At 66.5% G+C, this 57,671-nt stretch carries 49 protein-coding genes (1 of these 49 running past the window's edge); 28 read left to right on the top strand and 21 right to left on the bottom strand.

The genetic code is table 11. The features are described from left to right. Positions 1–780 carry the 5' portion of a LysR family transcriptional regulator ArgP gene (locus H0523_RS14885; RefSeq protein WP_006391839.1) on the bottom strand. 120 nt of this gene lie to the left of the window's left edge, so only the first 780 of its 900 coding nucleotides appear in the window; the start codon lies at positions 778–780; its stop codon lies beyond the left edge, outside the window. 149 nt (positions 781–929) lie between these two features. On the opposite strand from H0523_RS14885, the gene H0523_RS14880 reads away from it, so the two are divergent. The 7 genes from H0523_RS14880 (at position 930) to H0523_RS14850 (ending at position 8,038) form a co-directional block, all read left to right on the top strand. Then, positions 930–1,562: a LysE/ArgO family amino acid transporter gene (locus tag H0523_RS14880; protein ID WP_049076948.1), complete on the top strand. Its 633-nt coding sequence runs from the start codon at positions 930–932 to the stop codon at positions 1,560–1,562. 5 nt (positions 1,563–1,567) lie between these two features. Beyond that, complete coding sequence (locus H0523_RS14875; RefSeq protein WP_054430708.1) at positions 1,568–1,930, top strand: antibiotic biosynthesis monooxygenase family protein; 363 nt, start codon at positions 1,568–1,570, stop codon at positions 1,928–1,930. A 52-nt stretch (positions 1,931–1,982) separates the two neighbouring features. Further along, positions 1,983–2,924 (top strand): LysR substrate-binding domain-containing protein, encoded by a 942-nt coding sequence (locus H0523_RS14870; protein WP_054430709.1) that lies wholly within the window; start codon positions 1,983–1,985, stop codon positions 2,922–2,924. Positions 2,925–3,190: 266 nt separating this feature from the next. Further along, entirely contained in the window at positions 3,191–4,354 is a 1,164-nt protein-coding gene (locus H0523_RS14865) for an ABC transporter substrate-binding protein (protein WP_054430710.1), read from the top strand. Between the two features lie 143 nt (positions 4,355–4,497). After that, positions 4,498–5,370 (top strand): branched-chain amino acid ABC transporter permease, encoded by an 873-nt coding sequence (locus H0523_RS14860; RefSeq protein WP_054430711.1) that lies wholly within the window; start codon positions 4,498–4,500, stop codon positions 5,368–5,370. Between the two features lie 3 nt (positions 5,371–5,373). Further along, entirely contained in the window at positions 5,374–7,299 is a 1,926-nt protein-coding gene (locus H0523_RS14855) for a branched-chain amino acid ABC transporter ATP-binding protein/permease (protein WP_054430712.1), read from the top strand. A gap of 16 nt (positions 7,300–7,315) precedes the next feature. Continuing rightward, positions 7,316–8,038 carry an ABC transporter ATP-binding protein gene (locus H0523_RS14850; protein ID WP_054430713.1) on the top strand — a complete coding sequence of 241 codons (723 nt, stop codon included), beginning with the start codon at positions 7,316–7,318 and terminating at the stop codon, positions 8,036–8,038. 500 nt (positions 8,039–8,538) lie between these two features. Here H0523_RS14850 and H0523_RS14845 read toward each other — a convergent pair whose 3' ends face one another. The 3 genes from H0523_RS14845 to H0523_RS14835 all read right to left on the bottom strand — a co-directional run bounded on the left by H0523_RS14845 (position 8,539) and on the right by H0523_RS14835 (position 10,542). Continuing rightward, positions 8,539–8,967, bottom strand: coding sequence for an organic hydroperoxide resistance protein (locus H0523_RS14845; protein ID WP_054430714.1), 429 nt, complete (start codon positions 8,965–8,967; stop codon positions 8,539–8,541). 152 nt (positions 8,968–9,119) lie between these two features. Then, positions 9,120–9,581 carry a MarR family winged helix-turn-helix transcriptional regulator gene (locus tag H0523_RS14840; RefSeq protein WP_054430715.1) on the bottom strand — a complete coding sequence of 154 codons (462 nt, stop codon included), beginning with the start codon at positions 9,579–9,581 and terminating at the stop codon, positions 9,120–9,122. Positions 9,582–9,660: 79 nt separating this feature from the next. Further along, positions 9,661–10,542 carry an AraC family transcriptional regulator gene (locus H0523_RS14835; RefSeq protein WP_054430716.1) on the bottom strand — a complete coding sequence of 294 codons (882 nt, stop codon included), beginning with the start codon at positions 10,540–10,542 and terminating at the stop codon, positions 9,661–9,663. A gap of 178 nt (positions 10,543–10,720) precedes the next feature. Here H0523_RS14835 and H0523_RS14830 point away from each other — a divergent pair, with 178 nt between their 5' ends. Continuing rightward, positions 10,721–11,476 (top strand): SDR family NAD(P)-dependent oxidoreductase, encoded by a 756-nt coding sequence (locus H0523_RS14830; protein WP_054430717.1) that lies wholly within the window; start codon positions 10,721–10,723, stop codon positions 11,474–11,476. Positions 11,477–11,512: 36 nt separating this feature from the next. On the opposite strand, the gene H0523_RS14825 is transcribed toward H0523_RS14830, so the two are convergent. Beyond that, positions 11,513–12,220 (bottom strand): Crp/Fnr family transcriptional regulator, encoded by a 708-nt coding sequence (locus H0523_RS14825; protein WP_054430718.1) that lies wholly within the window; start codon positions 12,218–12,220, stop codon positions 11,513–11,515. A gap of 169 nt (positions 12,221–12,389) precedes the next feature. On the opposite strand from H0523_RS14825, the gene H0523_RS14820 reads away from it, so the two are divergent. The 7 genes from H0523_RS14820 to H0523_RS14790 all read left to right on the top strand — a co-directional run bounded on the left by H0523_RS14820 (position 12,390) and on the right by H0523_RS14790 (position 21,015). Continuing rightward, positions 12,390–14,366 (top strand): AMP-dependent synthetase/ligase, encoded by a 1,977-nt coding sequence (locus H0523_RS14820; protein WP_054430719.1) that lies wholly within the window; start codon positions 12,390–12,392, stop codon positions 14,364–14,366. A 5-nt stretch (positions 14,367–14,371) separates the two neighbouring features. Further along, positions 14,372–15,268: an ABC transporter ATP-binding protein gene (locus H0523_RS14815; protein WP_054430720.1), complete on the top strand. Its 897-nt coding sequence runs from the start codon at positions 14,372–14,374 to the stop codon at positions 15,266–15,268. Positions 15,269–15,278: 10 nt separating this feature from the next. Continuing rightward, on the top strand, positions 15,279–16,208 hold the full coding sequence (locus H0523_RS14810) for a branched-chain amino acid ABC transporter permease (protein ID WP_054431090.1): 930 nt from the start codon (positions 15,279–15,281) through the stop codon (positions 16,206–16,208). Positions 16,209–16,231: 23 nt separating this feature from the next. Further along, positions 16,232–17,296 (top strand): branched-chain amino acid ABC transporter permease, encoded by a 1,065-nt coding sequence (locus H0523_RS14805; protein ID WP_006389832.1) that lies wholly within the window; start codon positions 16,232–16,234, stop codon positions 17,294–17,296. A 126-nt stretch (positions 17,297–17,422) separates the two neighbouring features. Further along, positions 17,423–18,763, top strand: coding sequence for an ABC transporter substrate-binding protein (locus tag H0523_RS14800; protein WP_082380318.1), 1,341 nt, complete (start codon positions 17,423–17,425; stop codon positions 18,761–18,763). 58 nt (positions 18,764–18,821) lie between these two features. Next, positions 18,822–19,664, top strand: coding sequence for an ABC transporter ATP-binding protein (locus tag H0523_RS14795; RefSeq protein WP_054430721.1), 843 nt, complete (start codon positions 18,822–18,824; stop codon positions 19,662–19,664). Positions 19,665–19,746: 82 nt separating this feature from the next. After that, a complete protein-coding gene (locus tag H0523_RS14790; protein WP_054430722.1) occupies positions 19,747–21,015 on the top strand; it encodes a phenylacetate--CoA ligase family protein in 1,269 nt (422 codons plus the stop codon). Positions 21,016–21,085: 70 nt separating this feature from the next. Here H0523_RS14790 and H0523_RS14785 read toward each other — a convergent pair whose 3' ends face one another. The 4 genes from H0523_RS14785 to H0523_RS14770 are packed head-to-tail and all read right to left on the bottom strand — an operon-like array spanning position 21,086 to position 23,540. Then, positions 21,086–22,324, bottom strand: a complete 1,239-nt coding sequence (locus tag H0523_RS14785; RefSeq protein ID WP_054430723.1) for an NAD(P)/FAD-dependent oxidoreductase — start codon at positions 22,322–22,324, stop codon at positions 21,086–21,088. Positions 22,325–22,337: 13 nt separating this feature from the next. Next, positions 22,338–22,775 (bottom strand): YeeE/YedE family protein, encoded by a 438-nt coding sequence (locus H0523_RS14780; protein ID WP_054430724.1) that lies wholly within the window; start codon positions 22,773–22,775, stop codon positions 22,338–22,340. Between the two features lies 1 nt (position 22,776). Continuing rightward, on the bottom strand, positions 22,777–23,208 hold the full coding sequence (locus H0523_RS14775) for a YeeE/YedE family protein (protein ID WP_054431092.1): 432 nt from the start codon (positions 23,206–23,208) through the stop codon (positions 22,777–22,779). Beyond that, entirely contained in the window at positions 23,202–23,540 is a 339-nt protein-coding gene (locus H0523_RS14770) for an ArsR/SmtB family transcription factor (protein WP_006391860.1), read from the bottom strand. Before H0523_RS14770 ends, H0523_RS14775 begins: the two co-directional genes overlap by 7 nt. Before the next feature lie 126 nt (positions 23,541–23,666). On the opposite strand from H0523_RS14770, the gene H0523_RS14765 reads away from it, so the two are divergent. From H0523_RS14765 to H0523_RS14740, 6 genes are all read left to right on the top strand, one after another. Next, complete coding sequence (locus H0523_RS14765; protein WP_054430725.1) at positions 23,667–24,530, top strand: MBL fold metallo-hydrolase; 864 nt, start codon at positions 23,667–23,669, stop codon at positions 24,528–24,530. A gap of 100 nt (positions 24,531–24,630) precedes the next feature. Continuing rightward, on the top strand, positions 24,631–26,097 hold the full coding sequence (gene pap, locus H0523_RS14760) for a polyphosphate:AMP phosphotransferase (protein WP_054430726.1): 1,467 nt from the start codon (positions 24,631–24,633) through the stop codon (positions 26,095–26,097). 19 nt (positions 26,098–26,116) lie between these two features. Continuing rightward, positions 26,117–26,566: a GNAT family N-acetyltransferase gene (locus H0523_RS14755; protein ID WP_054430727.1), complete on the top strand. Its 450-nt coding sequence runs from the start codon at positions 26,117–26,119 to the stop codon at positions 26,564–26,566. Continuing rightward, a complete protein-coding gene (locus H0523_RS14750; RefSeq protein WP_054430728.1) occupies positions 26,563–27,027 on the top strand; it encodes an HIT family protein in 465 nt (154 codons plus the stop codon). Before H0523_RS14755 ends, H0523_RS14750 begins: the two co-directional genes overlap by 4 nt. A 109-nt stretch (positions 27,028–27,136) precedes the next feature. Further along, the gene (gene nhaA, locus H0523_RS14745; protein WP_054430729.1) at positions 27,137–28,357 is read left to right on the top strand and encodes a Na+/H+ antiporter NhaA; all 1,221 of its coding nucleotides are present in this window, start codon (positions 27,137–27,139) and stop codon (positions 28,355–28,357) included. Between the two features lie 98 nt (positions 28,358–28,455). Further along, positions 28,456–28,869: a DUF488 domain-containing protein gene (locus H0523_RS14740; protein WP_054430730.1), complete on the top strand. Its 414-nt coding sequence runs from the start codon at positions 28,456–28,458 to the stop codon at positions 28,867–28,869. A 35-nt stretch (positions 28,870–28,904) separates the two neighbouring features. Here H0523_RS14740 and H0523_RS14735 read toward each other — a convergent pair whose 3' ends face one another. The 3 genes from H0523_RS14735 to H0523_RS14725 form a co-directional block, all read right to left on the bottom strand. Then, positions 28,905–29,753 (bottom strand): lysozyme inhibitor LprI family protein, encoded by an 849-nt coding sequence (locus H0523_RS14735; RefSeq protein ID WP_054430731.1) that lies wholly within the window; start codon positions 29,751–29,753, stop codon positions 28,905–28,907. Positions 29,754–29,783: 30 nt separating this feature from the next. Further along, a complete protein-coding gene (locus tag H0523_RS14730; protein WP_054430732.1) occupies positions 29,784–30,950 on the bottom strand; it encodes a COG3904 family protein in 1,167 nt (388 codons plus the stop codon). Between the two features lie 178 nt (positions 30,951–31,128). Beyond that, a complete protein-coding gene (locus tag H0523_RS14725; RefSeq protein ID WP_082380319.1) occupies positions 31,129–31,839 on the bottom strand; it encodes an N-acetylmuramoyl-L-alanine amidase family protein in 711 nt (236 codons plus the stop codon). A gap of 374 nt (positions 31,840–32,213) precedes the next feature. Between H0523_RS14725 and H0523_RS14720 the strand changes: the two genes are divergently transcribed. From H0523_RS14720 to H0523_RS14710, 3 genes are all read left to right on the top strand, one after another. Then, on the top strand, positions 32,214–32,999 hold the full coding sequence (locus H0523_RS14720; RefSeq protein WP_054430733.1) for a 3-hydroxybutyrate dehydrogenase: 786 nt from the start codon (positions 32,214–32,216) through the stop codon (positions 32,997–32,999). 193 nt (positions 33,000–33,192) lie between these two features. Further along, positions 33,193–33,762, top strand: a complete 570-nt coding sequence (locus H0523_RS14715) for a PH domain-containing protein (protein ID WP_054430734.1) — start codon at positions 33,193–33,195, stop codon at positions 33,760–33,762. 5 nt (positions 33,763–33,767) lie between these two features. Beyond that, positions 33,768–34,043, top strand: coding sequence for a hypothetical protein (locus H0523_RS14710; RefSeq protein WP_054430735.1), 276 nt, complete (start codon positions 33,768–33,770; stop codon positions 34,041–34,043). Positions 34,044–34,139: 96 nt separating this feature from the next. Here the strand turns inward: H0523_RS14710 and H0523_RS14705 are convergent, their stop codons facing one another. The 3 genes from H0523_RS14705 to H0523_RS14695 form a co-directional block, all read right to left on the bottom strand. Continuing rightward, a complete protein-coding gene (locus tag H0523_RS14705; protein WP_369816807.1) occupies positions 34,140–36,548 on the bottom strand; it encodes a TonB-dependent siderophore receptor in 2,409 nt (802 codons plus the stop codon). Between the two features lie 293 nt (positions 36,549–36,841). Continuing rightward, positions 36,842–37,834, bottom strand: a complete 993-nt coding sequence (locus H0523_RS14700) for a FecR family protein (protein ID WP_054430736.1) — start codon at positions 37,832–37,834, stop codon at positions 36,842–36,844. Between the two features lie 11 nt (positions 37,835–37,845). After that, positions 37,846–38,352 (bottom strand): RNA polymerase sigma factor, encoded by a 507-nt coding sequence (locus H0523_RS14695; protein ID WP_054430737.1) that lies wholly within the window; start codon positions 38,350–38,352, stop codon positions 37,846–37,848. A gap of 179 nt (positions 38,353–38,531) precedes the next feature. Between H0523_RS14695 and tenA the strand changes: the two genes are divergently transcribed. Beyond that, positions 38,532–39,194 (top strand): thiaminase II, encoded by a 663-nt coding sequence (gene tenA, locus H0523_RS14690; protein WP_054430738.1) that lies wholly within the window; start codon positions 38,532–38,534, stop codon positions 39,192–39,194. A 49-nt stretch (positions 39,195–39,243) separates the two neighbouring features. Here tenA and H0523_RS14685 read toward each other — a convergent pair whose 3' ends face one another. The 4 genes from H0523_RS14685 to H0523_RS14670 form a co-directional block, all read right to left on the bottom strand. Further along, on the bottom strand, positions 39,244–39,630 hold the full coding sequence (locus H0523_RS14685) for a CZB domain-containing protein (RefSeq protein ID WP_054430739.1): 387 nt from the start codon (positions 39,628–39,630) through the stop codon (positions 39,244–39,246). Between the two features lie 58 nt (positions 39,631–39,688). Further along, complete coding sequence (locus H0523_RS14680) at positions 39,689–40,186, bottom strand: contact-dependent growth inhibition system immunity protein (RefSeq protein WP_082380334.1); 498 nt, start codon at positions 40,184–40,186, stop codon at positions 39,689–39,691. A 6-nt stretch (positions 40,187–40,192) separates the two neighbouring features. Beyond that, positions 40,193–48,427: a hemagglutinin repeat-containing protein gene (locus tag H0523_RS14675; RefSeq protein ID WP_231689882.1), complete on the bottom strand. Its 8,235-nt coding sequence runs from the start codon at positions 48,425–48,427 to the stop codon at positions 40,193–40,195. Positions 48,428–48,498: 71 nt separating this feature from the next. Further along, positions 48,499–50,247: a ShlB/FhaC/HecB family hemolysin secretion/activation protein gene (locus H0523_RS14670; protein WP_054430740.1), complete on the bottom strand. Its 1,749-nt coding sequence runs from the start codon at positions 50,245–50,247 to the stop codon at positions 48,499–48,501. 273 nt (positions 50,248–50,520) lie between these two features. Between H0523_RS14670 and H0523_RS14665 the strand changes: the two genes are divergently transcribed. The 3 genes from H0523_RS14665 to H0523_RS14655 all read left to right on the top strand — a co-directional run bounded on the left by H0523_RS14665 (position 50,521) and on the right by H0523_RS14655 (position 54,631). Further along, on the top strand, positions 50,521–51,282 hold the full coding sequence (locus H0523_RS14665; RefSeq protein ID WP_054430741.1) for a uracil-DNA glycosylase: 762 nt from the start codon (positions 50,521–50,523) through the stop codon (positions 51,280–51,282). Positions 51,283–51,560: 278 nt separating this feature from the next. Beyond that, positions 51,561–53,363: a DEAD/DEAH box helicase gene (locus tag H0523_RS14660; RefSeq protein WP_054430742.1), complete on the top strand. Its 1,803-nt coding sequence runs from the start codon at positions 51,561–51,563 to the stop codon at positions 53,361–53,363. A gap of 86 nt (positions 53,364–53,449) precedes the next feature. Next, positions 53,450–54,631, top strand: coding sequence for a class I SAM-dependent methyltransferase (locus tag H0523_RS14655; protein WP_054430743.1), 1,182 nt, complete (start codon positions 53,450–53,452; stop codon positions 54,629–54,631). A gap of 11 nt (positions 54,632–54,642) precedes the next feature. On the opposite strand, the gene H0523_RS14650 is transcribed toward H0523_RS14655, so the two are convergent. Together H0523_RS14650 and H0523_RS14645 are read right to left on the bottom strand one after the other, a co-directional pair. Further along, positions 54,643–55,746, bottom strand: coding sequence for a tRNA nucleotidyltransferase/poly(A) polymerase-related protein (locus H0523_RS14650; RefSeq protein WP_054430744.1), 1,104 nt, complete (start codon positions 55,744–55,746; stop codon positions 54,643–54,645). Further along, positions 55,743–57,662: a lytic transglycosylase domain-containing protein gene (locus tag H0523_RS14645; protein WP_257225157.1), complete on the bottom strand. Its 1,920-nt coding sequence runs from the start codon at positions 57,660–57,662 to the stop codon at positions 55,743–55,745. The genes H0523_RS14650 and H0523_RS14645 overlap by 4 nt, the downstream gene beginning before the upstream one ends. Positions 57,663–57,671: the final 9 nt, after the last annotated feature.

Below are 57,671 nucleotides of genomic sequence, written 5' to 3'. Positions count from 1 at the left end.
CCGCAGCAGCACCAGATGACCTGCGTCAAGGTGCTCCTGCACCAGCGGCAGCGGATTCATGGTCCAGCCCAGCCCGCCCAACGTCGCCTGCACGAAGGCGCGGGTGGACGGCACCCACCAGACCGGCGGTTGCCACGGCGCGGGGTCGGAGATCTTGTGGGCGAAGCGGGCCTGCAGCGCGTCCTTGCGGTTGAACACCAGCACCGGCGCCTGCGCCAGCGTCTGCGCGTTCACGCCCTGCGCGAAATAGCGTTTGTGGAAGGCCGGCGTGCACGTCGCCACATAGCGCATGCTGCCCAGCGCATGAATGCGGCAGCCCTGCACCGGGTCGGCCAGCGTCGTCACCGCGCCCAGCACCGAGCCGTTGCGCAGCAGCGCGGCGGTGTGGTCCTGGTCTTCGGACTGCATGTCGAGCGTGGCGCGGGTGCGGCTGGAGAACTGCAGCGCCGCGTCGACGAACCAGGTCTCAAGGCTGTCGTGGTTGACCGCGATGGGGATGCTGGCGTGCGGTACGTCGTCGTCCGCCACGCCCAGCCGGTTCAGCGCGTCGTGCTCCAACAGCGCGGTCTGCTCGGCCAGCTGCACCAGCACCTGGCCATCGCCGGTGGCCGCGGCCGGCACGGTGCGCTGGACCAGCAGCCGGCCCATGCGGTCTTCGAGCGCCTTGATCCGCTGCGACACCGCCGACGGCGTCACGCTCAACGCCAGCGCGGCCCGTTCGAAACTGCCTTCGCGCACCACCGCGGCCAGGGCGCGCAGGTTGCCATGATCGATCTTCATAGGATTAGTTTTACTTAAGATAGTGAAGGAAAATTAGCTGTATTTCATATTGGCGGCAAGCGAAAATGTTGCATTGCCGGTATGCGCGACGCTGCCGGCCCGGTATCCCAAGCGCCACCACAAGGCGTTGCAGTCAAAAGGTTCGCGTCATGTTCGCCACGTTGTCATCCCCCCTCTTCCTCACCGCCTGGGCCAGCGGCACGGCCACCGGGCTGGGCCTGTTCGCCGTCGTCGGCGCGCAAAGCGCGTTCATCCTGCGCCAGGGATTGATGCGCGCGCACCTGCTGTCCGTGGTCGCCATCTGCGCGCTGATCGACGCCATCTTCATCTTCGCCAGCGTCTCGGGCCTGCAGGCCCTGACCGCCTGGTTCCCGTGGCTGACCACCGCGGTGCTGTGGTTCGGCGTGGCGTTCCTGTCGTGGTACGCGCTGCAGTCGGCGCGCCGCGCCTGGACCGCCACCGGCGGTCTGGCCGCCGCGCGCGACGTGGTGCCCTCGCGCCGCGCCGCGATGCTGGGCGCGCTGGGCTTTTCGCTGCTGAACCCGCATTTCTGGCTCGACATGGTGGTGGTGGGCTCGCTGGCCCACGGCTTCGACGACGCCCGCATGGCGTTCGCCGCCGGCGCCTTCACCGCCAGCCTGCTGTGGCTGGCCGTGCTGGGCATCGGGTCGCGCCTGTTCGCGCGCTTCTTCGCCAGCGCCTCGGCCTGGCGCGTGCTGGACGGCGTCATCGCCGTGGTCATGGCCGGCCTGGCGATCAGCCTGGCGGTCAAGGGCGTCTGACGGCCATGCCCGACGCCGCCTGTCCGGCCGGCCCCGCCCACGCGGGGCCGGCGCGCTACACCGCCACCTTCATCTTCGCCAAGAAGCAGTTCGACGACGACTTCCACCGCCTCGACCAGGCCATCGCCACGGCGGCGCGGACCACCCCGGGCTACCTGGGCGAGGAAGCCTGGGAAGATCCCGCCCGCGGCCTGTACGCCAATGTCTACTACTGGGAATCGCTTGAAGCCCTGGAAGCCCTGATCCGCCACCCTGCCCACCAGCAGGCCAAGGCCGCGCAGTCGCGCTGGCTGGACGGCTACCGGGTGGTCATCGCCCAGGTGCTAAGGGAATACGGGGACGGACTGCCGGGCCCAGCACTTTTATAATCGCCGGGTTGCCACTCTTTCGTCGGGCGCATGGCCGGCCCGCCAGACGATCATGCGCGGACCCTCTCCCTCCAAAGACGTGCGCCTGCCGCCGCTGGCCGCCATCCAGGCCTTCGAGGCGGCCGCCCGGCTCGGCTCGTTCGAGCGCGCCAGCGAAGAACTGTTCGTTACCGCCAGCGCCATCGGCAAGCGCATCGCCGCGCTGGAGGCGCAACTGGATGTCACCCTGTTCATCCGCAGCAGCCGCGGCGCCACCCTGAGCGCCGCCGGGCGCGAATACCTGGAACAGGTGCGCACGGCGCTCGACCTGCTGTCGGACGCCTCGCTGCACAAGCGCGGCGAACCCAAGCTGGAACCCCTGCGGGTCGTGTCCACGCCCACCTTCGCCCGCCAGGTGCTGATCCCCGCCCTGCCCGGCTTCACCGCCGCCCATCCGGACGTCGAGCTGGAGATCATGCTGTCCATTCCCTACCTGGACATCATGCCGCCCAACGCCGATGTCTGGATCCGTTTCGGCAGCGGCAAGTACCCCGGCCTGCATGCCCGCCCCCTGACCAGCGACCCCGTGTTCGCCGTGTGCTCGCCGGCCTATCGCGACGCCCATGGCCCGTTCGAACGCCCCCAGGACCTGGCGCGCGCCGCGCTGCTGCGCTGCCCGATGGAGCCCTGGCGCCCGTGGCTGGGCGCGGCGGGACTGGACTGGCCCGAGCCCGCCCGCGGCGTCTGGCTGGTCGACCTGGGCATGATGCTGGCGGCGGCCCGCGCCGGCCAGGGCATCGCCCTGACCCGCCGCACGCTCGCCGCCGAATGGCTCGACGAGGGCAAATTGCTGCGCGTGCTCGACATCGAGACCCCGGGTGAATCGCAGTACCACCTGTGCACCGAAATCTCGCGCCCGCCCGGCGGCGCGGCCCAAGCGTTTTCCCTATGGCTGGCCGAGGTCTGCGAACGCGCATCCCAATGGCCACGCGGCCTGCCGGCCAAGCCGGAATAAATTTCCAGCCCCGGGCGGAAGGAAATTCCGCGCACCATGGCGCATCGCTGGCTAGGATGCGCCGAACATGGCCGCGCCCGGCACGCAACTCGTGCGCCCGTACTAGGTATTTACGCGGAAAAACCCCGCGCGGTCAGATTCGCGTAAGCGATTAAGCAGACAGTCACAACACGCAACACAGGAGCGCGCCACCAACCTCTTTCCTCGCCGCCTGGCGCCGGCACACGGTTTTCCACGCAGTTCTACTAATTACAACGGAGACATCCATGGATTTTCGTTTGAAGCTGCTTGCAGGAACCCTTGCTTTTGCCGTATCGGCCGCGGGCTACGCCGCCGACCCCATCAAGATCGGCGTGGCCGGTCCCTACACCGGGGGCTCGTCCTCCATGGGCGTCAGCATGCGCGACGGCGTGCGCCTGGCCATCGAGGAAATCAACAAGGGCGGCGGCGTGCTCGGCCGGCAACTGGTCGCGGTGGAGCGTGACGACGAAGCCAAGAACGAGCGCGGCGTGCAGATCGCCCAGGAGCTGATCAACAAGGAACAGGTCACGGCCACGGTCGGCTACATCAACACCGGCGTGGCGCTGGCCTCGCAGCGCTTCTACCAGGACGCCAAGATCCCGGTGTTCAACAACGTCGCCACCGGCAGCGTCATCACGCACCAGTTCAAGGCGCCGGAATACCCGGACAACTACGTGTTCCGCAACGCGGCGCACGACAGCATCCAGGCGCCGATGATCGTCGAAGAGGCCGTGACCCGCCGCGGCTTCAAGAAGGTCGCGATCCTGGCCGACTCCACCAACTACGGCCAGCTCGGCCGCGAGGACCTGGAAAAGGCCCTGGACGCCAAGGGCATCAAGCCGGTGGCCGTCGAGAAATTCAACATCAAGGACGTCGACATGACGGCCCAGCTGCTCAAGGCCAAGGCCGCGGGCGCCGAAGCCGTTCTGACCTACGGCATCGGTCCCGAACTGGCGCAGATCGCCAACGGCATGGCCAAGCTGGGCTGGAAGGTGCCGATCATCGGCAGCTGGACGCTGTCGATGGCCAACTACATCGACAACTCCGGCGCCAACGGCGAAGGCGCGCGCATGCCGCAGACCTTCATCCAGGACCCGGACACGCCCAAGCGCAAGGCCTTCATCGACGCCTACCTGGCCAAGTTCAAGCCCAAGAACAACCGCATCGACTCGCCGGTGTCGGCGGCCCAGGGCTATGACTCGATCTTCCTGCTGGCCGCGGCCATCAAGCAGGCCAACTCCACGGACGGCCCGAAGATCCGTGAAGCGCTCGAGAACCTGCAGACGCCCGTCGAAGGCGTGGTGATGACCTACAACAAGCCCTTCACCCACGACAACCACGACGCCATCAGCGCGAAGGAAGTGGTCATCGGCGAGGTCAAGGGCGGCCGCGTGGTCAAGGCCAACTAAGTTCGTCCGCAGCAATGCGGCGGCGGCTGCCCGGCCGCCGCCGCCGGCGTTCCCGCGCGCGGGGACGCCGGCATGCAGTCGCCTGACAACAGCGTTCTGCCCAAGGGGGTTGGGACGGAACACAGCGCCTCACGACACATACCATGATTCTTCTACAGCTTATCTATAGCGGTATCGCGCTAGGCATGATCTATGCCGTCATCGCGTTCGGGTACCAGCTCACCTTCGCCACATCCGGCACCCTGAACTTCGGCCAGGGCGAAGCCCTGATGCTGGGCGCGCTGGTCGGGCTCACGCTGGTCGGACTGGGCGTGAACTACTGGGTCATGATCCCCATCGTCTGCATCTTCGGCTTCGCGCAAGGCGTGCTGGTCGAGCGGGTCGGCGTGCGGCCGGCCATCAAGACCCGGTCGGAATTCGGCTGGATCATGGCCACCATCGCGCTGGGCATCATCTTCAAGAACGTGGCCGAGAACATCTGGGGCCGCGACGACCTGCGCTTTCCCTCGCCGCTGCCCGAGGCGCCGATCGAGGTGCTGGGCGCCAACGTGCTGCCGATGGAACTGCTGGTGGTGTTCGGCGCGCTGGCCATGATGCTGCTGGTGGAAGTGTTCAACCGCAAGTCCATCTACGGCAAGGCCTTCGTCGCCACGTCCAATGACCGCGACGCCGCCGGCCTGATGGGCATCAACACCGGCATGGTGATCACGTTTTCGTATGCCCTGTCGTCGCTGACCGCCGCCTTCGCGGGCGTGCTGGTGGCGCCGCTGACGCTGACCGGCGCCACCATGGGCGCGGTGCTGGGCCTGAAGGCCTTCGCGGTCGCCATCATCGGCGGCCTGTCCAGCGGCATGGGCGTGGTGGTGGGCGGGCTGATCCTGGGGATCGCCGAAACCACGACCGGCTTCTATCTTTCGACGGGGTACAAAGACGTGCCGGGACTGGTCCTGCTGCTGCTCGTACTGACCTTCAAGCCCGCCGGCCTGTTCGGCAAGACCGCGATCAAGAAGGTGTAAGCGATGAAACCCCTGCACCTTCTGCTATCCATCGTGGCCGTGGCCTGCCTGGCCGCCGTGCCGCTGGGCGTGACCAACACGTATTACCTGCACCTGATCGAAACCATCATGATCTATTCGATCCTGCTGTTCGGGCTCGATATCGTGGTGGGCTATACCGGCCAGGTGTCGCTGGGCCACGCCGGCCTGTTCGGCATCGGCTCCTACGTGGCCGGCGTGCTGTTCTTCCATCTGCAGATGCCGATCTGGGTAACGCTGCCGGCGGCCATCCTGATCGCGGCGGCATTCGGCGCGGTGCTGGCGTTGCCGGCGCTGCGGGTCACCGGGCCGTACCTGGCGATGGTGACGCTGGCGTTCGGCACCATCATCCAGATCCTGATCAACGAGATGACCTTCATGACCGAAGGCCCGCTCGGCATCAAGATTCCCAAGCCGTCGATCGGCGGGCACATCCTGACCAAGAGCGAGTACTTCTGGCTGGTGGCGGCGTTGCTGGTGCTGTCGCTGATCGTGGTGCACCGTATCCTCAAGTCGCACCTGGGCCGCTCGTTCGAGGCCCTGCGCGACAGCCCGATCGCGTCGGACTGCATGGGCGTGTCGGTCTACCGGCACAAGGTATTCGCCTTCGTCATCAGCGCCGGCTTCGCCGGCCTGGCGGGCGCGCTGTACTCGTATTCCGAGCAGTACATCTCGCCCAACACCTACAACTTCGAACTGACCATCCTGTTCCTGCTGGCCATCATCATGGGCGGACGCAAGAGCCGCACCGGCGCGCTGCTGGGCGCGTCGATCATCGTGCTGCTGCCCAAGATGCTGGACGATATCGGCACCTTCCGCCTGATCGCGCTGGGCGTGGCGATCCTGGTGACGGTGGGCAGCGCCATCGCCATCTCCAAGGGCCGCACCGAGGCCCGCCGGGTGGCGGTGCCGGTGGTCGGCACCATCCTGCTGGCGATCTTCTCGTACTGGCTGGACGCGGTGACCGACTGGCGCCTGACGATCTTCGGCGCCATGATCCTGTTCGTCGTGTACTACCTGCCCGACGGCATCGTCGGCTTCGTGCGCAACCTGTTCTTCTCGACCCGCCGCGCGGCGCTGTCGGTCAAGAAGGACCTGGTCAAGGAGCAGGAGGCGGTCGTGCCTGAAAGCGCCCAAGGCCAGGGCGAAACCCTGCTGACGGCCAAACAGGTGCTGATGCAGTTCGGCGGCCTGAAGGCGCTGAACCAGGTCGACCTGACCGTCAAGCGCGGCACCATCCACGGGCTGATCGGGCCGAACGGCTCGGGCAAGAGCACCATGATGAACGTGCTGACCGGCATCTACGTACCGACGGCCGGCTCGGTGGAATTCTCGGGCAAGTCGCTGGTGGGCCTGGCGCCGGCCGACATCGCCGCCTCGGGCATCGCCCGCACGTTCCAGAACGTGCAACTGTTCGGCGAGATGACGGCGCTGGAGAACGTGCTGGTGGGCCTGCACCACACCTTCACCACCGGCCTGGCGGGCATCGCGCTGCGCACGCCGAAGTGGAAGGGCGAGGAACAAGGCGCCCGCGCCCGCGCGCTGGCGCTGCTGGAGTTCGTCGGCCTGGAAGGCATGGCGAACGAGGAGGCGCGCAACCTGCCCTACGGCAAGCAGCGCCTGCTGGAGATCGCCCGCGCGCTGGCGCTGGATCCGCAGCTGCTGTTGCTGGACGAACCGGCGGCCGGCCTGACGGCGCCCGACATCGTCGAGCTGCTGGCCATCATCCGCAAGGTGCGCGACCACGGCATCACGCTGATCCTGATCGAGCACCACATGGATGTGGTGATGGGAGTGTGCGACACCGTGTCGGTGCTGGACTTCGGCCAGAAGATCGCCGAGGGGCTGCCCAACGAAGTGCAGAGCAACGCCAAGGTTATCGAGGCGTATCTGGGCGGCGCGCCCGCCTGACGCCAAGGACGACAACATGCTATCGATCAAGAATCTGGAAGCGGGCTACGGGAAGGTGAAGGTGCTGCACGGCATCAGCATGGAGGTCCCGAAGGCCAAGGTGGTGACGTTGATCGGCTCGAACGGAGCCGGCAAGACGACGACGATGCGGGCGCTGTCGGGGATGATCCGACCGACGGCGGGCGAGGTCACGCTGGGGGGCAAGCGCATCGACGGATTGGAGTCGCATCGGATCGCGCGGCTGGGGTTGGCGCATTCGCCGGAAGGACGGCGGGTGTTTCCGACGCTGTCGGTGACCGACAACCTGCTGCTGGGCGCGTTTCCGCGCCTGACGGGGAGCCGGCCCAAGGGCGACGTGCAGGCGGATCTGGGGCGGGCGATGGATCTGTTTCCTCGCCTGAAGGAGCGGCGCGATCAGCTGGCCGGGACGCTGTCGGGCGGCGAGCAGCAGATGCTGGCGATGGCGCGGGCGGTGATGCTGAATCCGGAGCTGGTGCTGCTGGATGAGCCGTCGATGGGGTTGGCGCCGATTCTGGTGGAGGAGGTTTTCCGGATCATTGCGCGGCTCAAGGACGAAGGGGTGACGATGTTGCTGGTCGAGCAGTTTGCGGCGGCGGCGTTGAATGTCGCGGATTATGGGTATGTGTTGGAGAACGGGCGGATTTCTGTGCATGGAAGTGCGGAGAAGTTGAAGCATGATCCGGCTGTGGTGGCGGCTTATCTTGGGGGATCGCACTGAGTTTTTTTGCTGGCGGGGGGGTGAGTTCTTGAGACGCACGGCGGGGCGGCGGGCGGTGGCGGGCGGGGCTACGATTGCGGTCCGGAGCGTTCGCTCCGGACTGCCCCGTTGTCATCCTCGTACGCCTTCGGCTCCCTACGGATTCCCTCGGGCGCATCTACACGCCCCGCCCGCCACCGCCCGCCGCCCCGCCGTGCTCGCGATTGTTCTGATTCCTGCGTTGCTGGGGTGAGCCGTGTGCTTGGCATTGTTTTGCCGCGGGTGCTCTCGCCGAAGGTCTTGCGGGGCCCGCCCAAAGGCGGCCGCGCGGGCGGCCTGTTTGGGCTTACGCGCTGATTTTGCGTTGGCGGATGACGCTGCGCGCGGGTGACGGGTGGCGGGCGGCATGGTGGGGCGCCGGCTCTTGGAGTGAGTGGGCGAGCGGCTGAACGAAAAAAGGCAGGATTGCGCGGTGGCGCAATCCTGCCTTTGTTTTTTTGCGCGCGGAACGCGCGCTTTGCTTAGACGGTGATGGTCAGGGTGACGTCGATGTTGCCGCGGGTGGCGTTCGAGTAGGGGCAGACGATGTGGGCGGCGGCGACGAGCTTTTCGGCTTCGGCGCGGTCCATGCCGGGCAGCGAGATCTTCAGTTCGGCTTCGATGCCGAAACCGGTGGGGATGGGGCCGATGCCGACCGAGCCGTCGATGGTGGCGTTGGCGGGCATGGCGATCTTGTCGCGGCCGGCGACGAACTTCATGGCGCCCATGAAGCAGGCGGAGTAGCCGACGGCGAACAGTTGCTCGGGGTTGGTGCCAGCCGCGCCGGCGCCGCCCAGTTCCTTCGGGGTGGTCAGCTTGACGTTCAGGTTGCCGTCGTCGGAGACGCCGGTGCCTTCACGGCCGCCGGTGACGTGGGCGTGGGCGCGGTACAGGACTTTTTCGATGGACATGGTGCGTTCCTTTTGGATGAAGGTGGGACTGCCAGGCTGGCGGGACCCTTCCCGCTACGGCCCTTACTAATCAAATAGCGTGCTATTTCATAGCGCACTATCTTTAACCGGGGATGACAGCAGTTGCCATCATCCGCCTCAAAGACTGCGAATCAAAGACTGTTGACCAACTTTTCCCGCAATTCGTGCAACGACTTCATGGTGCCCTGCGCCTCTTCCAGCGAGCACTGGGCCGCGGCGGCGATGGCGTGAGGCACGGCTTCGGCCTGGTTGCGCAGGTCGCGGCCTTGCCGGGTCAGGGTGACGATGACCTGGCGTTCGTCATCCTGCGCGCGGGTCCGGGTGACCAGGCCCGCCGCCTCCAGCCGCTTGAGCAGGGGCGTCAGGGTGGCCGAGTCCAGGAACAGGCGTTCGCCGATGTCGGTGACCGTGATTTCGTCGCGTTCCCACAGCACCAGCATGACCAGGTATTGCGGGTAGGTCAGATCCAGGCCACGCAGCAGCTTGCGGTACACCTTGTTCATCGCCAGCGAGGTCGAGTACAGGGCGAAACACAATTGGCTGTCTAGCAGCAGCGGGTTGAAGGCGCCTTTCGGCTGGGATCTGGATTTCATTGCGCAATATTAAATAGCGCACTATTTATCGTCAAGCTTTTTTTGGCTTTTGCTGTTCAGGGCTTGGGGCGGGCCGGCTTCAGGCGGACAGCTTGGCGGCTTCGGCGTCGCGGCCGGGGGGCAGGCCAAACATGCGGCGGTATTCGCGGGTGAACTGCTGCACGCTTTCATAGCCCACGGCAAAGGCGGCGCTGCTGGCCGACAGGCCTTCGGCGGTCATCAGGCGGCGGGCTTCGATCAAGCGCAGTTGTTTCTGGAATTGCAGGGGCGACAGCGAGGTGGCCGCGCGAAAGTGCTGATAGAACGAGGACGGGCTCATGCCGGCGGCCTCGGCGAGGCGTTCGATCGGCAAGGGTTGGGCGAAGGCGGTGCGCAGCAAGGTGACGGCGCGGGCGACACGCTGGGCATGGGCCTGCGGGCGGGCCAGATGGCGCAAGGCGGGGCCGTGGCGGCCGGCCAGCAGCCAGTAGTGCATTTCGCGCACAAGCTGGCGGTGCAGTACCGGCAAGGCGGCCGGCCGTTCGAGCAGGCGCATGAGGCGCAGCGCGGCGTCGGCCACTTCGGTGTCGGTGGGCTCCACCCGCACGCGCAGCCCCGGGGCGGCGGGCACGGGCGCCATGGCCAATGCCAGTTCGGCGAGCAGCGGCAGGTCCAGGTCCAGCACGAGGGACAGGTAGGGCTGGTCGGGGCTGGCGTGGGTGATCTGGCTGATGGTGGGAACGTCGGCGGTGATCAGCAGGGAGTCGCCCGCGGAAAAGGCGACGGCATCCGTCCCCGTCATGACGTGTTTGCTTCCTTGCAGCACCAGGCACGCCAACGGGCGCGACATGGCGTAGTCCAGGCCGCTGGGGGATGTGGCCCGGATGGTGGTCAGGCCGGGCACGGGCGTCAGCGCCACGCCCAAGGGGCCGGCATGGGCGTGGACGTAGCGGCGCACGCTATCGAGCAAGGCGTCGTTCATGCGATTCGGGCGGAAATCCGTGGCACCCGGCCATCGTAGCGGCAATCGGGTGCGCCGTCGGCGCAGTGGCAGCGGCATTGGGGAAATAGGCAAACAACGCCGCGATTCGGGCAAAGGCTTGCAACGGCCCCGGCGGCAGAATGCCCTCACCCTGTCATTCGCTTCCAAGGAGCCCCGCATGACCACGATTTCCCTCGTTACCGGCGCCAGCCGCGGCCTGGGCCGCAACACGGCCTTGAACATCGCCCGCAAAGGCGGCGACGTCATCATCACCTACCAGCAGCGCGAGGCCGAGGCGCGCGCGGTGGTCGCCGAGATTGTGGCGCTGGGCCGCCGAGCGGTGGCCTTGCAGCTGGATGCGGGCGCGACGGCCACCTTCGTGGACTTCGCGGCGCGCCTGCGTGCGGCGCTGCAGCAGACCTGGCAGCGCGAGCAGTTCGACCACCTGGTCAATAACGCCGGGCACGGCGACGTGGCGCCCATCGCCGACATGCGCGAGGACGCGTTCGACAAGCTGGTCGACGTGCACTTCAAGGGCGTGTTCTTCCTGACGCAGGCGTTGCTGCCGCTGCTAGCCGACGGCGGCCGTATCGTGAACCTGTCCAGCGGACTGACCCGCGTGTCGGCCGAGGGCTGGGCGGCCTATGCGGCGGTCAAGGGGGCCGTCGAAGTGTTGACGGTCTACCTGGCCAAGGAACTGGGTAGCCGCAAGATTGCGGTGAATGTGGTGGCGCCGGGCGCCATCGAAACCGACTTCTTTGGCGGCGCCGTGCGCGACACGCCTGCGTTCAACCGCCATTTCGCAGAGATGACTGCGCTGGGCCGGGTTGGCGTGGCGGACGATGTGGGGCCGATGATCGCCAGTCTGCTGTCGGACGATAACCGGTGGGTCAATGCGCAGCGGATCGAGGTGTCGGGCGGCCAGGGAATCTGACCGCCGCGTGGGCGGCAGGCGCCACGGCCCTGCCGCCTAGGCGACGTGCTCGCCTTCCACTGCGCTGCGGTCCGAGCCGTATTGTTTCAGGCCGTCCAGGTCCAGCACCCGCACGGCGCCGTATTCGACGTTCAACAGGCCCGCCTCTTCCAGCTTGCGCAGCGCCTGGTTGGCCCGTTGGCGCGAGACGCGGGCCAGGTAGCCGACTTCTTCCTGGGTGATGGTCAGGCGCATGCCCATACCGGGATACAGCAGCGGGTTGAAGAGTTCGGCCAGGCAGCGCGCCACGCGGGCGTCGGGGTCGAGCAGGCGGTCGTATTCGGCCTTGCCGATGAATTGCGCGACACGCTCGTTCAGCTGGTGCAGCAGGTAGCGGTTGAAGGGGATGCTGGTGTCCAGCAGCCAGTCGAAGGTGGCGGCTGGCAGGCGCGCGACGACGGAATCGCGCAGCGCCACGATGTCGTACTTGCGGACTTCGCGCTTGAGCAGCGAGCCCTCGCCGATCCAGCCGCCGGCGGGCACGCCCGTCAGCGACGCGACCTTGCCCTCGGCATTGCCCACCGACACCTTCACCAGGCCGGCCAGGACGCCGATCCACGCCTGGGCGAGTTCGCCTTTGCGCTCTATGATCGACCCGGCGGCGGCCTGCTGCACGGACAGGTCTCGCTCGACGCGCGCTTGCTGCTCGCCGTCGAGCACGCGAAACCAGGCCGCGGCAAGTTGCAGGGAGTCGGATAGCTGCATCGGGAATACCCTAAAAGTTCCTTGAATGTCGCGATGGTGACAGTTGGTAGCAACCCAACCTTATACCTTAACTCCTGCCGTAAATCTAAAACCAACTGGTCAAGCGCAACCGCTCGTGCGCCACGTCTCGTGGCTGCGGGTCCGCTGTGCCCAAACCGGAGGAGACAACGTGGCACATTCATCGCCCGCATCCGCACAGATGCCGGCGGCGCTGGATACTTTTCCGGCGCTGCTGTTCGCGCATGCCGACGTACGCGGGTCGCGGCCCGCGATACGTGAGAAAGACCTGGGTATCTGGCAGACCCTTACCTGGTCCGATGTGGCGGAGCACGTGCGCCAGGTCGCCCACGGGCTCGCGTCATTGGGCATCCAGCCCGGCATGCACGTGGCCGTGATCGGCGAAAACCGGCCGCGCCTGTACATGGCCATGATGGCCGCGCAATCGCTCGGCGCCATTCCCGTTCCGCTCTACCAGGACGCCGTGGCCCAGGAAATGGTCTACGTGCTGCAGGACGCCGAAATCAGCGTCGCCGTGGTCGAGGACCAGGAACAGGTCGACAAGATGCTGGAAGTGCGCGAGCAATGCCCCGCGCTCAAACACGTGGTCTACGACGACCCGCGCGGCCTGCGCCACTACACCGATGCGATGCTGCTGTCGTATGACCAGCTCGAGGAAATCGGCCGCGACTACGCCGCGCAGCATCCCGACTTCTTTGCCCGCGCCGTGGCCGCGGTGCAGCCGCACGACGCGGCCGCGATGTTCTATACCTCGGGCACCACCGGCAAGCCCAAGGGCGTGGTGCTGACGCATCATGCGCTGATCGATCGCGCCCGCGCCGTGTCCGAGATGGAGAACCTGACCGACCGCGAGGACGTGCTGGCCTACCTGCCGCCGGCCTGGATCGGGCAGAACATGTTCTCGTACACGCAGCTGCTGGTCACGGGCTTCACCGTGAACCATCCGGAGTCGCCCGATACCGTGTCGATCGACATGCGCGACATCGGCCCCACCTACTACTTCGCGCCGCCGCGCGTGCTGGAAGGCCTGCTCACCCATGTGATGATCCGCATGGAAGACGCCGGCTATATCAAGCGCAAGCTGTTCCATGCCTGCATGAAGCTGGCGCGCCGCGTCGGCACCCGCATCCTGGACGGCGAATCGGTCAACGCCTGGGACCGCCTGCGCTACGCGCTGGGCAATGTGCTGATCTACGGTCCGCTGCGCAATGCGCTGGGCATGAGCCGCGTGCGCGTGGCCTACACCGCCGGCGAGGCCATCGGCCCCGACCTGTTCGTGTTCTACCGCTCCATCGGCATCAACCTCAAGCAGCTCTACGGCTCGACCGAGACCTCGGTGTTCGTCTGCGTGCAGCCGGACGGCCAGGTGCGCGACGACACGGTCGGCCCGCCCGTGCCCGGCGTGGAGATCCGCGTGGCCGACAACGGCGAGATCCTGGTCAAGAGCCCGGGCCTGTTCAAGGAGTATTACCGCAACCCCGACGCCACCCAGGAAGCGCGCAGCGCCGACGGCTGGTTCCACACGGGCGACGCGGGCTACCTGGACACCGACGGCCAGCTCAAGATCATCGACCGCGCCAAGGACGTCGGCAAGCTGGCCGACGGCAGCCTGTTCGCGCCCAAGTACCTTGAGAACAAGCTCAAGTTCTTCCCGCACATCAAGGAAGCGGTGGCGTTCGGCGCCGGCCGCCAGGACGTGTGCGCCTTCATCAACATCGACCTGGAAGCCGTGGGCAACTGGGCCGAGCGCCGCGGCCTGCCCTACGCCGGCTATACCGACCTGGCGGGCAAGGACGAGGTCTACCAGCTCATCGCCGACTGCGTCGAGCAGGTCAATGCCGACCTGGCCACCGATCCCAAGCTGTCGGCCTCGCAGATCGGCCGCTTCCTGATCCTGCACAAGGAACTGGATCCCGATGACGACGAACTGACGCGCACCCGCAAGGTGCGGCGCGCCTTCATCGCGCAGAAGTACGGCGTGCTGATCGACGCCCTGTTCGAAGGCAAGCAATCCCAGTACATCGAAACCGAAGTGAAGTTCGAGGACGGCCGCACCGGCAAGATCGCCGCCGACCTGAAGATCCGCCCGGTCAAGACGTTCCCCGCCATCACCGCCCGAGCCGCGTAGAGACCATGAGCAACAACGACCGCGACCAGCGCATCGGCGACGTGATGCTGGACATGCAGAACATCTCGCTGTCCTTCGGCGGCGTCAAGGCGCTGACGGACATTTCCTTCAATGTGCGCGAGCACGAGATCCGCGCCATCATCGGCCCCAACGGCGCGGGCAAGAGCTCGATGCTGAACGTCATCAACGGCGTCTACACCCCGCAGCAGGGCGGCATCGCCTTCCGTGGCGAGCGCTTCTCGCGCATGAATCCGCGCCGCGCCGCCGAAATGGGCATCGCCCGCACCTTCCAGAACCTCGCCCTGTTCAAGGGCATGAGCGTGCTGGACAACATCATGACGGGCCGCAACCTGCGCATGAAGTGCGGGCTGCTGGCGCAGGCCTTCCGCCTGGGCGCCGCCGAACGCGAAGAGATCGAGCACCGCCAGTTCGTCGAGAACATCATCGACTTCCTCGAGATCCAGGCGTATCGCAAGACGCCCGTGGGGCGTCTGCCCTACGGCCTGCAAAAGCGCGTCGACCTGGGCCGCGCGCTCGCCATGGAGCCGCGCCTGCTGCTGCTGGACGAGCCGATGGCCGGCATGAACATCGAAGAGAAGCAGGATATGAGCCGCTTCATCCTCGACGTGAACGACGAATTCGGCACCACCATCGTGCTGATCGAGCACGACATGGGCGTGGTCATGGACATCTCCGACCGCGTGGTGGTGCTGGACTACGGCAAGAAGATCGGCGACGGCAAGCCCGATGAGGTGCGCGCCAACGAAGACGTAATCAGAGCGTACCTTGGCGTCGGCGGCGAAGCCGCCGTCACCAAGGACGCCGAAGCGCAGGCAACAGCCCCCGCCCCTAACCCTCCCCCCGAGGGGGAGGGAGAAAACTCACTGGCTGCACGGACTTAAGGGGCGAATGATGGGATTTTTTCTGGAAACCTTATTCGGCGGCCTGATGAGCGGCATGCTGTACGCCCTGATCGGCCTGGGCTTCGTGCTGATCTTCAAGGCGTCGGGCGTGTTCAACTTCGCGCAGGGCGCCATGGTGCTGGTGGCGGCGCTGTCGATGGCGCGCTTCTCGGAGTGGATACCGCGCTGGTTCGGCTTCGAAAACATGATCCTGGCCAACGTGCTGGCTTTCATCGTCAGCGCCATCATCATGTTCCTGCTGGCCGTGGCGATCGAGCGCTTCGTGCTGCGCCACCTGGTCAACCAGGAGGCCACCACCCTGCTCATGGCCACGCTGGGCATCAGCTATTTCCTCGATGGCCTGGGCCAGATCTCGTTCGGCAGCTCGGTCTATTCCATCAACGTCGGCATGCCGAAGGATCCGTTGATGATCCTGGACTCGGTGTTCGAAGGCGGCCTGCTCATCAACCTCGAAGACCTGACCGCCGCGGTCATCGCCGCATTGCTGGTGGCCGCGCTGGCGCTGTTCTTCCAGTTCACCTCCACCGGCCGTGCGCTGCGCGCCGTCGCGGACGACCACCAGGCGGCGCAGTCCATCGGCATTCCGCTGAACCGCATCTGGGTCATCGTCTGGAGCGTCGCCGGCCTGGTGGCGCTGGTGGCCGGCATCATCTGGGGCTCCAAGTTCGGCGTGCAGTTCACGCTCTCGACCGCGGCGCTACGGGCGCTGCCGGTGGTGATCCTGGGCGGCCTGACCTCGGTGCCGGGCGCCATTCTCGGCGGCCTGATCATCGGCGTGGGCGAAAAGCTGTCCGAGGTCTACCTGGGGTCGCTGGTGGGCGGCGGCATCGAAATCTGGTTCGCCTATGTGCTGGCGCTGGTGTTCCTGCTGTTCCGTCCGCAAGGGCTGTTCGGCGAGAAGATCATCGACCGCGTCTGACCACGGCCTTCTAGGATAAAAACATGTTCTATCGCGAAAACGGCCAATTCAAGACCAGCTATCGCGCCGACCAGCAGATCTTCCCGATCCGCCAGGACCGCGTCTTCATCTGGCTGCTGCTGGCGGTGGCGTTCATCGCCATCCCGGCGCTGTCCAGCGACTACCTGCTGCGCGCCATCCTGATCCCGTTCCTGATCCTGTCGCTGGCCGCCGTCGGCCTGAACATCCTGGTGGGCTATTGCGGCCAGATCTCGCTGGGCACGGGCGCCTTCATGGCGGTGGGCGCGTATGCCGCCTGGAACTTCGGCGTGCGCTTTCCCGGCATGCCGCTGATCGTCCAGATCCTGCTGGGCGGCTGCTTCGCCACCATCGTCGGCGTTATCTTCGGCATTCCCAGCCTGCGCATCCGCGGCCTGTACCTGGCCGTGGCCACGCTGGCGGCGCAGTTCTTTGTCGACTGGGCGTTCCTGCGCATCCCGTTCTTCACCAACTATTCGTCGTCGGGCAACGTCTCGGTGCCGCCGCTGACCGCCTTCGGCCTGCCGGTGCAGAGCGCGCTGGAAAAGTACCTGTTCGTGCTGATCCTGGTGGTGGTCTTCAGCCTGCTGGCCAAGAACCTGGTGCGCGGCGCCATCGGCCGCCAATGGATGGCGATCCGCGACATGGACGTGGCCGCCTCGGTCATCGGCATCCGCCCGATGTACGCCAAGCTCACCGCGTTCGCGGTCAGCTCGTTCATCGTCGGCGTGGCCGGCGCGCTGTGGGGCTACATCCACCTGGGTTCGTGGGAACCGCTGGCCTTCGACCTGACGCGTTCGTTCCAGCTGCTGTTCATGGTCATCATCGGCGGCCTGGGCTCCATCATCGGCAGCTTCTTCGGCGCGGCTTTCATCGTGCTGGTGCCGGTGGCGCTGACCAACGTGCCGCACATGCTGGGCCTGTCGCTGTCGGTGGATACCGCCGCGCACGTCGAGCACATGGTGTTCGGCGCGCTGATCGTGTTCTTCCTGATCGCCGAGCCGCACGGGCTGGCGCGGTTGTGGAGCATCGGCAAGGAGAAGCTCCGCATCTGGCCCTTCCCTCACTGATTTCGCATTGATTTCTGCGGGCCCCGGCGGCACGAGCGCCGTGGCCCACATCCTGAATACCCGGCTCAAGACCGGGCCAACCCCGGTGTCCGAGGGTTTATGACCCAAACACCACGCAGGAGGTAAATGGAGATGAAGCGTCTTAACCTGAAGTTGGCGGCAGCCTTGGTGGCCGCAGCCGGCGCCGTGGGCGCCGTGGCCACGCCGGCAATGGCGGCGGAAGAGCAGTTCGTTCCGTTGCTGGTGTACCGGACCGGGTCGTTCGCGCCGCTGGGCATTCCCTGGGCCGACGGCAAGCTGGATTACCTGAAGCTGGTCAACGAACGCGACGGCGGCGTCAACGGCGTCAAGATCACCTACGAGGAATGCGAAACCGCCTACGCCACCGACCGCGGCGTGGAGTGCTACGAGCGCCTGAAGGGCAAGGGCACCGGCGCCTCGGGCTTCGACACGCAATCGACCGGCATCACCTTCGCGGTCAGCGACAAGGCCATGGTCGACAAGGTGCCGGTCGAGACGATGGGCTACGGCCTGTCGCAATCGGTCGACGGCAGCGTGTTCGAGTGGAACTTCCCGCTGCTGGGCACCTACTGGACCGCCGCCGACGTGATGATCCAGGACATCGCCAAGAAAGAAGGCGGCATGGACAAGCTCAAGGGCAAGAAGATCGCCCTGGTCTACCATGACTCGCCCTACGGCAAGGAACCGATCCCGCTGCTGCAGAAGCGCGCCGCCAAGGAAGGCTTCGAGCTGCTGCTGTATCCGGTGACCGCCCCCGGCGTGGAACAGAAGTCCACCTGGCTGCAGATCCGCCAGGCCCGCCCGGCCTATGTGCTGCTGTGGAGCGCGGGCATCATGACGCCCACCGCCATCCGCGAAGCGCAGGCCAGCGGCTACCCGCGCGACAAGATGTACGCGATCTGGTGGGCCGGCTCGGAAGGCGACGTCAAGGACCTGGGCGATGTCGCCAAGGGCTACAACGCCATCACCATCCACAACAGCGGCGCCGACCACGACAAGGTCTATGACGATCTGAAGAAGTACGTCTACGACAAGGGCCAGGGCTCGGACAAGACGGGCAAGACCACGCTCGGCACCATCGCCCACACCCGCGGCATGATGATCTCGATGCTGCAGGTCGAGGCGATCCGCACCGCGCAGGAAAAGTTCGGCAAGGGCAAGGCGCTCACGCCCGAACAGGTGCGCTGGGGCTTCGAGAACCTGAACCTGACGCAGGAACGCCTGAACCAGCTGGGCTTCGGCCAGATCATGCGTCCGGTCAAGACCTCGTGCAGCAACCACAAGGGTGACGACTGGGCCCGCATCGTGCAGTGGGACGGCGCCAAGTTCAAGGTCGCCTCGGACTGGTACCAGGCCGACAAGACCCTGCTGGACCCGATGGTGAAGGAAGCCGCGGCGAAGTACGCCAAGGAAAAGAACATCACGCCCCGCACTTGCGAGAACTGATGTGAACCGGCGGCCGGCGCCCCCGGGCGTCGGCCGCCACCATGCCGCAGGAACCGCCATGACCGCAGCAACGACTACCGCTACTACCGCCGACACCCCCAAGGTGCTGCTCGATGTGAACGGCATCGAGGTGATCTACAACCACGTCATCCTGGTGCTCAAGGGCGTTTCCCTGCAGGTGCCGGAAGGCCGGATCGTGGCCCTGCTGGGCGCCAACGGCGCCGGCAAGACCACCACGTTGCGCGCCATCTCGAACCTGCTCAAGGGCGAGCGCGGCGACGTCACCAAGGGCCACATCCAGTACCGCGACCAGCGCATCGAGAAGCTGTCGCCGGCCGAGCTGGTCAAGCGCGGCGTGGTGCAGGTGATGGAGGGCCGCCATTGCTTCGCCCACCTCACCATCGAAGAGAACCTGCTGACGGGCGCCTATACCCGCGACCTCGGCCGCGGCGACACCAGCGCGGCGCTGGAGCGCGTCTACCAGTATTTCCCCCGCCTGAAGCAGCGCCGCGCCAGCCAGGCCGGCTACACCTCGGGCGGCGAGCAACAGATGACCGCCATCGGCCGCGCGCTGATGGCCAACCCCAACATGATCCTGCTGGACGAGCCGTCCATGGGCCTGGCGCCGCAGATCGTCGAAGAGATCTTCGAGATCGTGCGCGACCTGAACCAGCGCGAGCGCGTCAGCTTCCTGCTGGCCGAGCAGAACACCAACATCGCGCTGCGCTATGCCGACTACGGCTACATCCTGGAGAACGGCCGCGTGATGATGGACGGCGCCGCGAAGGACCTGGCCCAGAACGAGGACGTGAAAGAGTTCTACCTGGGCATTTCCAGCGGCGAACGCAAGAGTTTCCGCGACAACAAGTTCTACCGCCGCCGCAAACGCTGGCTGGCCTGATCCCTGGAGCGGCGACGCCGGCGCGGTCCGGTGCGCCGCCGGCAACGACACCGCAGTACGGCACACGAGAGGGTGCGATCCCATGTCCGAGTTTTTCGATGTCCTGGAAACCCGAGCGCCCGAGCAACGCGAGCGCGAGCTGATGGCGGCCCTGCCCGGCGCCATCGCCCGCGCCATCGCCCGAGCGCCGGCCATTGCCGAGCAGCTGCGCGGCATCGACCCCGCCACGGTCACCTCGCGCGCCGCGCTGGCGCGCCTGCCGGTGCTGCGCAAGCACGAGTTGCTGGAGCGCCAGCAGCACAGCCGCGAGCAGGCCGCGCAACCGGCCGGCCCGCAGAAGGCCTTCGGCGGCTTCTCGGCCATCGGCTGGGGCGAAGCCATGCGCGTGTTCGCCTCGCCCGGCCCGATCTATGAACCCGAAAGCGCGCGCGCCGACTACTGGCGCTTTGCCCGCGCGCTGTACGCCGCGGGCTTTCGCGCCGGCGAGCTGGCCTATAACTGCTTTTCCTATCACTTCACGCCGGCCGGCTCGATGATGGAGACCGCCGCGCACGCCGTCGGCTGCACCGTGTTCCCCGGCGGCACCGGCCAGACGGAGCAGCAGGTGCGCGCGATCCAGGACCTGGCGCCCAGCGGCTACACCGGCACGCCCAGCTTCCTGAAAATCATCCTGGAAAAGGCCGACGAGCTCGGCGTGAAACTGGATTCGCTGCGCCGCGCGCTGGTCTCCGGCGAAGCCTTCCCGCCGTCGCTGCGCGACTGGCTGGCGGCGCGCGGCATCGAGGGCTACCAGGCCTACGGCAGCGCCGACCTCGGCATGATCGCGTTCGAGACGCCGGCCCGCCAGGGCCTGGTGCTGGGCGAGGACATCATCGTCGAGATCGTGCGTCCCGGCACCGGCGAACCCGTGCCCGACGGCGAGGTCGGCGAAGTCGTGGTCACCACGCTCAATCCCGACTACCCGCTGGTGCGCTTCGGCACCGGCGACCTGTCGGCGGTCATGCCCGGCATCTCGCCCTGCGGCCGCACCAACACCCGCATCAAGGGCTGGATGGGGCGCGCCGACCAGACCACCAAGGTGCGCGGCATGTTCGTGCATCCCTCGCAGGTGGCCGACGTGGTGCGCCGCCATCCCGAGATCCTGCGGGCGCGGCTGGTCATCAGCGGCACCACGGGGTCGGACAAGATGGTGCTGCGGGTGGAGTCGCGCGTGCGCGGCGAAGACCTGGGCGCGCGCATCGCCGAATCGGTGCGCGACGTGACCAAGCTGCGCAGCGACGTCGAATGGGCCGAGGCCGGCGCCCTGCCGAACGACGGCAAGGTCATCGACGACATCCGCACCTACGAATAACAAGCACGGCGCGCGCCCGGGACCGGCAAAGCCCGGGCGCGACAGCGCCTTCCACGCGGCAACGGCGGGTTCAGTTGCCCAGCGGACGGGCCAGCCATTCACGGCCCTTGAGCATGCCGTTCCAGTAGATCCACGGCAGCATCGTCGCCTTGAGGAACCAGGCGCTCTTGCGCGGCACCGTCGGATCCAGCGGGAACGTCGGCAGCAGCTTGCCGCCATAGCCGAACTCGGCCAGCACGATGCGGCCGCGCTCGACCGTCAGCGGGCACGAACCGTAGCCGTCATACGTGACCGGCAGCGCATGCCCTTCGCGCACCGCCAGCAGGTTCTCGGCCACCGTGACGATCTGCTTGCGCGCCGCCGCCGCGGTCTTGGCGTTGGTGGTGCTGATGCCATCGCCCAGCCCGAAGATGTTGTCGTAGCGCACATGGCGCAGCGTGGCCGGATCGACCTCGCACCAGCCCGCCGCGTCCGCCAGCGCGCTCTGGCGCAGAAAGTCGTGCGGCACCTGCGGCGGCACCGCGTGCAGCATGTCGAACGACTTTTCCACACGAGTGACCGCGCCCTCGGCGTCCTTGACGTCGAACCAGGCCTTGCGCGCCGGGCCGTCCACCGCCACCAGCGCCGAATTGAAGGCCAGCGAGATGCCGTAGCTCTCCACATAGCGCATCAGCGGCGGCACGAAGGTCGGCACCCCGAACAGCACCGCGCCGGCCAGGTCGAATTCGACCTCGATGCGATCCAGCACGCCGCCGCGGCGCCAGTGGTCGCAGGCCAGGTACATGGCCTTCTGCGGCGCGCCGGCGCACTTGATCGGCATCGCCGGCTGCGTGAACAGCGCCTTGCCGCCCTTCAGGCCGCGCACCAGTTCCCAGGTGTACGGCGCCAGGTCGAATCGGTAGTTGGAACTGACGCCGTTCCTGCCCAACGTGTCCGACAGCCCTTCCACCCTGTCCCAGGCCAGGCGCAGGCCCGGGCATACGATCAATTGCTGGTAGCTGACCGCGCTGCCATCGGCCAGCCGCACCTGGTTGGCCTCGGGCTCGAAACCTGCCGCCGCGGCCTGCAGCCAGGTGGCGCGGCCCGGCATCACCGAGCGGGTCGGCCGCACCGTCTTGGCGATGTCGAACGCGCCCCCGCCCACCAGCGTCCAGGCCGGCTGGTAGTAGTGCTTGTCGCTGGGCTCGATGACCGCGATGCGCAGGTCCGGACGGCGGCGCAGCAGGCTGGCGGTCACGCCGATGCCGGCCGAACCGCCTCCCACCACCACCACGTCGAAATCGCGCTGCGCCTGTGCTGCCGTCTGCATGCTTGTCTCCCGGTTATGAACCGGTCCGCGGGGGCCGGCGATTGAAATGCTGGATGATCGAAAACAGCGCCATGCCCGCCGCCATCGCGGCCACGAAGATCAGGGCCTCGCGCACGCCGGCCGCGGCCGCCACCAGCGCCGGCCCCGGGCAGAACCCCGCCAGGCCCCAGCCCGCGCCGAACGTCAGGCTGCCCAGCGCCAGGCGCGGATCGACGCGCGTCGCGGCGGGCCATTGCAGCGGGCCGCCGGACAGGCTGGCGCGGCGCCGCCGCAACCAGGCGAAGCCCACGGCCGTCACCGCCAGCGCGCCGCCCATCACCAACGCGAGCGACGGGTCCCACGGCCCCGCCAGGTCCAGAAAGCCCAGCACCTTGGCGGGGTTGGCCATGCCGGAGACGATCAGGCCCAGGCCGAATACCAGCCCCGCGACGAAAGCGAACGCGATGACCATGTCAGGCTCCGATCACGTGGCGCACGAGATAGACCATGACGAACCCCGCGGCCATGAACAACGCGGTCGCCGCCAGCGAGCGGCGCGAACCGCGCGCCAGGCCGCAGACGCCATGGCCGCTGGTGCAGCCCGAGGCGTAGCGCGTGCCGATCCCCACCAGCAGGCCCGCGGCGATCAGCCGGCCCGTGCCCGCCTCCACCACGATGGGCGGCAGCGTCGCGGCCCACTGATAGAGCCACGGCGCCAGGCCCAGGCCGACCACGAACGCCAGCCGCCAGCCGCTGTGGCGGTCCGGCGGCAGCAGGCCGCCCAGGATGCCGCTGATGCCCGCGATGCGGCCCGCCCCCAGCATCAGCAACACGGCGGCCGCGCCGATCAGCGCGCCGCCGGCAACCGCGCTCCCGGGCGTGAAAGCGGGCCAGTCGATCATGATGCGAGCGCCGCCATCGCGCGGCCGCAATACAGGCTGGACAGGGTTTTCATGACCTGGTTGACCTCGAAACTGGCCAGTTGGTAGTACACGTACTTGCCCTGGCGCCGCGTGCTCACCAGGCCCTCGTCGCGCAGCACGCCCAGCTGCTGCGACAGGGTCGGCTGGCGGATGCCGGTCAGGGATTCCAGTTCACCGACGTTGCGCTCGCCCTGCACCAGTTGGCACAGCAGCAGCAGCCGGTCTTCGTTGGCCAGCGCCTTGAGCAGCGCGCAGGCCTGGGAGGCGGATTCGCGCAGCGCGGCGACTTCGCATTCGTTCAGGGCAGTCAGCATTTGATGAGGATCAATCGGCCGGAAAGGACTTGATCATTATATTGACGGATAAACTATCCAACAATATTATTCAAATACATATATTGTTTCGTGCGCGCCGCCGCCGCACGCCCGAGGCCGCCGCCCATGACCCCGCAGATCCAAGCCTTTTTCGACCCGGCCACCGCCACCGTCACCTACGTGGTGCACGAGCCCGCGCCCGGCGGCGCCTGTGCCATCATCGACTCGGTGCTGGACTACGACCCCAAGTCCGGCCGCACCAGCACCGCCAGCGCCGACCGGGTCGCCGCCTACGTCCGCGAACACGGCCTGCGCACCGAATGGCTGCTCGAGACCCACGCGCATGCCGATCACCTGTCGGCCGCCCCCTACCTGCAGCGCGCGCTGGGCGGCGTCATCGCCATCGGCCAGAGCATCCGCACGGTGCAGGGCGTGTTCAAGAAAATCTTCAACCTCGAGCCGCAGTTCCAGCTCGACGGCTCGCAGTTCGGCCGCCTGTTCGCCGACGGCGAAACGTTCTCGATCGGCGCGCTCACGGCCAGCGCCATGCACGTGCCCGGCCACACCCCCGCCGACATGGCCTACCGCATCGGCGACGCGGTCTTCGTCGGCGACACCCTGTTCATGCCCGACGTCGGCACCGCGCGCTGCGACTTTCCCGGCGGCGACGCCCACCAGTTGTTCCGCTCCATCCGGCATCTGCTGAGCCTGCCCGACGACACCCGCCTCTACATGTGCCACGACTATCCGCCGGCCGGCCGCGAGGCCGCGTGGCAGACCACCGTGGCCGAGCAGCGCCGCGCCAACATCCACGTGCGCGACGGCGTCACCGAAGACGACTTCGTCGCCATGCGCACGCGGCGCGACGCCACCTTGTCCATGCCCACGCTGATCCTGCCGGCCATCCAGGTCAACATCCGCGCCGGCCACTTCCCGCCGCCGGAAGACAACGGCGTGCGCTACCTGAAGATCCCGGTCGACGCCCTCTAGCCGGCGTCCACAAGGGTTCCGCCGGCCGCGCACTTGCGCGCCGCCGGGATATCCCGCAAGATCGGCCGGTCACAAGATCGCCGATCCCACGGAATCCCTCATGTTCGCCGAAGCCGAAGCCGACCCAGTCCTGTCCAAGGAAGCCTTCAAACCGCTGGAGGCCAAGCTGCGCGTCGCGCTGCTGAACGCCCAATACCAGCGCCTGCAGAAGGCCGAGAAATCCCTGCTGGTGGTGGTGGCCGGCATCGACGGCGCCGGCAAGGGCGCCACGGTCAACCTGCTCAACGAGTGGATGGACCCGCGCCACATCAAGACGCTGGCCTATGGTCCCCCGGAAGGCGACGAACTCGAACGCCCGCCCATGTGGCGCTACTGGAAAGACCTGCCGCCCAAGGGCAGCACCGGCATCGTCTTCGGCTCCTGGTACACGCCGCTGATCCGCGAAGCCGCGCGCAAGCATCCCAACCAGGACAGCATCGAGGCGCAGTCGGTCGCCATCCGACGCTTCGAGGCCATGCTGGCCGCCGAAGGCGTGCAGATCCTCAAGCTCTGGTTCCACCTGTCATCGGACGCCCAGCGGGCGCGGGCCAAGCGCCTGCTGGCCAGTCCCGAGACCTCCTGGCAGGTCAGCCCGATCGACCTCAAGGTGCACAAGAAATACGACCGCATCCGCAACAGCGGCCAGGTCGTCATCAACCACACCGACAGTGGCCACGCGCCCTGGGTGGTGATCCCCAGCGCCGACGAGAACATGCGCGCCACGCGCACCGCCGAAGCCGTGCTGGCCGCCATGCGCCAGAACCGCGTGCCGCGCATCCCGGCCTCGTTCGTGGCCCATACCGGCCCCGCCCGCATCCTTGACCGGCTCGGCCAGCTGGACTACGACGCCAAGCTCGACCGCGAAGACTACGAATCCGAACTGGGCCTGCTGCAGGGCCGGCTGGCGCGCGCCGCCCGCTCCAGGAAATTCCAGGAACGCTCGCTGGTGCTGGTGTTCGAAGGCCAGGACGCCGCCGGCAAGGGCGGCGCCATCCGGCGCATCACGCATGCGCTGGACGCGCGCCAGTTCGACATCACCCCGGTGGCCGCGCCCAACAGCTACGAGCTGTCGCGCCCCTACCTGTGGCGCTTCTGGCGCCACGTGCCGCGCCAGGGCCGCATCGCCATCTTCGACCGCTCCTGGTACGGCCGGGTACTGGTCGAGCGCGTCGAGAAAATCACCCCGCCCGCCCACTGGCGCCGCGCCTACGCCGAGATCAACGACTTCGAGGCGCAACTGGCCGGCAGCGGCGCGCTGGTGCTGAAGTTCTGGCTGGCGGTCACCGCCGACGTGCAGCTCGAACGCTTCAAGGACCGCGAGAAATCGCCCTTCAAGAACTTCAAGATCACGCCCGACGACTGGCGCAACCGCGACAAGTGGAAGGAATACGCCGCGGCCACCAACGAAATGCTGGCGCGCACCGATGTCCAGCATGCGCCGTGGCATCTGGTCTCGGCCAACGACAAGCGCTACGCTCGCCTTCAGGTGCTGCGGCATATCGTCGAAGCCCTGGAAAACCAACTCTGACCCGCAGGAGACCTTCCCCATGAGCTCGGCTGAAATCCGCCCCGTCGTCGCCGCCGATTTTGATGTCTGGCTGCCGCTCTGGAAGGGCTACCAGGACTTCTACCGCGTCGACATCGCCGACGCCGTCACCCGCAACACCTGGGCCCGCTTCCTCGACCCGGCCGAGCCGGTCAACGCCGCGCTGGCCTACGACAGCGGCCGCGCGGTCGGCATGGTCCACTGGATCTTCCACCGCTCCACCTGGACGGCGGGCGACTATTGCTACCTGCAGGACCTGTATGTGGATCCCGAGACGCGCGGCACCGGCGCCGGCCGCAAGCTGATCGAGCACGTCTACGCGCAGGCGGCCGCGGCCAACTGCGCTCGCGTCTACTGGCTGACCCACGAAACCAACGCCACCGCCATGCAGCTGTACGACCGCATCGCCGACCGTTCCGGCTTCATCCAATACCGCAAGGTGCTGCCTTGAGCGCGCGCGACCCCGACTGTCCGCTGTGCCAGACCGACGGCGGCACGCTGCTGTGGCGCGGGCCGCACCTGCGCCTGATCGAGGTCGACGACCCCGACTACCCCGGCTTCACCCGCGTCATCTGGAACGCCCACCTGGCCGAGATGACCAGCCTGTCGACCCACGGCCGCGACCTGCTGATGCGCGCCGTGTACGTGGTCGAGGAAGCGCAGCAATCGATCCTGGCGCCCGACAAGATCAATCTGGCATCGCTCGGCAACATGGTGCCGCACCTGCACTGGCACGTGATTCCGCGCTGGCGCGGCGACCGCCATTTCCCCGACCCGATCTGGGCGCCGCAGCGCATCGCCGCCGGCGCCGAACCGGCCGAATGGACCGACCGCCAGGCCCGCGTGCGGGCGCTGCTGCCGCGCTATCGCAACCGGCTGGTCGAGGCCATGAACGCGTTGCTGTGGCATTGATCCCGAAAGGCCAAATCCTATAGAAATCAAGGCCTTCCATCCGGCGGGGCATGCTTAATTCAGGTAAAATTCAGGTTTTACGCTGTACGCAGCACCCAAGGAGTGAATCTTGACCCTGCAGGCCTCGCCCCCGTCCCGGCCCGTCTCTTTCCTGCAGGCGTTCCTGCGTTCCGAAGCCCTCGGCGGCTACGTCCTGATGCTGGCGGCGGTGGTCGCCCTGATCGTCGCCAATAGTCCCCTGGCGGCCGGATATTTCAACATCCTCGGCGCCAAACTGGGCTTCCAGGTCGGGCCGGTGATGCTCAAGGAATCGGTGCTGCACTGGATCAACGACGGCCTGATGGCCGTGTTCTTCCTGCTGGTCGGCCTGGAGATCAAGCGCGAGGTGCTGGACGGCCAGCTGCGCGGCGTCGCCCGCATCGTGCTGCCGGGCATCGCCGCCGTGGGCGGCATGGCCATGCCGGCGCTGATCTACGTGCTGCTCAACCTGGGCAGCCCCGAGACCCTGCGCGGCTGGGCCATTCCCGCCGCCACCGACATCGCCTTCGCGCTGGGCATCCTGGCCCTGCTGGGCAGCCGCGTGCCGACCTCGCTGAAGGTGTTCCTGACGGCGCTGGCGATCCTGGACGACCTGGGCGCCATCGTCATCATTGCGCTGTTCTATACCTCCGAGCTGAACCTGTTCGCGCTGGCCATGGCCGGCGCGCTGCTGGCCTGCCTGTTCTGCCTGAACCGGGCCGGCGTGCTGCGCCTGACGCCCTACCTGCTGATCGGCGCGGTGCTGTGGTACTTCGTGCTGAAGTCCGGCGTGCATGCCACGCTCGCGGGCGTGGCGCTGGCGCTGACCATTCCGCTGCGCCCCCAGAACCAGGGCCGCGCGGGCGAGCATTCGCCGCTGCATGCGCTGGAACATGCGCTGCACAAGCCCGTGGCGCTGCTGATCGTGCCGCTGTTCGGCTTCGCCAACGCCGGCGTGTCGTTCGCCGGCATGGGCCTGTCGAGCCTGGCGCAGCCCGTGCCGCTGGGCGTGGCGCTGGGCCTGTTCCTGGGCAAGCAGCTGGGCGTGTTCGGCTTCGCCTGGCTCGCCATCCGCACGGGCGTGGCCAGCCTGCCGCGCCACGCCAGCTTCACGCAGCTGTACGGCGTGGCCCTGCTGTGCGGCATCGGCTTCACCATGAGCCTGTTCATCGGCGCGCTGGCCTTCACCGACCCGGCGGCGGTCGACGCCACCAAGATCGGCGTCCTGACCGGCTCGCTGGCCTCGGCGGTGGTGGGCTTCCTGCTGTTGCGCGCCAGCGGCGCGGCCGAGCTGGCCAAGGCCGCCGCCTGACCCGTCGCGCCGGCATGCGTCCCGGAGTCGCCGGTCGGCGGCGGCGGGATGCGGGGCGGGAGTAGACTGGGGCGGTCCGTCACAGGAGCCGCTCTCCCATGAAACCGTCCGCCATCTCCGTGCAGCGTGTCTATGAAGGCCTCGGCCCCGACGGCAGTTATCGGGCCCTGGTGGACCGCATGTGGCCGCGCGGCCTGCGCCGCGCCGACCTGGGGCTGGATGAATGGGCCAAGGACATCGCCCCCAGCGCCGAACTATGCAAATGGTTCAGTCACCAGGACGAACGCTGGGATGCGTTCCGGGAAAAATACCTGGCCGAGCTGGCCGACCCGGCGCAACAGGCCCGCATGGCCGCGTTGCTGGAAGCCGCCGGCGCGCGCCCGTTGACGTTGCTGTATGGCGCGCGCAATACCGCGCACAACCAGGCGGTGGTGCTGCGCGACGCGTTGCAGGACTACGCCAGGCGCCACCGCAAGCGCCTGGCCCGGGCCGCCGCCGACGACCCGGCCTGATACGGCTCGGCTCGGCTCGGCTCGGCGCGCCCCGACTAGCGCCCGGCGCCCTTCGGGTCGGACAGCGGGAAAGACGGATCGGTCAGGCAGGCCTTGAGCCAGTCGTTGTCATCCTCGTCGTGGACTTCGCCATCCACCTTGGGCAACGGCGTGGATGAATAGTCCACCTTGTGCACCTCGGGGCCGGTGTTCCAGTGGGCGTCATCCGAAATCCCGCCCGGGCAGTTGGCGTCGACGCCATTGAATGAGCACGAGGCCACCGGCACCGGCTTGTTATCCACCACCTTGGCCACATAGCGCTGCACATAGACCGAACCGGTGGCCCAGTATTCCTCCGCGCTGCAGAGGCGATCGTTGTTCTGGTAGTGGCGGATCGCGAAGCAGCCGTAGTACTTGTAGTCGCGCGGCAGCAGGTCGCAGGACACATCAAAGCCGGCGTAGGGGCCGCCGGTGAACTGCTTGTTGAACTCCCGCTGGCGCAGCGCCGTGGCGATCATGGCGGGCAGCTTGTCGCCCTTCCGGATCTCCTTGAGCTGGGCGATGCGGTTCAGGATCAGGTCGGCCGCCAGCTGCCCCGGCGTCTTGTCGTCCTGCAACGCGTCGGAATCGTCGGTCAGCCCGTCCAGCACCTGGTCGCGGGCCTTGAGCCAGCGCCGCTGGCTGTCCACCAGCATCTTGTGGATCTCCTCGTCGGGCGCCTGCTTCAGCACCGCCGCATAGGCGCGGTTCAGCTCGCCATCGGCGGCCACCGCCTTGCGATCCGAACAGATCAGCTTCTCGGGGACCGTGCTGGCCTTCTGGCAGTTGATCGCCAACGCCGGCGCGGCCAGCACGCTCAACCCCACCAGGCACAGCAGCCGCGCCGCGCGATTCCTCAAACTCATTGCAGTTCTCCCTGGCATCGGCCCGCTGCGTCAGCGGCTGATGACCTCGCTGTCTTCCATGACGATGCGGTAGCGGTTGCGCAGGTCAAGGACGTAAGTGAAATTCGACGTGCCGGTCGCGGTCTTGCCGCGCTCCGGGCTGGATACCTTGTAGTCGTAGAGGCCCTTGACCATGCACATCTGGTCCTGGCACTTGGCCCGCAGCGAATTCTGGTCGACCACGAAACGACGCACCGGCCAGCGCGCGAAGTACGCCTCCTTGTCCGCCAGGATCTCGGACTTCGGCCGCTGCTTCTTGAAGTAGTCGACCGTATCGGCGTAGAACTCGCGCGTGAACTTCAGCGCCTCTTCATTGGTGCCGCTGCCCGCCTGGATCATCAGGGCCGCGGCGTTGATCGCCTTCTGCTCATCCGTGATCGCCGCCGGCGCGGTCTCCTTCGGCATGTACGGATTGGCCACGGGGCCGGCCGGCGCCGGCGCGGCATCGGGCGAGGCCGGCTTGCGCGGCGGCAGCTTGGCATCCCCCGGCGACTGCGCCTGCGGCGCCGGCGCCGCGGCGGGCGCGGGGGCCGCACGCTGGCCGGTGCCCGGCTGCACGTCATTGCTGGCCGTCCTGACGTTGCCGGTGCGGTTGATGCCGTACCTGATGATCTCCTGCGGCGAGAAGAAATACATCTCCTTGGACGGCGTGCTGAACATGATCCCCAGCACGTCCGCCGACACGCCGTACTTCGGCAGGGTCGCGACAATGTCCGACACGCCGAACTGCGCCTGCTCGCCCGTCATCTCGGGCGCGGAGATCTGGTGCACGCCGAGGCGGCCTTCCGCCAGGCGCTGACGCCCGGCGAAGAACACGAACGAACACGCCGACGCGCAATAGCTGTCCTTCGGGATATAGGTGTTCAGCCCGCGCTCGTAGACCTCTTCGGCCACCACCAGCCCGATGTGGACCAGGCCGCCGCCATTGTTCTGCAGGATCAGGGTCGAGATGGTCGGGTGCTCGCGCAGCGCCTTCTTCAGGTTGAGCATGTCGTTGGCGCCCACCGCGCCCACGTAGACCAACAGGTTGGGCTGGCTGGGCAGGAAGAAGAACGGGCCGTAGCGCTCGGGTTCCTCCTGCTGCTGCGCCGGCGCCTGCGTCTGCGCCACCGCGACGGACAGCCCGGTCATCGACAGCGCCAGGGACGCGGCCAACATCGTCAGTTTTCTTTTCAGCATCATCAGTCCTTGTTCTCGGAACGCTCGCCACGGCCGGGATCGCCCCCGCCCTGCGCAACCGCGTCGTCCGGGCGCGGCGGCCCACTATACGAATGCCGGATTTTATCCATCCCTTGCGATTTCATCCCGCATCCGCCCGCTGGCCCCCAACGCCGCGCTAGCGCCGCTGGCAGGCGTGCGTGCCGTCCGCGATCGCCCGCGCCAGGCGCTGAATGGTCTCGGGCCGCGCCAGGCGCGCCTCTTCGTCGGGATTCACGATCACGCCGGCCTCCACCAGCACCGCCGGCATGGCCGCGGTCTTGAGCACCGCCAGCCCATCGTAGCGATGCACGCCCAGGCGGCGATCGAGCAATGGCCGGTTCTCGCCCGCGATGGGCTCGGCGTGGTACAGCGACGGCTTTTCGCCCGCCGCCACCAGCGCCTCGCCGATGGCCTTGGCGCACCGCAGGCTGTCCTCGTAGCGGGGATTGAGCTGCGAGACAAAGATGGCGAAGCCCGCGAACTCCCGCTGGCGGCCGGCATCGATGTACTTCTGCTGCATCGAATCGTGGTGGATCGAGATGAAGAAGTCCGCGTCCGGCGCCGTCCGCGCGCGCCGGCCCAGCGCAATCTCGGCGCCATCGGCCGACACGCGCGTCACGCGGTCTCCCAGCGCCAGCAGATCCGTGGCCACCGCGCCGCTCAGGTCCAGGTTGTACTGGTACTCCACCCGGCCGCTGGCGCCCGTGGCGCCCGGCTGCTTGGGCGTATGACCGGTGTCCACCACCACATAGGCCGCCTGCGCCGACAGCGCCGCCACCCCCAGCACGGCCGCCGCGACGCCACGCGCCCAACCTGCCGCCACCCGCTTGCCCGCCCGACCGTCCATGACTGATGACACGCTAGTCTTCGCTCTGTAGGAAACAAGGATCCCGCCACAATCAGGGCGGGACCGAATCCGGCGGATTCTCGCGCAGCCCGGCGCAACCGGCAATGGCCGAATGCGGCGCGCGGCCGGGCTTGGTAACAAAGCCTGCCGGGCCCCGTCCCTGGCGCGGCCTGCCGCCCATGGCGCCCGCCCCGGGAACCGCGAGCGCGCCCCCCAGCGCCGCCCTGACATGCGGCGGAAGCAAATGACATAGAAAGTTACCCTGGCTGTGGCGTTCAGGCTGCGCTCATCCTGGAGCGCTACCATCAAGCCATGCCCCTCGCATCCGCGGGCGCACCCCGGCCCGCGGCATCCTTACCCGGAGGTTCCCCAGCATGAGCAATCTGAACGGAAAAGTGGCCGTCGTCACCGGCGCGGCCAGCGGCATCGGCAAGGAGATCGCGCTGACCCTGTCGCGCGCAGGCGCCGCGGTCGCCATCGCCGACCTGAACCAGGCCGGCGCCGACGCCGTCGCCCGCGAAATCGAACAGGCCGGCGGCAAGGCCATGGGCGTGGCCATGGACGTCACCAACGAAGACGCCGTCAACCAGGGCATCGACCGCGTCGCCGCCGCCTACGGCAGCATCGACATCCTGATCTCGAACGCCGGCATCCAGATCGTCAACCCCATCGAGAACTTCGCCTTCGCCGACTGGAAGAAAATGCAGGCCATCCACGTCGATGGCGCCTTCCTCACCACCAAGGCCGCGCTCAAGCACATGTACAAGGATGATCGCGGCGGCGTCGTGATCTACATGGGCTCGGTGCACTCTCACGAAGCCTCGCCGCTCAAGTCCGCCTACGTCGCCGCCAAGCACGCGCTGCTGGGCCTGGCGCGCGTGCTGGCCAAGGAAGGCGCCAAGCACAACGTGCGTTCGCACGTCATCTGCCCCGGCTTCGTGCGCACCCCGCTGGTCGAGAAGCAGATCCCCGAACAGGCCAAGGAACTGGGCATCAGCGAAGAAGACGTGGTCAAGAAGGTGATGCTGGGCGATACCGTCGACGGCGTTTTCACCACGGTCGACGACGTGGCGCAGACGGCGCTGTTCCTGTCGACCTTCCCCAGCGCGGCGTTCACGGGGCAGTCGTTCGTGGTCAGCCATGGGTGGTACATGCAATAGGCCTTGCGCCGCCGCGAATGCGGCGCGCGCGGCTGGCCGTGCGCCGCTTCGAATCTCGACAATCGACAGGGAGCCTTCCGGACTGGCCGCCGGCCCGGAGGTTTTTTTCCGAGCACGCCTCCGCCTGCCCGACCCGTGGCTTAAGATAGGCGCGCTTTGGCTGCTGATGCCATAACCGGATGCAAGGAAGTGCATGGCCTTCGACTATAAAAACGCGCCGCCCGAGGAATTGAAGGCGCGCTACAACGCCATCGCCAAGGAGATGGGCGATGACCAGTTCTTCACCAAGAAGGAACTGAACCACCTGCCCCACGTGCTGCACGACGGCGAAGAGGTGCTGGCCTTCACCAGCGGCATGATGAACAACAACACCTGGCTCATCACGCTGACCGACCGGCGCATCATCTTCCTCGACAAAGGCCTGGTCTACGGCCTGCGCCAGACCGCGATCGACCTGGACAAGGTCAATGCCGTTTCCGGTGAAACCGGCATCATGTTCGGCAATATCTCCATCCAGGACAGCGCCGGTAGCTACCAGATACGCAACGTCTGGAAGAAAACCGTCATGCGATTCACCAACCGCGTGCAGGAGGCCATCGAAGCGCGCAAATCCCGCTTCATGCGGCAACCCGCCGCCGGCAAGGCCGCCGGTCCGGATGACGACGTCATCGCCAAGCTGGAGCGACTGGCCAGCCTGCGCGACCGCGGCGTGCTGACAGACGCCGAATTCGCCGAGCAGAAAGCCCGCATCCTGGCGGCATAGCTGTCATGGAATTCCTGATCGTCATTGCCATCATCGTGGCGCTGATCGTCGGTTATTTCTGCCTGGGCATGCTGCTGAAGTTGCTGCTGCAATGGTGGCTGCCACTGGTCTGCGCGGGGCCGCTGCTGATACTGGCGTTCGGCTTCGGCTGGACGGGCGCCATCGGCGCGGTCGTCGGCGCGCTGCTGCTGATCGGCTTCACCCAGAACTGGCAGGAATCGCCCACCTATCTCGCGCTTGAAGCGAAGATCGACAAGGCGTTCTATTTCGACGACGTCTAGCCCTCGCCCGAACGCCGTCGGACGAACTCCCCCCGACGATGAGGCCGCCACGGCTGACTGCGCCATCGCCATCGCGATGCGCAGCCAGCCATGCCGCTAGAACTGATAGCGTGTCGTCAGCAGGAAACTACGCGGCGTACCGTAGTAGTTGCCGCCATTGTTACCCTGCATCGACTCGAAATAGCGCTTGTCGAACAGGTTGTTGACGTTGAACTGGATATCCAGCTGCCGGTTCACCTTGTAGCCGGCCACCAGATCCACCACCGTGAACGGCGACTGCTTGACCACGTAGCCCTCCGCGCTCGTCAACGATTGCGTCGAGGTCTTGCTCTGTGCCCGCACCGCGCCGCCGATACGCCATTTCTCGTACGCCCCCGGCAGGTGATACATGGCGGCGACTTTCAACTGGTGCTGCGGGACATAGCTGGCATAGGGCTGGCCTGCGGCGCCGTCGATGCCGCCCGAAGACACCTTGGCGCGCGTGTAGGAATAACCGATGCCCACGTTCAGGCGTGGCAGCAGCTCGCCATTGATGTCGATCTCCACGCCTTCGCTCTTGACCTCGCCCACCGCCCGATAGCAATTGGTGGCGACGAAGCACGACGAGATGTCGGTCACCGCCTGCGGCAGGTTGGACTGCGTCGTCGAGAACACCGCGATGGCGGCGTTGATACGCTCGTCCAGATAGCTGCCCTTCAGGCCGATTTCGTAGTTGGTGCCCTCCACCGGCTTGAGCACCGTACCCGACGTGTCCAGGTAGTACTGCGGTTTGAAGATGCTGGAATAGCTGGCGTAGACCGAGTGGTTGTCGTTCAGATCATAGGTCAGCGCGGCATACGGCGTGAAGTGCTTGTCTTCGCTGAACTTGCGATGACTGCTCCATGCGCCTTGATACTGCTTGTTGTCGAAGTCGAACCAATCCAGCCGCGCGCCCAGAATCATGCTGAGCGGGTCCGCCAGGCGGAAACGGCCGGTGGCGTAGGCCGACGTCAGTGCCGAGCGCTGGTCGCGGCTCCAGAGCGTGTCCTTCACGAAGTCGGAACGGCGAATCGAATCCGGGTCCCACGTGTACGGATTGACGCCGCCCAGCATGTAATAGCCGGTCGGCGAATCCAGGTAGCTGTAGCCATCGTCGCGCCACGTATCCTTGCGGTAGCTCGCCCCGAACGCAATGTCGTGGAAACGGCCGAACAGCTTGACCGGCCCTTGCGCCGACACGTCGAAGCTCTGCTGCTTCTTATCGTAGTCATAGCGGCCGCCCATCACGTCGTAAAGCATATTGCCCTGCGCATCATAGCTGCCACTGACGAAATAGGCGCCGTCCAGCGCCGACGACGCATTGACGGAGCGGGCGGCGGCCTTGGCCACCCAGCCGCTGTCGAACTTGTGCTTGAGCTCGGCGAACAGGCTCGATTCCTTCTTGTCCCAATAGCTCCATGATGGCGAAAACCGCCGTGACCGCCGGATATCCAGCGGCGAACCGTCGGGGGCCGTGGGAACCCCCATCCATTCGGACCCCGGATTGTCCTCGGTGTTGGAATGGCCGCCCAGGCTCAGCGTGGTGCGCGAGGTCAGATCGATATCGACGACGCCGTAGTACAGGTGCTTGCGGCTGCTGTAGCCATCCGTGAAATACTGCCGCGACTGCTGCGACGTGACGAAGCGCCCCCGGATCGAGCCGCTGTCATTCAACGGGCCGCTCGCATCGAATTCGCCCGAGAAATTATCCCAGTTGCCCGCGCGCGCGGTGGCGATGAACTGCGCCACGTCGGTCGGCTGCTTGCGCACGAAGTTGATGGCGCCCGATGGATCGCCCATGCCCGTCATCAGGCCGGTCGGTCCTCGCACCACCTCCACGTGGTCGTACATCGCCGTGGTGCTGTAGGTGGACGTGTCCGTCTCGTAGGTCACCGGCATCCCGTCCAGCAGGAATGTATTGATCGTGAAGCCCCGGGAAAAATAACGCGAGCGATCATTGCTCCAGTGGTTCACCGTCACGCCGGTGGTGCTGTTGGCGACGTCATCGATGGTCTGCATCGCGAAGTCATCCAGCTTCTGGCGTGTCACCACGCTGACGGACTGCGGCGTTTCCTGGATGGTCAGCGGCAGCTTGGTCGCCGTGTTCATCGCGCCGGTAGTGTACGAGCCGGTGCCTTCCGTGAACTCATTACCCTTGCCCACGACCGTGATGCTCTGCATCACCACACTGGCATCGCCGGCACCGCGCGACAGGGCAACCCGGTTGCCCGTTCTTTCAAACACCAGGCCAGAGCCCGCCAGCAAGGCGCGCAACGCCTCGTCCGGCGTCAGCCGGCCCGACACGGCCGGCGCACGCAGATTACGCACGGCATCCGGCGAATACGCCAGATCCCACGAGGCCCGCGTGGCCAGGTCGACCAGCGCGCTTTCCAGCGATTGCGCCGGCATGTTGAGCTGCAGCGCCGCTTCCTGCGCCTGCGCGACGGTCGGCGACAACGCCACCCCCAGCAGCAACGACAAAGCCAGCGCACCCAGGCCTTGGGCAGACGCCAGCCTGCGCGGCGATGAATAGAATCCAATGGTTGAACGGTTCACGGAACGAGCTTTCCTGATGATTTTCCCGGGATCGGCAGCAGCGGGCCTGAGCAGCCCGCGAACGTGGCGATATGAAGCGGCGCTGATCGGCACGCCTATCCCCAGGACGCCGTGGCGCGCCCAATTCCTGATGAAAAATCATCGATTATTTGAAACTAAATGCAACGCGTCGCGGACGGCATTTTCCGGACCGACCAGCGGCGCAAGCTGTCGTGCCAGCCAGATCAACGTGCCTGGATCGTCGCGACGCCATCGGCCGCGGTCTGCACCCGCACCGGTGCGATCGCGGGCAGGAGATCGAGAAACGCTTGCGGGTTGTCCACGCTGAACACCCCGGAAATATGGATGCGCCCGACGGCCACGTCCGCGACGCGCATGTCCATGCGGCCATAGCGGTTCATCTCGGCCACGGCATCCGCCAACGCCTGGTCGCGGAACACCACCCGTCCCGCATGCCAGGCCAGCAAGTCCGACACCGCCACCTTTTCCGACGGCGACAACCCGCCCTGCGCCAGCGTGCGCGTGCCCTGGCCGCCAGTCAGCAACACCTGGCTGCGATTCCACCAGTGGCCGGATTGCACGGCCACGGTGCCCGAATCCACCGCCACCCGCACCTGTTCGCCATCGCGGCGCACATTGAAGCGCGTGCCCGTGACGCGGACGGTGGTCGCGCCCGTCTCCACGTAGAAAGGCCGCTGCGGATCCGGCGTCACCGTGAAAGTGGCCTCGCCCGCCTGGAGTTCGACAATGCGGCGATCCTCGAACAGGCGCACCGACAATCGCGTCGCGGTGTTCAGGTCCACCACGGAGGCGTCCGGCAGCGATGCCTGCATACGCTGACCCGGTTGCGTTGCGTACTGCTGGCTGAACGCCGGCGTTCCCATGAACCACTGCGGCAGCGCCACGCCGGCAACGACCACGGCACACGTCAGTCCCAGGCCTACCCCCAAAGGCTTGCGCGAGCGGGAACCCCGCCCGGAGCGCGGCGCCGGTTCGGCAGCCAGCGCCCGCAACCTGGCCGGATCCACCAACGCAAACCCATTCCAGAGGCCGCAGGCCCGTTGGTATTCCCGCTCATGCGCCGGGTCCGCCTGCCGCCAGGCGTCGAAGCGCTGTTGCTGCGCGGCATCCATCCGCCCCGAACGGACGCGCGCGAACCAGTACGCGGCGGCATCGCGCGGGTCACGCAGGGTGTCGGGGTCGGGGGAGTCAGTCATCGCGCGGCGGGTCAATCCGGGCAGAAACGTTCGAGCTGTTCGCGCATTTCACGGGTGGCGTCCATGATATAGCGTTCAACCGTATTGAGCGCCAGGCCCATGCGCTGCGCGATTTCCGGCTGCGAATAGCCTTCCAGCCTGTGCCACACATAGGCCTGCCGCTTCTTCAGCGGCAGGCTCGCCAATGCCTGCTCCAGCGCCTCGGCCAACTGCCGCGCGCGCACGCCCGCTTCGGGATCGTGCAGCAGCGGATGGTCTTCGGCCGCCAGCATCTCCAGCGAAGTCTGCGGGTGGCGTTCCTGCCGCCGGATCTCGCTGATCAGCCGATTCTGCGTCGCCCGGTACAGATAGGACTTGGGTGCAACCGCCGCCACGTTGCCATCGCTCAACAGATGCGCCATCACATCCTGCGCCGCATCCTCCGCGTCGCAAGGACGCGAATTGCGCTTGGCCCACGAACCCACCAGCTCGCCGTAATAGGCGAGCCAACCTTTCAGGGGGTTAATGGGGCGGGGCATTGGGCCGAACGTCGCGTCAAGGCAAAAAGGACGGCCATATTAACAATGATTCTCAATTAATGAATACACTGGGCGCTGCCAGTCCGCGCCATGCTTGCCTGCGCGCCCGTCTTGATACCCTTGGGTCCACCACCACGGCGCGCCCTGGCGCACCGTTCGACCCTGCCTTGAGGATTGCCATGTCTTTCAGCACCGACGCCTGGGCGCGCAACGCCGCGCTGTACGAAAAAACGCGCACCATGCCGTTCAACCAGGAACTGGCCAGCGGCCAGCTCAGCGAACAGGCGTTCCGCCACTACATGATCCAGGACGCCCACTACCTGCTGGCCTTCGGCCGCGCCCTGGCGGTCGCCGCCGCCAAGGCCGACCATGCCGACGGCGTGGTGCAGTTCGCCGACGCCGCCAAGAACGCCGTGGTGGTCGAACGCAGCCTGCACGAAGGCTTCATGAAGCAATTCGGCATCGATGGCGACACGTTCGCCAGCACCCCGCTGTCGCCGGCCAGCCATCACTACACCAGCTTCCTCATCGCCACCGCGTGGAGCGCGCCGTATCCAGTGGCGCTGGCGGCGTTGCTGCCGTGCTTCTGGATCTATGCCGAGATCGGGCGCGACATCCACTCGCGCGCGACGCGTCCCAATCCCTATGGCGCGTGGATCGATACCTACGCCGGAGAAGAATTCCACACCCTGGTGCGCGAAGTGATCGCATCGGTGGACCAGGCGGCGGACAAGGCGTCGGCACAGACGCGGGATGAAATGCACCGCGCCTATACGCATGCGGCGCAGTTGGAATGGATGTTCTGGGATTCGGCGTATCGGTTGGGGGAATGGCCGGTGTGAAGCAAGACGCGGCGCCGGCCATGCGGCAGGCGCCGCGTCGCCCCCCCCCCTACAGGTGCCGCTTGAACGCGATGATGGCCGCGCCCACCGCGCTGGAAGCCTGGGAATACGGCGTGCCAGTGCCCATCTCCTCTTCCGCCAACGCGTACTGATTGCTGTTGATCAGCCGAGCGATCTTGCCCGCCTCGGCATGAAACGCCTTGTGCTTCTGGATGATCGCGCCAAACTCGGGTTTGGCGCTGTATTTCAGCTTCCCTTCACCATATAGCCAGACCCCAAGCTGGCAACAATTGTCCTTGCCGATGGTTTCCGCATCCATCTGTTCCTTTCTGCTGATGGCGGAACGGACCTTCAACTTCCATTCGGCGTGCTTTTGAATTGACTCAAGTAGCAGCTTCTCGGAAGCCGAAGGCTTGCCGGTTGAGAAACAGGACATATCCTGCTATTAAACGACGGACGGGCAAAACGGGGGCCGAGCCGACAAGGCTCCCTTTTTACGTGCACCGGGCGAGAGTCAACCGCAAGGCAGCGCCCACTCGCTCCGAGGAGCTATCCGCTGGCAGGAGCACATAATCATTTTCAGTCAACCCCTCTCCGCTCCAAGCTTCCAGCTTTTCATGATGGCTAGGCTGCATTACATATGCCCCCCCCACCAATTCCACCGAACAACTCTTCATATCCTTGAACATGGACCGCTTGGTTTTATACCCAAACCTCTCCATCATTTCGGATACCCAATCTTTGTATTTTGGAACGACCCGCCCAGCAATATCAAAAAAGTTCGGATCATTTTTTGGATCAATTTGGCGACTCGCAGAAATTGCTGCAATCGCAGCTGAACCTAGATCAGCATCGGAAGAAGAATGCGACAACAAGTACCGCTCCCCTTCTGAATCCGGTAGAAAATTCCAATACCCGGAGTACGTTTCCAAGAAAATGAATTCATTATTTGACTTAACGTAGATACAAGGTTTTTTGGCAGGTCCGCTCATTCTCAATCACTTTATCAACGTTATGATTAATTTCACACCCTGGGAATGACCATAGTCGATCGCCCTATTTATTTGATCCCATTGCGCGGATGTCGTCTTCGCAGGAATGGCAACATGAAGCTCTCGTGAATTGATCATGCCGCTATTCAAGGGAACGTCTGCAAGCTTATATGATTCAAATTTGGCAGCAGCGTTGATGTTTCCTTTCAACGAGGAATATATCTGAGCAGGATTCGTCAATCTCGCAACTGTTGTCGTATCCAGCGTTTTGGCACTAATTGCAGTACCCGTCGAGGCCTCATAAAAGTCGAAAGTCTTGAATTTGGCTGGCAGCCGGGACCCCGAGGGCAATTGGGTCGCCAAGTAATTTTCCCACGGTAGCCCCTGCCCCTGAATGCCTTTACCCCATTCAATGCCTGTCGTAGCTCGATTCAGGACCTTCGTTCCTTTTGCCCCGGCGGCTATTTCCGCCACGCCAGGTCTAAATAAGCCTCGGATTGCTGAGCCAACGCCCATCAGCGCCCCGCCACCACTATCAATCGCCAGTCCCTCAGCAACACTGGCGGCGATCGTGTAATGCCAACTTCCATCGCGAGGATCGGGCGTCGCTTGAATCATAGGAGAATCAGCCGGCACGGCAAAAGGCACACCGTGCTGATCGAAGAACACAACGTTACCGCTCGTTGTTGCCAGTTGGATTGCCACGCCGCACAGGGGAGATGTCCGATCCGCGCAGGCGCTTGCCAGGTCTTTGTCGCGTTGCGCCGATATGCCTCCCAGTTCTCGCGCCCGATTGCAGGCATCTGGATTCCCGGGACCGCAAGAAGCGATTGCCGCGTCGAATTGGCGCTGTTCGGCAGCCCAGAACCCCTCGGGTTTCTGCCCGAGATAGTTGTTCTCGGTCTCGATCTGGGCGGCCAACGTCGCGACAGCGCTATCTCCACCCAATGCAACAGTAAGGCCAGCGACAAGGCTAGCGACAAGGTTGACGCGTGCTTCTTTCTGCTCGGCCGTCAACTCTTTCGCGTCTTGAGCAGAGAGCCCCTGGATGAGGTTGTTGAGGACCACGCTCGCAGCCGCCCCTGCCGCGGCAGCACTACAACTACTTCCTTGACCTGCAGCTCCAGCACAACCCACCAAGCCTTGTAACGCTGTCCGAGCCGCCTCGCTATCCAACGCATCAGCAATCTGCTTCACCTTGCCTGCGCCTAACGCCTGCAGATAGTTCGCCGCGGCGGACTGCAGGAATTGACCCGCGCTTCCAGTGACGTTTCCTCCCGCAGCGGCCGAAATTGCGGTCAACCCAATCCGATACGAGCCGTCCGGCCCCCATTTGGCTGCTTCTTCATACCGAGCCTTGAGATCTTTCTTTAGCGCAGGGTCGGTCTCGTCATCCATTGCCTTCTTGAGCGCATCAGCCTCTTTAGCCCGATTCGTCAAGAACTGTCCCGTCTGCCGACTGGCTTCCGACACGATTTCAAACCCCGCCTCGATCTTCTCCTTGTCAAAGATCGGCTTTAGCGTGTTCAACGTATCCGACGTATCCCGATTCAGCGCCGCAATCATCTCCGCCGCAGTCTTGCCTGTCAGCGCCCGCTGTCCTTCTTCATCGCGGATGATGATGGTGCCGCCACTGATGGCGCTTTGGGTCGTGGAACTGCTATTGCCGCTGGCCGCAACCACGGTCGGTAGATTGGCGGAAAAGCCCCCACTCGACGCCAAGGAAGTGCCTGCGTCCTTGGTCGCGCCGCCCGCCACCTGGTTGCCCTTGGTGGTGCCCAGCCCCGCCGACCCCTCTTTCGAGGCCCCGCCGCCAAACCCGAAGCCACCGCCTACCGCAATCTGATTGGCGCTGTAGCTGGCGGAGTTCTTGATGTCCTGCGTGACCAGGGTGCCCGTGCTGAGCTTGTTCAGGCCCTCCGCTACAGCCTTGTCACTGCTGGCGATGACGCTGCCGATCAAGGTCGTGTTGTTCTTGACGTCGATCAGGAACCCGCCGTCGCCCGCCCACAAACCCGTCTGTTCAGTGACAGACTTGAAGTTGCTGTTCATCTTGCCGGTGCCGAAGTTAGCGGCAGCCGTACTCTGGCCATAGCAATATGGCGGAATGCACAACGTGATATTCACGCCAGCGCTGGTCTGTTTTGAGGTGTACGTGCTTGTATCTTGCAGGCTCTCCAGCAACAGGTTGCCTCCGACCGAGGCCAGAATCTGCTCCGCCTTTCCGGATGCGCCTCTTAGCGTCGTGTCTCCGCCTGATTGCAATGCGAGCACGTTGCCCGCGGTGATGGAACTGTTGGTCCAGCTGTCGTCCCGGCCGTTCTCCTTGCCCCGTGCAATGGAGGCTCCCAACTCCACCGTCAAGCCGTTGGATGTGCCGGTGCTGTAGCCGATACCTATACTGAATCCGCTGCTCTTGCTATCCGTCTTCTGCTCGTAGAAATTCTTGGCCGCCTGCAGCAGGATATCGCCATCGGCCTTCAGAACGGCATTGTTACCCGCCGACAGGTTGGAACCTGAAACCGTGATGTCCGATGCGCTCCCCGCACCCTTTGCGACAATCGTCAGATCCCTGCCCGCGGCAATGTTCGAGCCGACCGAGGTGGACGAGCTTCTATCCGTAGTGCTGCTGCTCTTGCTGCTGCCGAAGCTAATCTTGATGCTGCCGCCGCCCATCTTGTCGATGGCACCGGCGTCCTTTACCGCGCCGGCGGCCTTGACTGCGTCATAGGCGTTACTGGCCGCAAGCGCTGTGGTTCCACCCGCCAGCGCGGTCATGACAGGATTGCCGGACTTTCCGGATGCTTCCGCCATACGTCCGGCCGTTTGCATGGCGCTGACCACAGGTGTGCTGGCCGTGACACTGAAGCCAGACTGCTTCATCTCGTGCACTTCACGCTGGCGCATCGTGTCGAAACTGCCAACGATACTGACGTCCCGGCCGATCATGGTGATGTCGCCTTGCCGTGCCAGGACATCGCTGCCAAGCACGTTCAACGAACCGCCCGCGTTGATCAGTACGTCCCCCGTCACACTGCCGATGGTGCTACCAGTATTCAGGCCACGCTTGGTGTCCATCCAATCCGTCGTCTGACGGGATCCGTAGCTGAGGCCTCCCAGTCCACCAAAGCCGGACTTCTTGATCTTCTCGTACTGGTATTCGTTGGCGGAGTTCTTTTCGGCAACGATATTGACATTGCGATCCGCCGACATAACCAAGTCGTTCTGTGCCGCCACATTGGAACCCAGCACATTCAGATCACGCCCAGCCACCATCACGGCGCTATCGCCGGTGAAGGTGGAAGACACCGCCTGGGTCCAAGACGCTTCCTTGACGCGGTGCGTCGTCTTACTGGAAAGGAACCCCTTCGTCTTGTAGTAAATCTCGTTATACGTATACCCGCTGGAATCCCCCGCCAGCACATTGATGTCGCGCCCCGCTCCCACCGCCAACTGCTTGTCGGAAGACACTTGCGCGGCAATGGCATTGATATCCTGCGCGGCCATCAACGTCAGATTTCCGGCAGCGGCAATGCGGGTTCCCACGTCTTCCGTCGTACGCATCTCCGACCGGTTCTTCTTGCCGAAGTTGAAGGATTCCCCATAGCTCGTCCCCGCGGCAATCAGATTGATATCGTTGCCGGCGCGAATGCTCGCGTCACCGCTGGCGACGATGGCGGCGGCCTGGGCGTTGACGTCGCGGCCCGCCTGCGCATTCAGCGTTCCGGCGTCGATACGGGCAACCCCGTCGACGATGGTGTTGCTGATTCCGCCACGCACGTTCGATTGGGTGCTGGCCGTGAGGTTGATGTCGCGGCCCGCGGTCAGCGTGACGCCGTCACCCTTGAGCAGCCCGGCCAGGTTGTCGATGTCGTTGCGCGCATTCAGGTTAACGGTCTTGCCCTGGATCGTGCCCACGGTGTTGCGCACGTTCTGCGCATCCACCACCAACGCGTTGCGCGCGCCGAGGGTGCCGCTGTTGTCCACGTCGCCCGTCGCGCTGATCTGCGTGTCGCGACCGGCGATCAGCGTGCCATAACCGCGCAGGTCGCCCGGCTTGACGGCCAGGTAGACCTGCGGCGCCAGCACCTTCTGCTGCGTGCCGTCGGGCAGCGTGACGGTCTGCTCCACCATCCAGACGATGTCGCTGGTCAGATGGCGCATCTGCTCTTCGGTGAGCGCGGTGCCCACGGCCAGGCCGAACTGGTTGGCGAAGTCGGCGCCGGCGGTAAGCAGCGCCTTGTACTGGGTTTCGTTGTCGGTGTAGTCGCCGACAAAACGCTGGCCGGTGGCCAGCATGACCTGCTCGGCCACCAGCTTCTGCTCGTAGAAGCCGTCGCCCAGGCGCTTGAGGATGTGGCCCGGGTCCTGCTTCAGTTTCTCCAGCAGGAAGTCGCTGGACACCACGGCGCGCGAACCGACGAACTGGCTGTCGGTGGCGATCAGGTAAGGCGCGTTGGGCGCCGTGATGACCTGGTACAGCTTGCTGGTCGGGATGGTCGGCGGCAGCACGACGACGGCAATGGTCTGGTTGCCGGGCAGCGTGATGCGCGTCAGCGTTGCCGGCGGCAGCGCCTGGACGACGGTGCTGGCCCCGGGCGCCGGGACGGAGGGCGTGACCGCGACGCCGCCCTTCGCGTCGCCCAGGCCGGTCTCGATGCGTTCGGCCAGGACGGTGGCGTTGTAGTCGGAACGGTTGTACTTGCGGGAGTCGTTCTTCTCGTAGGTGTAGGCCATGGTGCCGACACGATCGACCGTGCGCAGCCCCTCGGCGCCGACGTTGCTCAGCGTGCCGCCCTCGGTTTTCAGGGTGCCGCCGGCGAGAATGCGGCTCTTGTCGTTGACGATGTTGCCGGAAAAGCGCGCGTTGCCGCCGACGATGATCTTGCCTGGATCGCTCTCCGTGATGCGGGTCTCGCGCGTGATCTCGGTCACCTGGTAGAAGGTGAAGTCCTTGATCATGCGGCTGCCGCGGAAGTCGGCGTTGAAGGCCTTGATCTTCTCGTTCAGCGTGTCGTACAGCACCAGGTCGTGGTCGTACTGGGCCTGTTGCTGGGCCAGATCCGCGGGGCAACGCCAGCCGCAGTCATCGGGCGACGGCGGCCGCCGGATTCCGCTGGGGCGCTCCACTTCGAATACGGACCAGATCTTGGCGTCCGGCTTGTAGAGAAACTGGGCAGGATTCGTGTAGCAGTTGCCCGCGTCACCGCCACTGCAGTCATAGATCTCCGGAATGTACGCCAGGCCGATCGGCGCGCTGACACCCGCGCGCCCCTGCTGGTCCTCCTGGATGTTGCTGTAATCGAACGGCGGCCCATACTGGCTTTCCGGATAACGCGCGGACGGCATCAGCAGGCGCCGCTCGTCGTACTGCCCCATCCAGCTGGGGTCGCGGCCGCAGATGGACTTGACGGTGTTGCAGAACCACATGCCTTCGCCGTCGACGATGTCGGTGGTGCCGTCCAGGCGATAGAACCATTTGGCTTCGCGGCCGACCTCGACGCTTTCGCTGGCGAAGTGCAGGTTGCGGTTCTGGATGCTGGCCGCGGCGATGTCGGCGTTGCGCTCGACCTCGATGGTGGCGGACTCGTTGGACAACAGCGCGGCCTGGCCGGTGGCCTGGCCGGTGGCGTCCAGCGTGCCGCCCAGCCGCAAGTCGCCCGCGGCGTAGATCAGCGCGTGCTCGCGATTGGTCAGCGTGCCCACGCCCAGGTCCATGTCGCCGCGCGAGGCGATGACGGCGTTGGGTTCGTTCTGCAGCAGCGGCGTCTTGATGCCGATGCGATCGCCATAGATGCGGCCGGTGTTGAGGAGATTGCCGGCATTGATGAGCGTGTAGCCGCCGTCGATCAGGCCGGCGTTGGCCAGCAGGCCGCCGATGATCAGTTCGTTGTTGCGCACCGCGATCAATTCGCCGCCGGCGCGGTTGGTCAGCGTGTCGGCGGTGATCTTCAGGTCCTGGCCCGAATGGATCTTGCCGTCGTTGTCGAGGTTGCCGGTGACCAGCTCCAGCGAGGCGCCGGCGGTCAGCGCGCCGCCGCCGTTGGCCAGGCTGCTGAACGCGAGCTTGGCATTGGCGTCGGACGACACGTTGCCACGCGCGTTGTCGAGCGCGCCGGTGGTCAGGCCAAGGTCCTGGCCGGCGCCGATGCGGCCGGCCTGGTTGTCGATGGAACCGGCGTTCAGCGTGACCTGCTTGCCCATCAGTCCGAGGGCGCCGGCGGCCGTGCCGCCCGCGCCGGCGACGCCGTTGGCGAGGGTGTCGCGATTGCTCAGGCTGCCGGCGTTGAGGACCAGCGCGTTGTCGGCCTGGATCAGGCCGGCGTTGTTATCCAGCAGGCCCTGCGTCTTGAGCGTGAGGCCATTGGCGGCGACGATGCCGCGACGGTTGACGAGGCGCTGCGCGTCCAGCGAGGCCAGGCCTTGGGCGGCGATGGTGCCGCCGGTGTTGTCGATCGCGCCAGGGGTGGTGACATCCAGCGCGCCGCCGCTGGCGATCTTGCCGTCGGCGTTGGCGAGGCTGCCCGCCTTGAGATCGGCCGTGCCGCCATACAGGCCGCCGCCCTGGTTCTGCAGGGCGCCGCTGTTGGTGACGGCGAGCTTGCCGTCGGCTTGGGCGATACCGCCGCGGTTGTCGAGGCTGGCCGACTGGATGTCGGCGCTGCCGCCAAGCAGCTTGCCGCCCCGGTTGTCGAGCGCCCCCGCCGTCTCGACGCGCAAGGCGTCGTTGGCCTGCACCGAACCACCCTGGTTGTCGATGCCGTCGGCGCCGCGCAGCGCCACGCTCTGGCCCGAAACCACGCCGCCGGCCGCGTTGACCACGGAGCGGCCGCGCAGGTCCACCGCGCCGGCGCCGGCCAGCGTGCCGCCGGTGTTGTCGATGGCGCCCGCCACCTGGCCGTCGAGCGCCGCGCCGCTGGTGAGCTTGCCGCCCGTGTTGTCCAGGCCGGCCGCGCGCAATGCCACGGAGCCGCCATAGACCGAGCCGCCGCGATTGGTGACCGCGCCCGTGGCGTCCACGCGCAATGCGCCGCCGGCGACAAGCTTGCCGCCCGACAGCCCCAGGACATTCGCGGTGATGGCGGCATCGCCGCCCGCCACCAGCGTGCCGGGATTGAGCAACTGGTCCACCTGCGCGCTCAACGCGCCGAGCGGGCTGATGGAGCCATCGGCCTGCAGGCCGGCCGTGAGTCCGCCGCGGTTTTCCAGCTGGCGCGCCACGATGCTGGCGTTGCCCGCCGAGGACATGGCCTGGTTGTTGATGACCGTGGCGGCGGCGTTCAAGCCCAGCGCGCCGCCCGCGGCGACCGTGCCGTCGTTGACGATGTCGCGACCGCTTTGCACCGACAGGTTGGTGGCGGCCTGCAGCCGGCCCGACGGCTGGATCCGGACGTCGCCGTTGGCGCTGACCGTCAGCGTGCCGGTCAACGCCGCCAGGTTGCCGCCGATGTTCACGCCCACCCCGGCTTCCGTGCCGATCAGGCGGATGCTGTTGGCGTACATGCCGCCCAGCGCGGCGACGTCCAAGGCCACGCCGGTGCCGACGCCGGCGCCGGTCAGGGCGGAGACGTCGATGCCGTCATAGCCCACGCGAGCCGCGCCCGCGACCACGTTCAGGTCGTTGGCCCAGATCTGCGCGTTCAGTTCCAGCGTGCGCGCCATCAGGTCGAGCTGGCTGAGGTTGGCGCCATACAGGCCCGCGCCTTCGATGCCCAGGCGGCCGCCCGTGATATCGAAGCCCAGCGTGCCATCCGGACCGATGACCGGCTTGCCGGTGGTCAGCGTGGCGCGGTTGGCGTTCAGGAAGCCGCAGCCGTTGCAGGTGATGCCGGCGGGGTTGGCGACGATGACGTTGGCCCGGTTGCCCGCCACTTCCAGCATGCCCATCAGCTGCGACGGGTTGGGCGCCGTCACCTGGTTCAGGATGGTGGCGGCGCGCTGGTTGCCCAGCATCGGGTTGCCCGCGACCTGCCCCGCCAGCTGCGTCTGGCTGGCCGCGCCGCTGTTGTTCAGCACCACGCCCGAAGGGCCGACGTTGAACTGGGTGTAGCGGTTGTTCGAGACGCCGCCGGCCGAAGGCGGCGCGATGTTGACCACCGGCACGCCATTGGTCACGCCCACCACGGGCTTCTGGCCCGGCACGCTCTTGTCGACGGAGATGGGCAGCGTCTGCGCCAGGACGGGCGTCCAGATCTGCGTGTACAGGACCAACCAGACAACTGCGGAGCGAAGCTTGGACATGGCGAGGCAACTCCCGGTAAGCGTGAAGCAACTTGTCGGACGGCGGGCGGGGCGCACGGGCCCCGCCCGGTCTAGAACTCGAACATCAGCGTGGCGGCGAAGACCGTGCTTTGGGTCTTCAGGTTGTCGGGCTTTTTCAGCGGCCAGCCGGCCGACAGGTCGTAGCTGGCGTTGACCGCATTGGCAACCCCGGGCACGGCGATGCGGCCGCGCAACCCCGCGACCGCGCCAACCAGGGTGCGGCTGGCCAGGTACTGCGCCGCCGGGCCGCCAACGCGGCCGGCGTCCAGGCCGGCGTACAGTTGCTGGCCCAGGTTGCCCAGGTTCAACGACAGGTCATTGCGCAGGGTCCAGCCGTCTTCCGCGGCCAGCGTCATCTGGCCATCGAAGCCGCGCACCGCGTAGCGGTTACCGATGGTGAAGTAGTCGGCGGGCACGATGGGCGTCTTGGCGTGCTGGATCTGCCAATTGGCTTGATAGGCGAGCTGCTGGCCGGCCACCTTGAAGGGCAGGTACAGGCCGGCATTGGCCGTCAGGATGGTGCTGCGGCCGTTCCAGTCGGGATCGCCGTAGACGTAGCCGGGCTGGTCGGAGAACTGGGGCAGCGTGCCGCGCACGCCGCCGCCGAGGTCCAGCACCATCTGGTCGATATAGTGGCGATGGCCATAGCTGAACTCGTAGCCGACCACGTCGCGCCGCTGCACCTCGATGTCGATGTCGTTGAGGGTGCTGTTGGCGCGCTTGCGCAGGAACTTCAGCATGGCGGTGCCCTTGTAGCTGGCGCCGCGGTAGGGCACCACCGATACGCCCGCTTCCACCTGCTTGCTGGTGCCGCCGTAGACGATGGGCTCGTCGAAGCCGGCCACGGTCTGGCGGTAGCGCGACTTGCTGGCGCCGGCGAATAAAGTCCAGTAGCCGAACGGGATGCTGTAGTTGATGGAAGCGGCTCGCGAGCCGGCGTCGCTGTTCCGCAGGTCGGCGTTGCTGTTCCAGGAGACCGACAACTGGTCGTACAGGAACAGCGGCGAATCGAGCGTGAGACCGGCGTTGACCTGGTTCTTGCCGGTGGACTCCATGCCGGCGTTGTCCCCGCCCACATAGGCGTGCCAGCGCTTGCCGGTGCCGGGCTTGATGATGATGTCCGAGTCGCCCAGTTCGGGACCCGGCGCCACGTCGATGGAAGCGTCGGCCTGGCCGGCCAGCCGGCGGATGTTTTCCAGCGCCTGGTCGAGGTCGCGCTGGTTGACCTCGCCGCCCGGCCAAGTGGGCAGCGCGGTGCGCCACCAGCCGGGCGCGCCCTCGCTCTTGACGCCCGAAACGCGGCCGGGCACGTAGCGCAGCGTCAACGTGCCCGTGGCCAGCGATTGCTCCGGCACCAGCACGCGGGCGGTGATCTGGCCGCGGTCGATCAGGCGCGCCATCAGGTGTTCCTGCAGCACGCGCAGCCCCTGCCCGCCGATGCACTGCCCCAGCGTGGTCTCGGCGTCGCGGCGCAACGCGGTCGGCGGGCCGGCGCCATCCCAGACCACCTGGCCGATCGTGAAGCAGGGCGATTCCTCGGGGAACACGAGCGGTCCCTCGCCGGCGACGGCGGCCGGCGCCGACAGCACGTCCGGCCGTTCGGCGGCGCGGGCGCGCTGGGCGTCGAGCTCCTGCTCCTGGCGGCGTTGGATCTCGCTGGCGCGCGTGGCGGCCTCCACGGGCAGGGATTGCGCGGCCAGCGGGGGCAGGAAGGTCAGGAAGGCGATGGACGAAACGGACAGCGCCAGGCAGGGAAGCAGCCTCTGCCGGAGGCGGCTTCGCGATACGATGGTATGCACGTGTTTCTTATTGAAATTACCGGTTTCTTCCCATAACGGAGAGAAATCGGATTAATTAAGCGCATATTTCAATTTATGCCAGCTTTTTCACGGATTTTCTGGCGACAATCGAGAATATGCAACGCCGGAACAATGGTCATGCAGTTACATACCATTACGTCGACAAGTTAGCGTTCCGGGCGGCGGCTGGCGATGGGAACAGTCTGAAATCACCTGGAAACCCCACATTGCCGGCCACGCTGACGCAGCCCGCGCTGTGCCAAAATCGCGCCCATGCCAATCGACAACCGCCTGATTCCCTCCGCCCTCGCCGCCCAGACGGCGCAATTGCCCGCCGCCTGGCAGGCCGCCCTGCAGGCCCCGCGCGTCGCCGCGGCGCTGGAGGCCGTGACCGCCCATGTGGAAAAGCGCCTGGCCGAAGGCGCGGTGGTGTATCCGGCCGAACCGTTTCGCGCCTTGCACGGGCTGGCGCCATCGGATGTGCGGGTGGTGATCCTGGGACAGGATCCCTATCACGGTCCAGGCCAAGCCCAGGGGCTGGCGTTTTCCGTGCCCGACGATTGCAAGCGTCCGCCCAGCCTGCGCAACATCTTCAATGAGATCGCCCAGGAATATCCGGGCACGCCGCTGCCGGCCGGCAACGACCTCAGTCCGTGGACCGCACAGGGCGTGCTGCTGCTGAATACCGCGCTGACAGTGGAAGACGGCCAGCCCGCCTCGCACGCCAAGCGTGGCTGGGAAACGGTGACGGACGCCCTGATCGCCCGGGTCGCGCAGGATCCGTCGCCCAAGGTCTTCATGCTGTGGGGCGCGCACGCCCAGGCCAAGCAGGCGTTGCTTCCGGACAACAGTGGCCACCTGGTCCTGATGTCCAATCATCCCTCGCCGTTGTCCGCCCGGCGCCCGCCCGTGCCGTTCCTGGGCTGCGGCCACTTCCTGGCGACCAACCGGTGGCTGGCCGACCAAGGGAAAAACCCTATTGATTGGGGGCTGGACAAAAAAACAATTCCCCTGCAAGGCGAATTCGGGTTATGATCGCCGCACTGCACCAAACGAGTTCGGCATTTACCGCCTTGATTTAGCGGAAATTTCAGCAGTCTGCCGGGCAACCAAGCCCAGGCCCATGCCGAACATCATCGATTCCTGACCTCCTTTCCTTTCGCCCTGCGTTCCAAGCAGCATTACGGGAACGCGCCACGCGCACGGTTGATTCGGTCGGCACGATGCTCCATCAACCGTCGCCTGGATCCGGCCGCCTAATCCCCTGGCCCGACCAAGCACTGCGTCGCATTTGATCGCGGCAAGGGAAAGTTATGTCTTTCGAAAACCTGGGCCTCGCGCCCGCTCTGTTGTCGGCCCTGCAAGAAGCTGGCTTCAGCACCCCCACCGCCGTGCAAGCCTCGGCCATTCCGCAAGCGCTGGCCGGCCACGACCTGATGGTGTCCTCGCAGACGGGTAGCGGCAAGACCGCGGCCTTCATGCTGCCGGCCCTGCACCGCATCGCCCAGATGCCCGCCAACAAGGGCGTCGGCGTGCAAGTGCTGGTGCTGACCCCGACCCGCGAACTGGCCCTGCAGGTCACCGACGCCACCGCCACCTACGGCCGCAAGCTGGCCGACCTGCGCACCGCCACCGTTGTCGGCGGCATGCCCTACGGCGCGCAACTGAAGGCGCTGTCGCGCCGCGTCGACGTGCTGGTCGCCACCCCCGGCCGCCTGATCGATCACCTGAACTCGGGCCGCGTCAAACTCAACACCGTTCACACGGTGGTGCTGGACGAAGCCGACCGCATGCTGGACATGGGTTTCATCGAGGATATCGAAACCATCATCGGCCGCCTGCCGGCCGAACGCCAGACGCTGCTGTTCTCGGCCACCCTGGACGGCACCGTTGCCAAGCTGGCCGCGCGCATGATGCGCGATCCGCAACGCATCGAGATCGCCGGCGCCAAGGAAAAGCACACCAACATCACGCAGAGCCTGCTGTACGCGGACGACGCCAGCCACAAGATGCAGCTGCTGGACCACGTCCTGCGCGACGCCTCGCTGGACCAGGCCATCGTCTTCACGTCGACCAAGCGCGGCGCCGATGATCTGGCCGACCGTCTGGCCGACCAGGGCTTTGCCGCCGCCGCCCTGCACGGCGACATGAACCAGCGCCAACGCACCCGCACGCTGTCGCAACTGCAACGCGGCCAGCTGCGCATCCTGGTGGCCACCGATGTGGCCGCCCGCGGCATCGACGTGCAGGGCATCAGCCACGCCGTCAACTTCGACCTGCCGATGCAGGCCGAAGACTACGTGCACCGTATCGGCCGTACCGGCCGCGCCGGCCGCAATGGCCTGGCGTTCACGCTGGCCACGCACTCCGAGCGCCACAAGGTGCGCCGCATCGAACACTACATCGGCCAGTCCATCACGCCCGAAGTGATCGCCGGCCTGGAACCCAAGCGCACCCCGCGTCCCTCGACCGGCGGCGCGCCGCGCGGCGGCAAGCCGTTTGGCAAGCGCCCGGGCGGCTTCGGCGGCGGCTACCAGGGTCACCGTGAAGGCGGTTCGCGTGAAGGCCGTTCGTTCGGCGGCCCGCGTGGCGAATTCAAGCCGCGTGAAGGCGGTTACCAGGGCGCCCGCGAAGGCGGCGCTGGTGGCTACCAAGGCAATCGCCCGTTCGGCGACCGCCCGGCCCGTTCGTTCAGCGATCGTCCCAGCTTCGGCGATCGTCCCCAGCGCGAAGGCGGCTACCAGGGCAATCGTCCCTTCGGCGACCGTCCGCAGCGTGAAGGCGGCTTCCGCGGCGGCGACCGTGATTCGCGTCCGAGCTACAACAACGACCGCGCCAGCTTCGGCGACCGTCCCAGCTTCGGTGATCGCCCGCAGCGCGACCCGCGCCCGTTCAACGAGCGCGGCCCGCGTGAAGGCGGCTTCCGTGGCGGCGACCGCGATTCGCGCCCGAGCTTCAGCGATCGCCCCAGCTTCGGCGACCGTCCGCAGCGCGAAGGCGGCTTCCGCGGCGGCGACCGCCCGGAAGGCGGCTTCCGTGACCGTCCCAGCTTCGACAAGCGCCCCGGCGGCCCCGCCAAGCGCTTCAACAAGCCGGCCGGCGCCCGCCGCGGCTAAGCCCTGAGGCTACCCAGCAAACCCCGCGCCTGTCGCGGGGTTTGTTTTTTGGGAAAATGCCTTATTCACGACGCCCTTCTTTCGCCATGCAACGCCCCGCTCCCGCCAACCTGCCCCCCCTCTCTCCCGCCGACCAGGCCCACAGCGACGCCGCCGCCGCGCACCTGCGCGCCGCGATCGCGGCCGCTTCAGGCTGGCTGCCGTTCGATCACTGGATGGCCGAGGCGCTGTATGCGCCGGGATTGGGCTACTACGCGGCCGGCAACGTCAAGCTGGCGCAAGCTGATGCACGCGCACCCGCAGGCGATTTCGTCACGGCGCCGCAATTGACGCCGCTGTTCGCGCGCACCCTGGCGCGCCAGGCAGCCCAGGTGCTGCGGCAGACCGATACCCAGGCGGTGCTGGAGTTCGGCGCCGGCACCGGCGCGCTGGCCGAAGGCGTGCTGCGCGAGCTGGACGCGCAGGGCTTGCCGGACACGCAGTACCTGATTCTCGAAGTGTCGGCCGACCTGCGCGCGCGCCAGGTCGAGCGGCTGGCGCCGTTCGGCGACCGGGTGCGCTGGCTGGACGCGCTGCCCACGGGCTTTCGTGGCTGCGTGCTGGCCAACGAGGTGCTGGACGCCATGCCGGTATCGCTGTTCCGTTGGAGCGACGACGGCGTGGTGCTGGAGCGCGGCGTGGCGCTGGACGCCGCACAGGATTTTGTCTGGGAAGACCGGCCAGCCCCGCCGCGCCTGGCCGACGCGGTGACGGCGCGCATGCCGGCGCTGCCGGGCTATGTGTCCGAGATCAACCTGCAGGCCGAGGCCTGGATCGACGGCTTGAACGGCTGGCTGGAACAGGGCGCGGCGCTGTTGATCGACTACGGTTTTCCACGCAACGAGTACTACCACCCGCAGCGCGCCGGCGGCACGCTGATGTGCCATCTGCGCCACCACGCGCATGGCGACCCGTTCACCGCCCCCGGCCTGCAGGACATCACGGCGCACGTCGACTTCACCGCCATGGCGGACGCGGCGCAGGCGGCCGGCCTGCAGGTGCTGGGCTATACGTCGCAGGCGCGCTTCCTGATGAACGCCGGGCTGATGGAATTGCTGGCGCAGCTGGATCCGACCGATGCGCAGGCCTACGCGCAAGCGGTGGCGCCCGTGCAGAAGCTGCTGTCGGAAGCCGAGATGGGCGAACTGTTCAAGGTGCTGGCGGTGGGCCGCGGCATCACGCAGCCGCTGATCGGCTTTGCGCGCGGCGACCGTCTCGGCAAGCTGTAGAAGAAGCGGCTTCAGGCGGCGCGCAGACGCTCCAGCCGCGCCTCGCGCACGCTCTGCTTGATGCGCGCCGGATCGCCGGCGCAGGCCCGGGCGATGGCGCCGGCATCCACGCCGCGCACCGCCTCGGCGCGTTCGCGCCAGGCGTCGATATCCACCGGCCGCAACACCGCCACCGTCTCGAGCAGATCGAAAAAGCGTTCGGGCTTGCGCAGCGCATCGACGCGCTCCATCAGCGCGAGCTGCGCGTCGGCCTGATCGGCGCCGGCGGCTTGCGCGGCCGCCAACCCCGTCAACATCTCGGGTAGAAGACGCGCGTAGTCGTTGCATTCGGTCGGCACGCGCAGGCGCCGGCCCAGGGCTTCCCGTTCGGGCGACAGGCGGCACAGCAGCGCATAGCGGCCGGGCAAGGACAGCTTGCGGGCGGCCGCGCGATCGACATCGCCGCCGGTTTCCTCGGCCCCCTGCAATTCAGGCATCACGCGTTGCAGCGCGCCGGACTGCCGCAGCACGTCCAGCATGCGCGACGGCGCGGCGGCCATCAGGCCGCGCGACACTTCTTTCCAGACGCGCTCGGCCACCAGGGCATCGGCCTCGCCGGCCTCGACCATGCGGCGGCACAGCGCCAGGGTCTCGGGCGCGACGCTGAAATCGGCGAAGCGCGCGGCGAAGCGGGCCAGGCGCAGGATGCGCACGGGGTCTTCCTCGAAGGCCTCGCCGACGTGGCGGAACACATGCGCCCGCACATCGGCGGCGCCGCCGAGCGGGTCGACCAGCTCGCCGTCCTGCTTCTGCGCGATGGCGTTGACGGTCAGGTCGCGGCGGCGCAGGTCTTCTTCAAGCGTAACGTCGGCGCCGGTGTAGAAGGTGAAGCCCTTGTAGCCGCGGCCCGACTTGCGCTCGGTGCGCGCCAGCGCGTATTCCTCTTTGGTCACCGGGTGCAGGAACACCGGGAAATCGCCGCCCACCGGCATGAAGCCGCGCCGCGCCATGTCCTCGGGCGTGGCGCCGACCACCACCCAGTCGTGATCGCCGGGCGTCAGGCCGAGCAGCGCATCGCGCACCGCCCCGCCCACGATGTAGACCTGCAGGCCCGCTGTTGCCGCATCCCCCGTCATGGCAGGGTGGTGCTTTCCGCGCCCAGCGGCACCACGTTGCCCAGCCGCTCTTTCAGCGACTGCGACTGACCGCTGAACATGGCGGCGTAGTAGACCGAGTTGGACATCACGTTCTTGACGTAGGTGCGCGTCTCGTTGAACGGGATGGTCTCGGCGAAGATCGCGCCTTCGACCGGATGGTTGAAGGTGGAGCGCCAGTTGTGCGGACGGCGCGGTCCGGCGTTGTAGCCGGCGCTGGCCAGCATCTGCGAGCCGTTCAGGTCGCGCAGCACCATGTTCAGGTAGTTGGTGCCCAGCTCGGTGTTGGTATCGAAGTCGTTGACGCTGTCGGGCGTGAAGTTGCTCATGCCGATCTTGCCCGCGACCCACTTGGCCGTGGCCGGCATCAGCTGCATCAGGCCGGAGGCGCCGACGTGCGAGCGCGCGTCCATGATGAAGCGCGATTCCTGGCGGATCAGGCCGTAGACCCAGGCCGGGTCCAGCGCGATGGCGTTGGCCTTGGCGGCGACGCGGCCTTCGAACGGCGCGATGAAGCGCTGGCTGAAGTCGAATTCCTTCTCGGTGCGATCGGACGTGTTGACCACGCGGTCGTAGATGTTCTCGGCGCGCGCCAATTCGGCGGCGGCGAGCAGCTGGCGGTCGCTCATGCCGCGCAGCGCGTAGTTCCATTCGGGCACGGCTTCCTGGCGCCAGCCCAGGCGGAACAGCTGCACCGCGCGGCGCAGGCCCGGATTGGCGCGCGCCTCGGCGATCTCGCTATCGCTGATGGGCGCCGGACGCGGCGGCACGGTGATGCGGCGGCCCAATTCCTCGGCGGACAGCTGGCCGTAGAAGTCGAAGCGGTCGGCGATGGACGCGTAGGCCGCGTTGGCCTGGTCGCGGCGGCCGGTGGCGGCCATGCCGCGCGCCTTCCAGTAGACCCAGGACGGATCCTGGCGTTGCGCCTCCGGCATCTGGTCGATGGAGTCGATGACCCACTTCCAGTCGATCTTGGGCTGGCGCAGCGCGGCCCGCACCTTCCAGCCGGCGTTGTATTCCGTCATGCGGATGTGGCCGGCCTCGTGGTACCAGTCGTCGGCGCGGCTGTCCAGGTTGAGCGCGGCCACCAGCGCGTACTGGCCGCGGATCCAGGCCAGGTTCGACTTGGCCATGGACTTGGCCCATTCGCGCCGCAGGTAGGAATCGGCGACATTGATGTCGGAGCGGGCCAGGCGCGCCAGCGCGATGGTGACCAGCTCTTTTTCGTTGCGGCCCACCGGCAGGCGGTCCTGCCGCGTCAGCCAGCGCATCGGGTCCTTGATGAGGACGTCGTAGGTCTTCTGGTCGCGCGGCTCGAACATGTACTGCACGAACTTGCGCGCGTCGGTGGTCTTGTTGGCCTCGATGGCGTCGCGCAACTGCGGTTCGAGCTGATCCCAGCCCAGGACGTTGTCGGCGACCAGCTGGTCGTACAGCGTCCAGCAGGCGCCGCCCGGCGCGAACACGGCCATGGCCTGCGCGGCCGTGGCGCGCTGGCCGGTCATGTGCTTGGCGTTGAGGATGGCGCACTCGACCTGGGCGTTGCTGTTCTTGACCGGCGCGAGTTTGCGCACCAGGTCGAAATCGCCGCTGCGCGCTGCGGCCAGCAGCCAGTCGGCGCGCAAGCGGTCGGCCAGGTAGGCGTCGCCGTTGCCGTTGATGAACTTCTGCAGGTCGGTGTTGGGCCGGCCGCCCGCGGGCGGGCTCCACAACTGATAGCGCAACAGCCAGTATTCCGGGTACATGCCGAGCGGGTCGGACTTGGCCTGGGGCACCAGCGCCCCCAGCACCGACCACTGCTTGCGGTTCATCGCTTCGCGCGCGGCCACCACCGCGGCCAGCGCCGGCGTATCGGCGGTGGGCGGCAGGCCCGCCAGCACGGCCGGCGGCACGGCGATGGCCGGCTG

It is taken from the genome of Achromobacter insuavis, from assembly GCF_902859645.1.
Taxonomy (GTDB): Bacteria; Pseudomonadota; Gammaproteobacteria; order Burkholderiales; family Burkholderiaceae_B; genus Achromobacter; species Achromobacter insuavis.
This window is presented reverse-complemented; position numbering and strand designations above follow the sequence as displayed.

Excerpts from the sequence above, each read along its gene's own strand:
- H0523_RS14880 (WP_049076948.1), top strand. The coding sequence starts at position 930 with ATGTTCGCCACGTTGTCATCCCCCCTCTTCCTCACCGCCTGGGCCAGC.
- H0523_RS14875 (WP_054430708.1), top strand. The coding sequence starts at position 1,568 with ATGCCCGACGCCGCCTGTCCGGCCGGCCCCGCCCACGCGGGGCCGGCG.
- H0523_RS14870 (WP_054430709.1), top strand. The coding sequence starts at position 1,983 with ATGCGCGGACCCTCTCCCTCCAAAGACGTGCGCCTGCCGCCGCTGGCC.
- H0523_RS14865 (WP_054430710.1), top strand. The coding sequence starts at position 3,191 with ATGGATTTTCGTTTGAAGCTGCTTGCAGGAACCCTTGCTTTTGCCGTA.
- H0523_RS14860 (WP_054430711.1), top strand. The coding sequence starts at position 4,498 with ATGATTCTTCTACAGCTTATCTATAGCGGTATCGCGCTAGGCATGATC.
- H0523_RS14855 (WP_054430712.1), top strand. The coding sequence starts at position 5,374 with ATGAAACCCCTGCACCTTCTGCTATCCATCGTGGCCGTGGCCTGCCTG.
- H0523_RS14850 (WP_054430713.1), top strand. The coding sequence starts at position 7,316 with ATGCTATCGATCAAGAATCTGGAAGCGGGCTACGGGAAGGTGAAGGTG.
- H0523_RS14845 (WP_054430714.1), bottom strand. The coding sequence starts at position 8,967 with ATGTCCATCGAAAAAGTCCTGTACCGCGCCCACGCCCACGTCACCGGC.
- H0523_RS14840 (WP_054430715.1), bottom strand. The coding sequence starts at position 9,581 with ATGAAATCCAGATCCCAGCCGAAAGGCGCCTTCAACCCGCTGCTGCTA.
- H0523_RS14835 (WP_054430716.1), bottom strand. The coding sequence starts at position 10,542 with ATGAACGACGCCTTGCTCGATAGCGTGCGCCGCTACGTCCACGCCCAT.
- H0523_RS14830 (WP_054430717.1), top strand. The coding sequence starts at position 10,721 with ATGACCACGATTTCCCTCGTTACCGGCGCCAGCCGCGGCCTGGGCCGC.
- H0523_RS14825 (WP_054430718.1), bottom strand. The coding sequence starts at position 12,220 with ATGCAGCTATCCGACTCCCTGCAACTTGCCGCGGCCTGGTTTCGCGTG.
- H0523_RS14815 (WP_054430720.1), top strand. The coding sequence starts at position 14,372 with ATGAGCAACAACGACCGCGACCAGCGCATCGGCGACGTGATGCTGGAC.
- H0523_RS14810 (WP_054431090.1), top strand. The coding sequence starts at position 15,279 with ATGGGATTTTTTCTGGAAACCTTATTCGGCGGCCTGATGAGCGGCATG.
- H0523_RS14805 (WP_006389832.1), top strand. The coding sequence starts at position 16,232 with ATGTTCTATCGCGAAAACGGCCAATTCAAGACCAGCTATCGCGCCGAC.
- H0523_RS14800 (WP_082380318.1), top strand. The coding sequence starts at position 17,423 with ATGGAGATGAAGCGTCTTAACCTGAAGTTGGCGGCAGCCTTGGTGGCC.
- H0523_RS14795 (WP_054430721.1), top strand. The coding sequence starts at position 18,822 with ATGACCGCAGCAACGACTACCGCTACTACCGCCGACACCCCCAAGGTG.
- H0523_RS14790 (WP_054430722.1), top strand. The coding sequence starts at position 19,747 with ATGTCCGAGTTTTTCGATGTCCTGGAAACCCGAGCGCCCGAGCAACGC.
- H0523_RS14785 (WP_054430723.1), bottom strand. The coding sequence starts at position 22,324 with ATGCAGACGGCAGCACAGGCGCAGCGCGATTTCGACGTGGTGGTGGTG.
- H0523_RS14780 (WP_054430724.1), bottom strand. The coding sequence starts at position 22,775 with ATGGTCATCGCGTTCGCTTTCGTCGCGGGGCTGGTATTCGGCCTGGGC.
- H0523_RS14770 (WP_006391860.1), bottom strand. The coding sequence starts at position 23,540 with ATGCTGACTGCCCTGAACGAATGCGAAGTCGCCGCGCTGCGCGAATCC.
- H0523_RS14765 (WP_054430725.1), top strand. The coding sequence starts at position 23,667 with ATGACCCCGCAGATCCAAGCCTTTTTCGACCCGGCCACCGCCACCGTC.
- pap (WP_054430726.1), top strand. The coding sequence starts at position 24,631 with ATGTTCGCCGAAGCCGAAGCCGACCCAGTCCTGTCCAAGGAAGCCTTC.
- H0523_RS14755 (WP_054430727.1), top strand. The coding sequence starts at position 26,117 with ATGAGCTCGGCTGAAATCCGCCCCGTCGTCGCCGCCGATTTTGATGTC.
- H0523_RS14740 (WP_054430730.1), top strand. The coding sequence starts at position 28,456 with ATGAAACCGTCCGCCATCTCCGTGCAGCGTGTCTATGAAGGCCTCGGC.
- H0523_RS14735 (WP_054430731.1), bottom strand. The coding sequence starts at position 29,753 with ATGAGTTTGAGGAATCGCGCGGCGCGGCTGCTGTGCCTGGTGGGGTTG.
- H0523_RS14730 (WP_054430732.1), bottom strand. The coding sequence starts at position 30,950 with ATGTTGGCCGCGTCCCTGGCGCTGTCGATGACCGGGCTGTCCGTCGCG.
- H0523_RS14725 (WP_082380319.1), bottom strand. The coding sequence starts at position 31,839 with ATGGACGGTCGGGCGGGCAAGCGGGTGGCGGCAGGTTGGGCGCGTGGC.
- H0523_RS14720 (WP_054430733.1), top strand. The coding sequence starts at position 32,214 with ATGAGCAATCTGAACGGAAAAGTGGCCGTCGTCACCGGCGCGGCCAGC.
- H0523_RS14715 (WP_054430734.1), top strand. The coding sequence starts at position 33,193 with ATGGCCTTCGACTATAAAAACGCGCCGCCCGAGGAATTGAAGGCGCGC.
- H0523_RS14710 (WP_054430735.1), top strand. The coding sequence starts at position 33,768 with ATGGAATTCCTGATCGTCATTGCCATCATCGTGGCGCTGATCGTCGGT.
- H0523_RS14700 (WP_054430736.1), bottom strand. The coding sequence starts at position 37,834 with ATGACTGACTCCCCCGACCCCGACACCCTGCGTGACCCGCGCGATGCC.
- H0523_RS14695 (WP_054430737.1), bottom strand. The coding sequence starts at position 38,352 with ATGCCCCGCCCCATTAACCCCCTGAAAGGTTGGCTCGCCTATTACGGC.
- tenA (WP_054430738.1), top strand. The coding sequence starts at position 38,532 with ATGTCTTTCAGCACCGACGCCTGGGCGCGCAACGCCGCGCTGTACGAA.
- H0523_RS14685 (WP_054430739.1), bottom strand. The coding sequence starts at position 39,630 with ATGTCCTGTTTCTCAACCGGCAAGCCTTCGGCTTCCGAGAAGCTGCTA.
- H0523_RS14680 (WP_082380334.1), bottom strand. The coding sequence starts at position 40,186 with ATGAGCGGACCTGCCAAAAAACCTTGTATCTACGTTAAGTCAAATAAT.
- H0523_RS14675 (WP_231689882.1), bottom strand. The coding sequence starts at position 48,427 with ATGTCCAAGCTTCGCTCCGCAGTTGTCTGGTTGGTCCTGTACACGCAG.
- H0523_RS14665 (WP_054430741.1), top strand. The coding sequence starts at position 50,521 with ATGCCAATCGACAACCGCCTGATTCCCTCCGCCCTCGCCGCCCAGACG.
- H0523_RS14660 (WP_054430742.1), top strand. The coding sequence starts at position 51,561 with ATGTCTTTCGAAAACCTGGGCCTCGCGCCCGCTCTGTTGTCGGCCCTG.
- H0523_RS14655 (WP_054430743.1), top strand. The coding sequence starts at position 53,450 with ATGCAACGCCCCGCTCCCGCCAACCTGCCCCCCCTCTCTCCCGCCGAC.
- H0523_RS14650 (WP_054430744.1), bottom strand. The coding sequence starts at position 55,746 with ATGACGGGGGATGCGGCAACAGCGGGCCTGCAGGTCTACATCGTGGGC.